At 45.0% G+C, this 57,671-nt stretch carries 50 protein-coding genes and 9 tRNA genes (1 of these 59 running past the window's edge); 12 read left to right on the top strand and 47 right to left on the bottom strand.

Features of this window, described 5'->3' with window-relative positions:
* On the top strand, positions 1-3 hold the 3' end of the coding sequence (locus M2444_RS30575; protein ID WP_094873691.1) for a sialidase family protein. 1,215 nt of this gene lie to the left of the window's left edge; the window shows 3 of its 1,218 coding nt (coding positions 1,216-1,218); its start codon lies off the left edge, out of view; its stop codon occupies positions 1-3.
* A 67-nt stretch (positions 4-70) separates the two neighbouring features.
* Here M2444_RS30575 and cymR read toward each other — a convergent pair whose 3' ends face one another.
* The gene (gene cymR, locus M2444_RS30570; RefSeq protein ID WP_042191066.1) at positions 71-490 is read right to left on the bottom strand and encodes a cysteine metabolism transcriptional regulator CymR; all 420 of its coding nucleotides are present in this window, start codon (positions 488-490) and stop codon (positions 71-73) included.
* 292 nt (positions 491-782) lie between these two features.
* On the opposite strand from cymR, the gene mnmA reads away from it, so the two are divergent.
* On the top strand, positions 783-1,904 hold the full coding sequence (mnmA, locus tag M2444_RS30565; protein WP_280788904.1) for a tRNA 2-thiouridine(34) synthase MnmA: 1,122 nt from the start codon (positions 783-785) through the stop codon (positions 1,902-1,904).
* Positions 1,905-2,312: 408 nt separating this feature from the next.
* On the opposite strand, the gene M2444_RS30560 is transcribed toward mnmA, so the two are convergent.
* The 16 genes from M2444_RS30560 to M2444_RS30485 form a co-directional block, all read right to left on the bottom strand.
* Complete coding sequence (locus tag M2444_RS30560) at positions 2,313-4,160, bottom strand: oligopeptide ABC transporter substrate-binding protein (RefSeq protein ID WP_280788895.1); 1,848 nt, start codon at positions 4,158-4,160, stop codon at positions 2,313-2,315.
* Between the two features lie 19 nt (positions 4,161-4,179).
* Positions 4,180-5,085, bottom strand: coding sequence for an ABC transporter permease (locus tag M2444_RS30555; RefSeq protein WP_280788894.1), 906 nt, complete (start codon positions 5,083-5,085; stop codon positions 4,180-4,182).
* Between the two features lie 27 nt (positions 5,086-5,112).
* Positions 5,113-6,075: an oligopeptide ABC transporter permease gene (gene opp4B / locus M2444_RS30550; protein ID WP_076284831.1), complete on the bottom strand. Its 963-nt coding sequence runs from the start codon at positions 6,073-6,075 to the stop codon at positions 5,113-5,115.
* A 4-nt stretch (positions 6,076-6,079) separates the two neighbouring features.
* On the bottom strand, positions 6,080-7,015 hold the full coding sequence (locus M2444_RS30545; RefSeq protein WP_094873687.1) for an ABC transporter ATP-binding protein: 936 nt from the start codon (positions 7,013-7,015) through the stop codon (positions 6,080-6,082).
* Complete coding sequence (locus M2444_RS30540) at positions 7,002-8,018, bottom strand: ABC transporter ATP-binding protein (protein WP_094873685.1); 1,017 nt, start codon at positions 8,016-8,018, stop codon at positions 7,002-7,004. The genes M2444_RS30545 and M2444_RS30540 overlap by 14 nt, the downstream gene beginning before the upstream one ends.
* A 377-nt stretch (positions 8,019-8,395) precedes the next feature.
* Positions 8,396-9,700 carry a replication-associated recombination protein A gene (locus M2444_RS30535; RefSeq protein WP_094873683.1) on the bottom strand — a complete coding sequence of 435 codons (1,305 nt, stop codon included), beginning with the start codon at positions 9,698-9,700 and terminating at the stop codon, positions 8,396-8,398.
* A 241-nt stretch (positions 9,701-9,941) separates the two neighbouring features.
* Complete coding sequence (locus M2444_RS30530; RefSeq protein ID WP_042191081.1) at positions 9,942-10,223, bottom strand: CD3324 family protein; 282 nt, start codon at positions 10,221-10,223, stop codon at positions 9,942-9,944.
* A gap of 391 nt (positions 10,224-10,614) precedes the next feature.
* Positions 10,615-12,804 carry a HelD family protein gene (locus tag M2444_RS30525; RefSeq protein WP_094877948.1) on the bottom strand — a complete coding sequence of 730 codons (2,190 nt, stop codon included), beginning with the start codon at positions 12,802-12,804 and terminating at the stop codon, positions 10,615-10,617.
* A gap of 130 nt (positions 12,805-12,934) precedes the next feature.
* The gene (locus M2444_RS30520; protein ID WP_042191085.1) at positions 12,935-14,233 is read right to left on the bottom strand and encodes an NCS2 family permease; all 1,299 of its coding nucleotides are present in this window, start codon (positions 14,231-14,233) and stop codon (positions 12,935-12,937) included.
* A gap of 237 nt (positions 14,234-14,470) precedes the next feature.
* Positions 14,471-15,226 carry a tRNA threonylcarbamoyladenosine dehydratase gene (locus tag M2444_RS30515; protein ID WP_094873679.1) on the bottom strand — a complete coding sequence of 252 codons (756 nt, stop codon included), beginning with the start codon at positions 15,224-15,226 and terminating at the stop codon, positions 14,471-14,473.
* 66 nt (positions 15,227-15,292) lie between these two features.
* Positions 15,293-17,071, bottom strand: coding sequence for an aspartate--tRNA ligase (gene aspS / locus M2444_RS30510; protein WP_094873677.1), 1,779 nt, complete (start codon positions 17,069-17,071; stop codon positions 15,293-15,295).
* An 81-nt stretch (positions 17,072-17,152) separates the two neighbouring features.
* Entirely contained in the window at positions 17,153-18,406 is a 1,254-nt protein-coding gene (hisS, locus tag M2444_RS30505) for a histidine--tRNA ligase (RefSeq protein WP_094877949.1), read from the bottom strand.
* A gap of 197 nt (positions 18,407-18,603) precedes the next feature.
* Complete coding sequence (locus M2444_RS30500; RefSeq protein WP_256990000.1) at positions 18,604-18,729, bottom strand: hypothetical protein; 126 nt, start codon at positions 18,727-18,729, stop codon at positions 18,604-18,606.
* 366 nt (positions 18,730-19,095) lie between these two features.
* Positions 19,096-19,545 (bottom strand): hypothetical protein, encoded by a 450-nt coding sequence (locus M2444_RS30495; protein ID WP_094873673.1) that lies wholly within the window; start codon positions 19,543-19,545, stop codon positions 19,096-19,098.
* Positions 19,546-19,588: 43 nt separating this feature from the next.
* Positions 19,589-20,098: a type 1 glutamine amidotransferase domain-containing protein gene (locus M2444_RS30490; RefSeq protein WP_094873671.1), complete on the bottom strand. Its 510-nt coding sequence runs from the start codon at positions 20,096-20,098 to the stop codon at positions 19,589-19,591.
* Between the two features lie 148 nt (positions 20,099-20,246).
* The gene (locus M2444_RS30485) at positions 20,247-20,402 is read right to left on the bottom strand and encodes a hypothetical protein (protein WP_280788893.1); all 156 of its coding nucleotides are present in this window, start codon (positions 20,400-20,402) and stop codon (positions 20,247-20,249) included.
* Positions 20,403-20,678: 276 nt separating this feature from the next.
* Between M2444_RS30485 and M2444_RS30480 the strand changes: the two genes are divergently transcribed.
* The 3 genes from M2444_RS30480 (at position 20,679) to M2444_RS30470 (ending at position 24,088) form a co-directional block, all read left to right on the top strand.
* The gene (locus tag M2444_RS30480) at positions 20,679-21,371 is read left to right on the top strand and encodes a response regulator transcription factor (protein ID WP_094873669.1); all 693 of its coding nucleotides are present in this window, start codon (positions 20,679-20,681) and stop codon (positions 21,369-21,371) included.
* Positions 21,372-21,373: 2 nt separating this feature from the next.
* Positions 21,374-22,837: a sensor histidine kinase gene (locus M2444_RS30475; protein WP_280788892.1), complete on the top strand. Its 1,464-nt coding sequence runs from the start codon at positions 21,374-21,376 to the stop codon at positions 22,835-22,837.
* Positions 22,838-22,966: 129 nt separating this feature from the next.
* Positions 22,967-24,088, top strand: coding sequence for a hypothetical protein (locus M2444_RS30470; RefSeq protein ID WP_280788891.1), 1,122 nt, complete (start codon positions 22,967-22,969; stop codon positions 24,086-24,088).
* A 204-nt stretch (positions 24,089-24,292) separates the two neighbouring features.
* Here M2444_RS30470 and dtd read toward each other — a convergent pair whose 3' ends face one another.
* Both dtd and M2444_RS30460 read right to left on the bottom strand, forming a co-directional pair.
* Positions 24,293-24,736 (bottom strand): D-aminoacyl-tRNA deacylase, encoded by a 444-nt coding sequence (gene dtd, locus M2444_RS30465; RefSeq protein WP_280788890.1) that lies wholly within the window; start codon positions 24,734-24,736, stop codon positions 24,293-24,295.
* Between the two features lie 20 nt (positions 24,737-24,756).
* Positions 24,757-26,937: a RelA/SpoT family protein gene (locus M2444_RS30460; protein WP_042132407.1), complete on the bottom strand. Its 2,181-nt coding sequence runs from the start codon at positions 26,935-26,937 to the stop codon at positions 24,757-24,759.
* 306 nt (positions 26,938-27,243) lie between these two features.
* Between M2444_RS30460 and uraA the strand changes: the two genes are divergently transcribed.
* Entirely contained in the window at positions 27,244-28,557 is a 1,314-nt protein-coding gene (uraA, locus tag M2444_RS30455; RefSeq protein WP_094873661.1) for a uracil permease, read from the top strand.
* A gap of 208 nt (positions 28,558-28,765) precedes the next feature.
* Here uraA and M2444_RS30450 read toward each other — a convergent pair whose 3' ends face one another.
* From M2444_RS30450 to M2444_RS30425, 6 genes are all read right to left on the bottom strand, one after another.
* A complete protein-coding gene (locus M2444_RS30450; protein ID WP_094873659.1) occupies positions 28,766-29,284 on the bottom strand; it encodes an adenine phosphoribosyltransferase in 519 nt (172 codons plus the stop codon).
* A gap of 135 nt (positions 29,285-29,419) precedes the next feature.
* Positions 29,420-31,822: a single-stranded-DNA-specific exonuclease RecJ gene (recJ, locus tag M2444_RS30445; RefSeq protein ID WP_280788889.1), complete on the bottom strand. Its 2,403-nt coding sequence runs from the start codon at positions 31,820-31,822 to the stop codon at positions 29,420-29,422.
* 29 nt (positions 31,823-31,851) lie between these two features.
* A complete protein-coding gene (locus M2444_RS30440; RefSeq protein ID WP_094874237.1) occupies positions 31,852-32,802 on the bottom strand; it encodes a cation diffusion facilitator family transporter in 951 nt (316 codons plus the stop codon).
* A gap of 165 nt (positions 32,803-32,967) precedes the next feature.
* Positions 32,968-33,867 carry a protein translocase subunit SecF gene (gene secF / locus M2444_RS30435; RefSeq protein WP_280788888.1) on the bottom strand — a complete coding sequence of 300 codons (900 nt, stop codon included), beginning with the start codon at positions 33,865-33,867 and terminating at the stop codon, positions 32,968-32,970.
* A complete protein-coding gene (secD, locus tag M2444_RS30430) occupies positions 33,857-35,107 on the bottom strand; it encodes a protein translocase subunit SecD (RefSeq protein ID WP_280788887.1) in 1,251 nt (416 codons plus the stop codon). Before secD ends, secF begins: the two co-directional genes overlap by 11 nt.
* Before the next feature lie 227 nt (positions 35,108-35,334).
* Positions 35,335-35,586 carry a post-transcriptional regulator gene (locus M2444_RS30425; RefSeq protein ID WP_042191115.1) on the bottom strand — a complete coding sequence of 84 codons (252 nt, stop codon included), beginning with the start codon at positions 35,584-35,586 and terminating at the stop codon, positions 35,335-35,337.
* 196 nt (positions 35,587-35,782) lie between these two features.
* On the opposite strand from M2444_RS30425, the gene spoVB reads away from it, so the two are divergent.
* Positions 35,783-37,378: a stage V sporulation protein B gene (gene spoVB / locus M2444_RS30420; protein ID WP_280788886.1), complete on the top strand. Its 1,596-nt coding sequence runs from the start codon at positions 35,783-35,785 to the stop codon at positions 37,376-37,378.
* A gap of 5 nt (positions 37,379-37,383) precedes the next feature.
* Here spoVB and M2444_RS30415 read toward each other — a convergent pair whose 3' ends face one another.
* Positions 37,384-38,148, bottom strand: coding sequence for a YetF domain-containing protein (locus M2444_RS30415; RefSeq protein ID WP_094878529.1), 765 nt, complete (start codon positions 38,146-38,148; stop codon positions 37,384-37,386).
* Between the two features lie 224 nt (positions 38,149-38,372).
* On the opposite strand from M2444_RS30415, the gene M2444_RS30410 reads away from it, so the two are divergent.
* On the top strand, positions 38,373-38,765 hold the full coding sequence (locus tag M2444_RS30410) for a TIGR04086 family membrane protein (RefSeq protein WP_042191121.1): 393 nt from the start codon (positions 38,373-38,375) through the stop codon (positions 38,763-38,765).
* Positions 38,766-38,860: 95 nt separating this feature from the next.
* On the top strand, positions 38,861-39,700 hold the full coding sequence (locus M2444_RS30405) for a phosphatase PAP2 family protein (RefSeq protein ID WP_280788885.1): 840 nt from the start codon (positions 38,861-38,863) through the stop codon (positions 39,698-39,700).
* Between the two features lie 94 nt (positions 39,701-39,794).
* On the opposite strand, the gene yajC is transcribed toward M2444_RS30405, so the two are convergent.
* The 11 genes from yajC to M2444_RS30350 form a co-directional block, all read right to left on the bottom strand.
* Entirely contained in the window at positions 39,795-40,103 is a 309-nt protein-coding gene (gene yajC / locus M2444_RS30400) for a preprotein translocase subunit YajC (protein ID WP_042191123.1), read from the bottom strand.
* A 49-nt stretch (positions 40,104-40,152) separates the two neighbouring features.
* Positions 40,153-41,289 carry a tRNA guanosine(34) transglycosylase Tgt gene (gene tgt / locus M2444_RS30395; protein ID WP_042130504.1) on the bottom strand — a complete coding sequence of 379 codons (1,137 nt, stop codon included), beginning with the start codon at positions 41,287-41,289 and terminating at the stop codon, positions 40,153-40,155.
* Positions 41,290-41,310: 21 nt separating this feature from the next.
* Positions 41,311-42,339 (bottom strand): tRNA preQ1(34) S-adenosylmethionine ribosyltransferase-isomerase QueA, encoded by a 1,029-nt coding sequence (gene queA / locus M2444_RS30390; RefSeq protein ID WP_042191125.1) that lies wholly within the window; start codon positions 42,337-42,339, stop codon positions 41,311-41,313.
* 9 nt (positions 42,340-42,348) lie between these two features.
* Positions 42,349-44,451, bottom strand: a complete 2,103-nt coding sequence (locus M2444_RS30385; protein WP_280788884.1) for a SpoIID/LytB domain-containing protein — start codon at positions 44,449-44,451, stop codon at positions 42,349-42,351.
* Between the two features lie 32 nt (positions 44,452-44,483).
* Complete coding sequence (gene ruvB, locus M2444_RS30380) at positions 44,484-45,491, bottom strand: Holliday junction branch migration DNA helicase RuvB (RefSeq protein WP_042191128.1); 1,008 nt, start codon at positions 45,489-45,491, stop codon at positions 44,484-44,486.
* Positions 45,492-45,526: 35 nt separating this feature from the next.
* Complete coding sequence (gene ruvA, locus M2444_RS30375) at positions 45,527-46,144, bottom strand: Holliday junction branch migration protein RuvA (protein WP_094874232.1); 618 nt, start codon at positions 46,142-46,144, stop codon at positions 45,527-45,529.
* Positions 46,141-46,644, bottom strand: a complete 504-nt coding sequence (gene ruvC, locus M2444_RS30370; RefSeq protein WP_036677679.1) for a crossover junction endodeoxyribonuclease RuvC — start codon at positions 46,642-46,644, stop codon at positions 46,141-46,143. The genes ruvA and ruvC overlap by 4 nt, the downstream gene beginning before the upstream one ends.
* A gap of 255 nt (positions 46,645-46,899) precedes the next feature.
* Positions 46,900-47,619: a BofC C-terminal domain-containing protein gene (locus M2444_RS30365; RefSeq protein WP_179281752.1), complete on the bottom strand. Its 720-nt coding sequence runs from the start codon at positions 47,617-47,619 to the stop codon at positions 46,900-46,902.
* 111 nt (positions 47,620-47,730) lie between these two features.
* Positions 47,731-49,857: a CocE/NonD family hydrolase gene (locus M2444_RS30360; protein WP_280788883.1), complete on the bottom strand. Its 2,127-nt coding sequence runs from the start codon at positions 49,855-49,857 to the stop codon at positions 47,731-47,733.
* An 11-nt stretch (positions 49,858-49,868) separates the two neighbouring features.
* A complete protein-coding gene (locus M2444_RS30355) occupies positions 49,869-51,029 on the bottom strand; it encodes a dipeptidase (protein ID WP_280788882.1) in 1,161 nt (386 codons plus the stop codon).
* A gap of 14 nt (positions 51,030-51,043) precedes the next feature.
* Complete coding sequence (locus M2444_RS30350; RefSeq protein WP_280788881.1) at positions 51,044-52,018, bottom strand: ornithine cyclodeaminase family protein; 975 nt, start codon at positions 52,016-52,018, stop codon at positions 51,044-51,046.
* Positions 52,019-52,207: 189 nt separating this feature from the next.
* Between M2444_RS30350 and M2444_RS30345 the strand changes: the two genes are divergently transcribed.
* From M2444_RS30345 to M2444_RS30335, 3 genes are all read left to right on the top strand, one after another.
* Positions 52,208-53,143 carry an aldo/keto reductase gene (locus M2444_RS30345; protein WP_280788880.1) on the top strand — a complete coding sequence of 312 codons (936 nt, stop codon included), beginning with the start codon at positions 52,208-52,210 and terminating at the stop codon, positions 53,141-53,143.
* A gap of 270 nt (positions 53,144-53,413) precedes the next feature.
* The gene (fabV, locus tag M2444_RS30340) at positions 53,414-54,604 is read left to right on the top strand and encodes an enoyl-ACP reductase FabV (protein ID WP_280788879.1); all 1,191 of its coding nucleotides are present in this window, start codon (positions 53,414-53,416) and stop codon (positions 54,602-54,604) included.
* A 219-nt stretch (positions 54,605-54,823) separates the two neighbouring features.
* Positions 54,824-55,744 carry an aldo/keto reductase gene (locus M2444_RS30335; RefSeq protein ID WP_280788878.1) on the top strand — a complete coding sequence of 307 codons (921 nt, stop codon included), beginning with the start codon at positions 54,824-54,826 and terminating at the stop codon, positions 55,742-55,744.
* A gap of 119 nt (positions 55,745-55,863) precedes the next feature.
* Here the strand turns inward: M2444_RS30335 and M2444_RS30330 are convergent.
* The 10 genes from M2444_RS30330 to M2444_RS30285 form a co-directional block, all read right to left on the bottom strand.
* Positions 55,864-55,936: transfer RNA gene (locus M2444_RS30330), tRNA-Lys, on the bottom strand.
* 80 nt (positions 55,937-56,016) lie between these two features.
* Positions 56,017-56,095, bottom strand: a tRNA-Leu gene (locus M2444_RS30325).
* Positions 56,096-56,114: 19 nt separating this feature from the next.
* Positions 56,115-56,191 (bottom strand) — tRNA-Arg (locus M2444_RS30320).
* A gap of 10 nt (positions 56,192-56,201) precedes the next feature.
* Positions 56,202-56,276: transfer RNA gene (locus M2444_RS30315), tRNA-Gly, on the bottom strand.
* Positions 56,277-56,312: 36 nt separating this feature from the next.
* Positions 56,313-56,385, bottom strand: a tRNA-Lys gene (locus M2444_RS30310).
* A gap of 15 nt (positions 56,386-56,400) precedes the next feature.
* Positions 56,401-56,478: transfer RNA gene (locus M2444_RS30305), tRNA-Asp, on the bottom strand.
* A gap of 26 nt (positions 56,479-56,504) precedes the next feature.
* Positions 56,505-56,581, bottom strand: a tRNA-Met gene (locus M2444_RS30300).
* Between the two features lie 44 nt (positions 56,582-56,625).
* Positions 56,626-56,701: transfer RNA gene (locus tag M2444_RS30295), tRNA-Val, on the bottom strand.
* Positions 56,702-56,789: 88 nt separating this feature from the next.
* A tRNA-Glu gene (locus M2444_RS30290) sits at positions 56,790-56,864 on the bottom strand.
* Between the two features lie 93 nt (positions 56,865-56,957).
* On the bottom strand, positions 56,958-57,485 hold the full coding sequence (locus tag M2444_RS30285; RefSeq protein WP_094874832.1) for an AAA family ATPase: 528 nt from the start codon (positions 57,483-57,485) through the stop codon (positions 56,958-56,960).
* Positions 57,486-57,671: the final 186 nt, after the last annotated feature.

Genomic DNA, 57,671 nt, shown 5'->3' with positions numbered 1-57,671 from the left:
TAAGCTCTAATAAACTTAAAAAAGCCCCCAAAAGGGGGCTTTTTTAAGTTTATTATTCCATGTGAAATACCTAGATGTAGAACATATAGTTGTCCGCCAAGCTCTCTTCTTTATAATTAATCAAGTCATGAAGAGTCGTGGAATCTAGTACATCAGCGATGCTATCGCGAATACGCAACCATAAATCGCGTTTTGCTGCATCATCTTCTTCAGTAAAATCTACTGGAGAAATTGGGCCCTCTAGCACACGAATGATGTCCCCCGCTGTGATAGCACTAGCCTCACGAGATAAAATGTATCCACCGTACGCACCACGAATACTTTTTACAAGTCCTGCGTTACGAAGAGGAGCAATTAGCTGCTCCAGATAGTGTTCAGAAAGTCCATTTTTCTCAGCAATACTCTTAAGTGAGGTCGGTCCTTCACCAAATTTCAGTGCAAGCTCCATCATAATTGTTAGTCCGTAACGTCCTTTGGTTGATATTTTCAAAGGGGCACCTCTTTCGGTTTAGTTTCTAGTTATTGTATACTATTGATTCGGTAAGTCATGCGTTTGTCATATCAAGGTATTCCGATGATTACTCTTAGTTTATGTTATCATATTCGAAGTCACAAATGAAATGGAAAACGAAACAATTTGCGAGAATGTTCACCCCTGGTGGACATTTTTCTATTCCCAGCCTCTTAATTTAGGGTTTACTGTAGACAGGTATGTTATAATACTTTTTGAGCCGGGTGTTCCATGAATGACCGGTATTTTGGGTACAGAAATGGTGATTACGATGACAAAAGCAAAACAAGACACCCGTGTCGTCGTCGGCATGTCTGGAGGGGTCGATTCCTCCGTCACGGCGCTTCTGCTCAAGCAGCAGGGCTATGACGTCATCGGCATCTTCATGAAGAACTGGGACGATACCGACGAATTCGGAGTATGTACAGCCGAAAGCGATGCGGAGGATGTTCGCCGCGTTTGCGAGCAGATTGATATTCCTTACTATACCGTTAATTTCGAGAAGGAATACTTCGATAAAGTATTTTCTTATTTCCTCGATGAATATAAGGCTGGTCGGACGCCGAATCCTGACGTCATGTGCAACAGAGAGATTAAGTTCGGAGAGTTCCTGAACAAAGCCCTTCAGCTTGGCGCCGATTATGTAGCGACTGGGCATTATGCACGTGTTGTAGAAGAAGATGGAGTGTACAAGCTACTTCGCGGTGTAGACAACAATAAAGATCAGACCTATTTTTTGAATGCGCTGGGACAGTATCAACTCTCTAAAGCAATGTTCCCGATTGGTCATCTTCCGAAACCGGAAGTTCGGAGAATTGCCGAAGAAGCCGGACTTTATACTGCCAAGAAAAAAGACAGCACAGGCGTTTGCTTCATCGGTGAGCGTAACTTCCGCGAATTCCTCAGCCAGTATCTTCCAGCACAATCGGGTGATATGATAGATATAACCACTGGAGAAATCAAAGGCCGCCACGAAGGACTGATGTACTATACATTAGGTCAACGCCAAGGCCTTGGCATTGGTGGCTCCGGTAATGGCGAACCTTGGTTTGTAGCCGAAAAAGACCTTAGCCGCAACATTCTTTATGTAGTTCAAGGAGACAAGCACCACAGCCTGTACTCCACTAGTCTGATTGCCTCCGGTGTAAACTGGATTAACGGACAAGAGCTAGGTCTTGAGCCGCTAAAATGCACCGCCAAATTCCGCTATCGCCAGCCTGATCAAGGCGTGACCCTTACAGCACGGGAAGACGGAACGATAAACGTAGACTTTGATGTTCCACAAAAAGCGATAACGCCTGGCCAAGCCGTTGTCTTCTACCTCGGGGAGCAATGTCTCGGTGGCGGTACGATCGAATATGCTGAAAAGGTTGTTCCTTCAGCGCAAGCTTAAATTGTATTCTATACAACTGCATCAACTCTAACATACGTAGACCTGAGAAATAGCTGTATTTGATACAGCTATTTCTTTGTTTTGAGAATCCCTTTACGATTTAGTTGTAGTATGTACAGTTAAAATCATCCGATATCCCTTATTTATCTTCACATCCGGAAAATAGATGTATGAAGTACAGTTATATTACCTTTGCAGTTCTAGAGTGAGGTTTTAGTTGTACAAAGTACAATTAGCCAGCTTCAGAGCGGAGAAATAGCTAAGAGACATTTAAAAAGAAAGATAAAAGATAAAAGATAAAAGATAAAAGATGAAAGATGAAACAAGAAACGAAACACCAAACAGAATACATAAAAAACAGCAGTTCAGGAAGCTCTCCCTGAACTGCTGTTTTGTGTTATTTCTTTATTACTGAGCTACTATAGCTTTGTCTGCAGAAACTGCGATGTCATTATAATAAAGTCCAGTTCCATCACCAATCGCAAAGTTAAGAACACGGTTATTTACCGGAGCTAATACTGCACGATAAAGCGTAGGGAAAACTGGGATCTCATTCACCATAAGCTGTTGCCATTCTTTATAGATCTCTTTACGTTTGTCTACATCAAATGCAGCTTCGGAAACCCCTTCGGCGAGCAAACGATCATTCTCTGCACTTGCATAACGAGGGAAGTTATAGATCGCATCTTTACCGTATAGACCTGATGGGTCGACGTCAATCCCTACACCCCAAGCGCCTTGGTACACATCAACTGTAGGATCATCCTCACCATTTTGACCAATGCGATCATAGAAGGTATTAAACTCTACCATTTCCAAAGTTACATTCAGACCAATCGCTTTCCAGGATTGTACATAATATTGAGCCAGCGGTTCAGCAATATCTCCACCAGTCATTGAAATGAAATTAATCTTCAGCTCACTGCCATCTGGATTCGTTCTAAATTCACCGTTAAGTTTGTAACCAGCGTCATCGAGGATCTTCTTAGCTGCTTCTGGATCATACGCTACACCTGGATTGGAAGCATCATGGAATTCAGGATGGGACGGCGGGATCAGCGTAGTCGCATTCCAGCGCAGACCGTTATAGAATTTTTTACCGACTGTATCATTATCTACAGCAGCCCACATGGCTTTACGCAGGTTCACATCAGCCATTTTAGCTTTAGGATCGGTAGCAACAACTTTTTTCTCTGCATCCCATTTCCCCAGTTTAAATCCAATATACGTATAAGCACGGTCAATCGCACCTAGGAATTCAACGTTTGACATTTTTGCATTATCCGGGAATTGATCAACAGGGAACGCATCCACCAAGTCAACGCCGCCAGATTTCAATTCTTGCACAATCGTTGTAGGGTTGATTACCTTTAGAATTACCTTATCCAGTTTAGGAGCTCCACGCCAGTAATCATCATTCTTAACGAATACTACAGATTCACCAGGAACAATGCTTTCCACTTTGAAAGCTCCAAAGCCAATCGGCTTTTGACGTAATTCAGGAGAAGAGGAAATTTTAGCAACATCCATACCACCAAAGATATGTTTGGCTAACGGATAAATCCATACCCCGCCTGTTAACAGAGAAGGTGTAGATTTCAGGTAAGTAATTTGCAGTTTCTTATCACCCAGTACTTTAATACCAGAAATGGTCTTGGCCTTACCAGAGTGGTACTCATCCATACCTTCAATATTGGTAAAGTCAGAACCGTAACGTGGACCATCATATTTCGGGTTACCAATAACTTCATGCGCGAACAACCAATCTTCTGCTGTTACTGGCTTGCCGTCCTGCCAGTTCACATTGTCGCGAATTGTAAAGGTAAAGGTACGTCCATCCTCCGAGACTTCATACGTTGCTGCACCATCATTTGTATATACATAGTCTTTATCCCATGTTAACAAGCCTTCATCAAACCAATTCAACACTTGAGCATCTGGATCTCCGGAATAGAAGTTCCAGTTCAAAGTACCTTCAAAAGGACTATCGGAAACGAGTCCAAAAGTAATCGAGCCTCCATCAATAGCTTCGCCTTGATTTGTCTTAACATTACTGAAATCTTTAATGTTATAAAGTCCGTCTTCTGCTTCTGGTGCTGTAGTAGCCTCTGCGGTTTCCGCAGGTGCACTGGCACTAGGGGCTGCTGTTGACTCAGCCGCTCCGTTGTTATTCTTGGAGCCACAGGCTGCAAGGACAAACAACATTACAAACATTAATGAAACTAGTAGTGCCTTAGAACGGATGGGTTTTCTCATTTAATCATTTCCTCCCTTATTATCCTTTTCTTTGTCTTGCGTCGGTCGCACGTTTAAGCGCTTGACCCACATTATTTATACTCAACATCAATACCAGGATCAGCAGTGATGCGGGTAACCAGATCCACCATCTGAACTCAAGCGTTTGCGGATTTCTCGCATAGCTTACTAGAGTACCCAGACTGGGTGTACTTTCTGGAAAACCAAAACCTAGAAAGGATAGGCCGGATTCCAATCCAATATTAGCTGCCAAATTCAAGGTCATCGTTACGATAATGATTGAGCTTAGGTTCGGCAGCACTTGTGAGAACATAATTTTAAGATTGGAAGAACCTAAGGTCTTCGATGCCTGAACGTAATCCAGTTCCTTCTCTTGTAGCGTTTTAGAACGAATTAACCTGGCAATCCCCATCCATAGAAAGGCAGTCATAATAAAGGAGAAGGTTAACGTATTGTATTTAGGAACTGCACTTACGAAAGCTATAACAATCATTAGAAAGGGTAGAATCATGAAAAAATCTACAACACGCATCGAAATATTATCTATCGTTCCCCCAAAATATCCAGAGAACAAACCTACTAGAATACCGATGATTCCCGTAAAAAAAGTAACCATAAAAGCAATCGACATGGAATTTCGTGTGCCTATAATTAATTGACCGAATACATCCCGCCCTCCATAATCGGTCCCCAGCCAGTGTACAGCCGAAGGCTTCTCATACAGTGCGAACAAGTCAACCGTAACAATCTCTTTTTGATCTAAAAATAAGGAAATCCCATAAACGGCGGCAATAATCGTAAATAGGAAAATCAGTGAGACCAAAGCCAGCTTATCCCGCACGATCTCACGCCAAACAATCCTGAAGCCTGATGGACTTTTATCTGTTTCCTGCAGCATAGCTAACTCTGCGCTTGTCTTTGCCATTTTATTCACCTCAAAGTGTTCATCTTCTTATTTAATCCGGATACGCGGATCTACGATACTTAAGATAATATCTGATAACAACGCACCGACGATGGCAGCAACCCCATATAGAAGAACGAGAGCCGTTACTACGCTGAAATCCCGAATTGTTATCGAACTGAGGAACAACATACCCATACCCGGATAACTAAAGATACTTTCAACGAACACCGTTCCGCCGATCAGTCCAGTAATCTCATATCCGAAAAATGCAGCAATTGGCAGTAAGGAATTTCTCAATATATGTCGATTGTAGACGCGCGACTCCGAAGCACCTTTTGCTCTTGCGGTGAGGATAAAATCTTTTTGTTTCGTATCAATGATCTCATTCCGCAAATATTGTACCGTTCCTACCGTTGCAATTAGAGCCATTGATAAAGCAGGGAGTAGCAAATGGTATAACTTACTCCAGAAGTGGCTTAGCGTGCCCGGAACTTCTCCAGGACTAACACTGCCGCTAGTAGGAAACCAATGAAGATGAAAGCCGAAGAGCCATACCATTAATAGAGCGAAAATAAACAATGGTGCGGCAAAGCCAATATAGGTGTATCCAGTAATGAGCCGGTCCAGCCATGAATCGTTATAACGACCGCTAGTAATACCAAGTGGAATAGCAATGAGGTATGTAAGAATCAGTGTGACAATCGCCAGCCAAAGTGTATTCATGAGGCGTTGACCGATAAGCTCTGATACAGGCATTTTGAAACGGAAGGATTGACCAAAATCCCCTTGTATCGCTTTAGTAATCCAATCCCAGTACTGGATGTACCATGGATCATTTAAGCCTAGCTTTTCTCTCATCGCATCGATAGCCGCAGGATCAATATTTGGATCAAGCATCCCTGATAACGCATCTCCCGGCATCGCCTTCGCCATTAGAAAAACAAGAATACTTAATAGAAATATTTGAGGGATCATAATAAGAATTCTACGAACAATAATCTTCCACATATTCTCAACCTTTCTCAGGCAAGGCTACCAGATGAGTCTCGGAAATAGATTTCAATGGATAAGGCATGCCTTGTTCATCAAAATAATTCCGGTGCGCTTGTTCATATTCCTGACTTACTGATTTTCTAAACTCCGTCTGCTTCTCTCTTTGCTTAGGATCAATATCAGGAATCGCAGCAATTAGACGTTTGGTATAAATATGGCGAGGATTGTCAAAAATATCTTTAGCAGTCCCTTGCTCTACATGTCGTCCTTTATACATAATTCCGATGTGATCGCACATATGTCTGATGATTCCGAGATCATGACTGATAAATAGGAAGGTAAGATTCAGCTCTTTTTGTATATCCTGCATAAAATTGAGCACCTGTGCCTGTACAGAGACATCCAGCGCAGAGACAGGTTCATCCGCAATAATCAACTTCGGTTTGAGCGCAATAGCTCTTGCGATACCGATCCGCTGCCGCTGACCACCTGAGAATTCATGCGGATATTTCAGAATATTCTCAGGGCTTAATCCAACCTGCAACAGCAACTCCTGCACACGTCTTTTTTCTTCCCCCGGAGACATCTTTTCGAAATTACGTAAGGGTTCGGCAATAATATCCAGCACTCGTTTCTTAGGATTCAGGGAAGAGTACGGATCCTGAAAGATCATCTGAATGTCCTTGCGGATATTTTTTTGCTTACGTACACCCTTTGAAGCCAAATCCTGTCCTTCAAAAACCACACTGCCGCTAGTAATAGAATTGAGGCCGATAATTGCACGGCCTGTGGTTGTCTTCCCTGATCCGGATTCACCAACCAAGCCGTAGGTTTTTCCTGCTTCAATAGTAAAACTAACATTATCAACTGCCTTGACTACGCCAATTTCCCTTCGAAAAACCCCGCCGTGGATTGGAAAATGAACTGCTAAATTTTTAACCTCAAGAAGTCCCATTGTAGATTGCCTCCTCGTTAGTATCAGGGAAATGAAAGTTATTATGGCAGGTGCAGCGAACAAAATGCCCAGGGCCTACTTCATGCAGCTGCGGATTTTCCTCATGCTCCCATTCCGGAATCCAAGGTGTTCGGGCCGCGAAACGGCATCCTTTACGCGGAAGATTCTGTAATGGTGGAACAATCCCCTGAATCACGTGAAGTCTGGATTTCTCTTCTTTAACGGTTGGTATGGAGTTCAACAATGATCTTGTATATGGATGCTTCGGATTAGACGTTAACGTATAAATATCTGCGATTTCTACGATTTGCCCCGCGTACATTACCGCAACCCGGTCAGCCATTTCACTCACAACCCCTAGATCATGGGTAATTAAGATAATGCCTGCTTGCATATCGTTTTTTAATTTTTTTATAAGTTCAAGAATTTGCAATTGGATGGTTACATCTAGTGCCGTAGTCGGCTCATCGGCGATCAAAAGCTTGGGGCCATTGGCAATCGCTATAGCAATCACAACCCTCTGCCTCATGCCACCAGATAATTCGTGGGGGTACTGCTGATATGTATGTTCGGGACGGGAGATTCCAACCTTGGTCAAAAGATCAATGACCTTCTCTTTTCTTTGCTTCTTCGAAAGCTTGGAATCATGTAGGATGAGTACTTCTTCAATCTGTGAACCGATAATCATGAGCGGATTTAATGCGGATAAAGGATCTTGAAAAATCATAGACATTTCTTGACCGCGCAGCTTGTTGAGCGCAGCAGGAGACATAGTAACGATATCCTGACCTTTGTATTTGATTTGCCCGTCTATTTTAGCCCTTGTGTGCAATCCCATAATTGAAAAGGCCAGCGCACTTTTTCCAGAACCGGACTCTCCAACAATAGCAAGTATCTCATTTTTACGAACAGACAGGGTAACATCATCTACTGCAGCATAATAGTCATCTTCGATCCTGAACGATGTCGACAAATTTTTGATTTCTAGTAATTCTTCGCTCAAATTAATCCCCCTATCGGCAAGAATTCCAAAATTTACACAATGAAATATTATGTAAATTTTGATATAAACAGCATTCTTTTCATGAAACATATCAAAACATTGACTGTTATGATTATTAACACCATTAAGAATAGTACAAGTACTTCCATCGGAATTAAAACTTGTTTCTCCGTAACTTTGTAGTTCATTTTAATTAACTTATGGTAAATTATCAATCATTTCCTAAAAAAAATTTCAATGCATGTGATTAAAAGTAACGTAGACAACAAAAAAACGGCTCTAGGCCGCCTTTTTTTTAGGAAAAAATATTTTGTATGTCACCTTAAATTTATTTGCTTTTTAGCATTAAAATGGAAAATATCTTAGTTGCTGGTGGACTATTGTTCTCGTCGGAGTCTTTGATTGTGACGGATCTTAATTTCATTTCCTTGCTCGGTCGCTTGATAAAAAATACGCTGAGAAATCTCCTTAGGCAGATACTCCTGTTTCACATAATGCCCCGGAAAATTGTGCGGATATTGATATCCTTCATGCCCTAGTGCAGCAGCACCTTTATAGTGTGTATCACGTAAATGTAGCGGTACCTCGGCAGATTTAATCTCATCCATACTTGCCATTGCATTTGAAATAGCCGTATAGACGGCATTAGACTTTGGACTCTCTACTGCGAAAAGAATGGCTTGCGCAATGTTTAGCTTCGCTTCTGGCCAACCGTTATTTCTATAAGCTTCAAGCGCACTTACCGCTTGGACCATAGCCTGGGGATTAGCTAAGCCAATATCTTCACTGCTCGCTGCTATCAGGCGACGAATAAAAGTCATCGGGTCCATCCCCAATTTCTCTACCGCATATAGAAACCAGAACAAGGCGGCATCACTAGAACCTCGAATGCTTTTGTGAAAAGCAGACAGAACATCATACTGCGTCGATTCATCTGCCTTCACAATGGGGCGCCGAATCGACTCTTCCGCCACCTCCAGCGTGATATGCACACTCCCGTCTACCTCCGGAGCAGTAGTTAACGCTGCTAGTTCCAGAGCATTTAAAGCCCGCCGGATATCTCCATTAGCCATGGTAGCAATATGCAGCAATGCTTCTTCATCGACCTGAAGCTCCATGAATCCAAGCCCTCTATCCTTGTCTGCTAAAGCTCTGCGCATCGCGACCAGACTGTGTTCACTCGTTAGCGCCTCTAGCTGAAACAGGGTAGAACGGCTCATAAGCGCTCCGTTTACGTAATGGAACGGGTTCTCCGTAGTTGCGCCAATAAATGTAATGGTACCTTTTTCTACTGCTGGCAATAGCGCGTCCTGACGTGAACTGTTAAACCGATGTACCTCGTCCAGAAAAAGAATCGTCTTAGAACCGTAAAGTGTTTTATTATTTTGAGCTCGTTCAATGACCTCCCGCACATCCTTTACAGAAGCCTCCACCGCATTCAGGCGTACGAATTCACCTTGTGTGTGATGAGAAATGATATGAGCTAATGTTGTTTTGCCACATCCAGGAGGTCCATAGAGTAAAATCGAAGAGACCTGGTCTGCCTCGATCGCTCTTCGCAACAGCTTCCCCCGGCCTATGATATGTTCTTGACCAATATATTCATCCAGATTCTCCGGTCTCATCCGGTCCGCAAGTAACCGTCCGCCCCCGTTGTCCTCTCCCATAGAAAATAAATCCATAACTCCACTTCCTTGCTATATTCTTATAAAAGACAATGTCATCTCCCATTATCATACCATAGACTTATTTTTCACCAAAAATAAAAAGAGCATGATCTCGTCTTAGAAAGGCGGGAGCCATGCTCTTTTTTCAAAATATAAGAAAGTATAGGTTTCACGCTATACTTTATCCTTATTATTTCTCGCATAACGCTTACCGTCCTTATAGGGACGCCAAAGGCGTTTATGCTTGAATGCTACGCTAGCAATTTATTGCCAGCCTCATTTTTGATATGATTTTTCGAATACTCTCTTCCGACAGATGATACTTCTTCTGAAGCTCTGCTACGGAATCGCCTTTTCGATGACAACTGAAAATTTCCTCATTGCGGTTTGCTATCTCTTTCCTCGAACCGCTGTTCTCGCCCCATCTAACCCGCTCTTCCGTTTTCTTCGGGATGTAGAGCAGTTCACCTTGGATGTATCCCTGAAGCTCTTTGAGCAAGCCAGGGGGGAGCACATCCTTCCCATTTACATAACTCAACTTGCATTTCCTCCTTCAACAGGTGTGTTCCTATGCGTCCGTCAACTACTGATAAAGTAATTTCCACGTCACCTGCCTCCTTTCTTCTCCTCATATTTGGAAAAATCCGTAATTTCATTATATAAAAACCTTTTGGTAGCGTCTACATTCGAATTAATTTTTCATTGTTCTTATGGATTTGTGTGGTACTGTCTATGTTAGTAATAAGGAGGCCTGACGGCCTCCTCGCTTTAAGCAGATTTCCGTCTTAGACGGAAACCACCTCGTATACTGAAATCATTTCAATCAGCCTCCTTCCAGAGTGTTCTTGCCCGGCCGGACACTTATTATTAAGCCATACCTATAGGTTAGTTACAAGACCAAGAACAGTTATAACCATTCTCCACCAGTCTTAATTGCCCTCAGAATCGCTTCCAGCCGCCGTTTGCACATAGGAAGGAACTTCCCCATTATGGAGCAGCCACAGCTCGTGAAGAGCACGTGTACAGCCCACATACATCAACTTTGCGTCCCATGCCGTTGCCCCGTAATGGTCTTGATCGGCATCTGCTAAAATGACCGCATCAAATTCCAAACCTTTAGATAAATACACAGGCAGTACCGATAATCCACCCTGATATTGCGTCATGCTACCGTCGATCAGATGAATATCTTCAAAATGCTGCTCCAGTTCAGCGTACAGCTCTGTAGCTTCACGCAGACTACGTGTTAGCACAGCCACCGTACGATATTCCCTTCCAGACAGGGACTTCAGTGCCGATTGTATAGTGTTCAAACGAGCATTTCGTTCAGCTACCCGTTCTCCGACTATTTCTCCGTCTCCGTAGGTGATCATCCGAACGGGGTCCCCGCTACGAAAGACAGGAACAGCCAACAACGAACTTTCTACTCCCGAGGATAGAATTCCATTTGCGAAGTCTATAATTTCCATGGTTGAACGATAGCTGCGTGTCAGCGCATGATAAGCCGTGTTCTCAGGGGCAAATAAGGCCTGCATCTCTTCCCATGCGTGTACGCCTTTATAGGCATGTATACCCTGCGACAGATCGCCTAGAATGGTAAAGGAATGTCCACGCACGTATAAATCCAGCACTGCAATTTGGAAGGGGGAGAAATCCTGGGCTTCATCGATCACCACATGATCAAAGCGAGTGCCGCCTTCGTTCCCATTCAAAAGATAATAAATATACAACAGAGGCGGTAAATCCTCTTCACGTATGATCCCTTTTTTCAGCCCTTTTGCCGTCTCCTTCAGCACAGCTGCTGGAATATTCTCAGGTGGATCCACCGGCCAATCTTCCGGGACTTTAGCCGCACGAAAGATTTGCTTGTAGATCGTCAGCGGATCATACTTAGGCCATTTTGCACTGTATGATTTTTCTCGCGCAGCACCTTTTTTCTTGCGATCCTTCATAGCTGCAGCTGACGGACTCTTCTTCAGCTCCATCTCAATCCAGCGATGTATCCGTGCCATTACACGTTCCTTACGCTTTGCTGGCGGATAAGGAGCGTACTCCTCATTATGCCAGCGCAAGATCATGGAGCGGCGCAGTACAGCGCCTTCCCATGGGATAAAATCACCCTCAGGTACCGAGCTGCTTTCCAATAGCTTGATACTGGACTCTATTATTCCCATTAACACCGTTGATCCCTTGAAGCGCCCAGGCGTCTCTTCTGTAATCACAGGCATGCCGCCCGGAGTTTCGAACCAACGGTTCATCGTCTCCGTAGCATCTTGCTCTGGAAGCTCCAGACCTAGTACATTTGCAGCCCAATCCGGGAAGGTGCTCTGGGCAATATTTCCTACACCGAGTTCAGGCAGTACATCCGAAATATAATCCAGAAACATTCGGTTCGGTGCAAAAATAATCATTTTTTCTGCAGAGACCTGATCTTTGTATTGATACAGCAGAAAGGCTAACCGGTGTAGTGCAACTGTAGTTTTACCACTTCCCGCTACACCCTGAATGATCAATGCTGTATTTTTGGCGGCACGGATAATCTTGTCCTGTTCTTCCTGAATGGTCGATACGATATCACGGAGACGATTATCTTTGTTCTCACCCAGGCGATAGACAAGAAACTCATCTGACACCACAGGTGCGTCACTCTCCCGGTTGTACGTATCTGCGACCCGCTCCAGAATCTGCTTCCGGATCACCACGTTGCGCTTGAGGTATACCAGTCCTTCTATCAGTCCCTCAGGAGCTTCATAGGAGGCAGGCTCCGTACCACCGGTAAACGAATAGAACAGGCTTGCTACCGGTGCGCGCCAGTCTATGACTAGCGGACGGTCGCTTACCTGCTCGCGGTCTACGCCGATTTTGCCTATATAGAGTGCCTTCCGCTGCTTCTCATCATTGCCCTGAAAATCAAGCCGTCCGAAATAAGGCTCCTGCCGAAGCTTGGCAAGATCTTTGCGCTTCTGATCACGGTTCGCTTCTAACACCTGTTCCGTATAATCGTGTCCCGTGTACACTGGAGTCTGGTTAAGTTTCTCCAGTAAGGTGTCAATCTCAGTAAGCGCTTGATTCAGCCTGTCTTCTTCCTCTTGATAGGCACTTTGAAAGTTGTCTTCCAATTTCAGTTACCTCCTAAAAGTTTATCGAGCTTAAATTTTCATTCTCCTCATTCCCTCTTCTCACGCAAAAAGGATACCCATTGTAGCATAATCAGCACTAAAATACCAAATCTTTCAAGCGAACATACGACTACAGCACAGCTTGCAAAATAAAGTTAGCTACAAATAAACCCGCAATCCCATACAGCGCAGGAGGTACTTCCTTGCCCTTACCCACCGCAAGCTTCACGATCGGATACGTAATAAATCCAAAAGCCATACCATCTACGATGCTATAAGTGAATGGAATCATAACCATGATCAGGAAAGAAGGAAAGAGCTCTGTTAAATCTCCCAAATCCATTTCACGCACATTCTGTACCATAAGCCCACCAATTACAATCAAGATCGGAGCGATAGCACTGTCTGGAATGTAGGAGAGCAGAGGGAGGAACAGGAATGTCGCCCCGAACAGCAGCCCTGCCACGAGTGAGGTCAGCCCCGAACGTCCGCCTGCAGCAATACCTGCATTAGATTCCGCAGCAGCTACTACAGGACTGCTTCCGAAGAGACCTGCAGCGATATTGGCAATAGAGAGTGCTCGTAAGCTACTCTTGAAGCGCTCAGGACGCCCTGCCATCATAGTCTGTGAGGCGACAAGCCCAATATTTTCAAATACAACAATTAAGAGCAGTAAGAAAACAGCAATCCAGAACACAAGGCTCACAATGCCGCTCCAGTCCATTCCCAGAAATAAGCTTTCATAACCCGTAAATACATGCCCTGATGCCTGCTTCTCAGGCGCGTGTGCCGCTCCCAGCAAGTAGGCTAGACCTGTACCAACCAGCATACTGATTAGTAAACCACCATTGGTCCCGCGGATAAACAGTACTAAAGCGAGTAATAAAGTTACACAAGAAGTGATAACTGCTGGATCACTAAAATGTCCTATAGCAACAAATGTGGTCTGATGCGCAATCACAATCCCGCTTTTTTGCAGTCCTATAAAGGTCAGAAAAAGCCCTATCCCGACTGTAATGGCATGCTGTAGGTTTTGAGGAATCGCCTCACTCAGAATACGATAGAGCGATGTGAAGGCCACGATAGCGAATAACACACCGGTTATTACGACTACAGTAAGCGCCTCTCTCCAACCTAAATTCATAGAATGTACAAGTGTGTATGTGAAAAATGCGTTTATCCCCATCCCTGGTACCACGATGATCGGTGTCTTCCCACCGAAAGCCATCAGTAGACAGCCTGTAATGGCAGTCAATAGTGTAGCCACCATTGCTGGTCTAAGCGGCATACCCGCGTCATGAAGAATGGTCGCATTCACCATCACAATGTATACTGAAGCAAAATACGAGAGGATCCCTGCAGCCCACTCCCGTTTCCAGTCATTCTCAGGTGCAAGCCCTACACTATTTCGCCAAAAATTTGATTTCATGTACTAAAACCTCCACTGATATTAAGTTCCGCAGGCGGATATTACCGGATAATAAGGCTTATAATCAACGGTTCATCCCGGTTTAACTATTATGCCTATTTGTGGTCTGCATCTTGCAGACCCGCCTGTTAACCACAACAAAAGGGCGTACGCAACTGGATTTCAGCTGGTCGCCCTTTTGGTCCATTTTACTACTACTATCGTTATAATTGAAACAGCTTCAGCTCAGCGATTCACTTACACGCTGACGCCTCCAGCCTCAAGCAAATCACGCACGGCAACACTGACCATGATCAGGCCTGCTACCGGCGGAACGAAGGCATTACTAGCTGGTGGTTGTTTCGCTTTACGTCGATCCGGCGCATTCTCCGGAACGATCTTGTCCGTAACATCCTGACGTGGCTTCATTGGCGGCTCCGTTGAGAAAACCACCTTCACGCCTTTCTTAATCCCTTCCTTACGCAGCTTCTGACGAATGACACGCGCAATAGGATCATAAGTTGTCTTGGAAATGTCGGCTACCTGGAATCTTGTAGGATCCATTTTGTTGGCAGCGCCCATGCTTGAGATCATTGGAATTCCACGGGACAGACATTCTTTGATCAAATGAACCTTATAAATAATCGTATCCGAAGCATCGAGTACATAGTCAGGTTTTAATTTGAACAATTCCTCATAGGTTTCTTCCGTATAGAACATGTTGAGCGCAATCGCTTCACAATCGGGGTTGATCAGCTTCACACGTTCTACCATCAGTTCAGCCTTTTTCTGCCCAACCGTGGTGGTGAGAGCATGAATCTGCCGATTCACATTAGTAATGTCTACCGAATCCTTATCAATCAGAATTAGTCTGCCGATGCCGGTACGAGCCAAAGCCTCAACAGCCATACCGCCAACACCGCCGATGCCTAGCACCGCTACCGTGCTGTTCTTCATTATTTCCAGACCTTCCGGCCCGATCGCCAGTTCCGTGCGTGAGAACTGATGTAGCATGAGGTACAGCCTCCTTCAAAAGCTTTGGCGAAGCAGAAATCTGCCTCGCCCGCTTCGATTAGTTAATTATTCTTTTTCTTTCTTCGGTTTAAGCGCCAGCTTAATGTGCAGCTGCTCCAATTGTGAACCATCTACTGGCGAAGGTGCATCCATAAGCAGGTCTGTTGCACTTGCCGTTTTCGGGAATGCGATGGTTTCACGCAGATTTGTACGACCGGTCAGTAGCATAACCAGACGATCTAAACCGAAAGCGATACCGCCGTGTGGAGGTGTACCATATTCGAACGCATCCATCAGGTAGCCGAACTTCTCATAAGCAACCTCTTTCGTAAATCCAAGGGCTTCGAACATTTTCTCCTGCACTTCGCGTTTGTAAATCCGCATGGAGCCTCCGCCTACTTCATAACCGTTCAGAACGATGTCATAAGCTTGTGCACGGATCGCACCTGGATCTGTGTCAAATAGATGCAGATCCTCTTCACGCGGACGAGTGAACGGATGGTGTTCTGCTACATAACGTTTCTGATCTTCGTCATATCCAAGGAGCGGGAAGTCTGTAACCCAAGCGAACTTGAACACATTATCGTCAATCAGACCGAGCTGACGTCCAATTTTAACACGAAGGGCGCCTAGAACGTCTGCTACAACCTTTTTATTATCAGCGGAGAAGAGGAGAAGGTCGCCTTCTTCAGCGCCTGTACGCTCCTTCACAGCCGCAATTTCTTCTTCGGAGAAGAATTTCACAATCGGCCCTTTGAATTCGCCGTCTTTCACTTGAATCCATGCCAAACCTTTCGCGCCATAGCGAGCAGCATAAGGTCCGAGTTCATCGATTTCTTTACGAGTCCAAGTGCCACAGCCTTTAGCGTTTAGACATTTCACTTCGCCGCCTTTTTCGATTACAGAAGCGAATACCTTAACACCGCTAGTAGCAACAATATCGTTCATTTCTACAAGCTCTAATCCAAAACGCAGATCAGGTTTGTCAGAACCGTATTTGCCCATAGCCTCAGCATAAGTCAAACGTTGGAACGGAAGCTCGATATCTGCGCCTACAGTTTCCTTGAACAGACGCTGCATCAGCTTCTCCATCATACCAAGCAGTTCATCTTGTGACAGGAATGAAGTCTCAATGTCGACTTGAGTGAATTCAGGCTGACGGTCAGCACGCAAATCTTCATCACGGAAACAACGAGCAATTTGGTAATAGCGCTCAACGCCGCCCACCATCAATAATTGCTTGTAGATCTGTGGAGATTGCGGCAAAGCGAAGAATTCGCCTTCATGCACACGGCTTGGTACCAGATAATCACGCGCGCCTTCCGGTGAGCTTTTAGTTAGGATCGGTGTTTCAACGTCGATGAATCCTTCACTGTCAAGGAAATCCCGGAAAATCTTAGAAGCTTTCGAGCGAAGCAGCAAGGTTCTTTGCATCTCTGGACGACGAAGGTCCAAATAACGATATTTGAGACGCAGAGACTCGTCTACTTCCACACCATCTTCGATGAAGAACGGAGGTGTCTTAGCTGCGTTCAGCACTTCGATATCCGTAATTTGCACTTCAATTTCACCTGTTGGCAGGTTGCGGTTAACGGTTTCCTCATCACGTTTAACAACTTTACCTTTAACAGCCAGAACGTATTCACTACGAACCTTATCAGCAATTTGTAAGGCTTCGCCAGAGTAGTCTGGGTTAAATACAACTTGCACAATACCGCTTCTGTCACGCAGATCAATAAATAGTACGCCCCCGAGGTCGCGGCGGGTCTGCACCCATCCGTTCAAGGTTACCGTCTGTCCAATATGTTCTGGTGTTAACTGTCCACACTGATGACTTCTTTGCATAATTTATCATTCCCCTTCATGGTTAAAAATACATTTTTAATCTTTCTCTATACAGTCACCCTAAGACGTTAGTCAGATGGTCTAAACTAGTGCCTGACCCAGCTCTTCCAGCTTCACGGTGCGCTGCTCCCCTGTGTTCATCGACTTCACGGTAATCACACCATTCTTCAGCTCATCTTCGCCAAGAATCGCAGTATAACGTGCCGACATACGGTCTGCCGATTTCATCTGTGCCTTCATTTTCCGGCCTAGGTAGTCACGTTCTGCTGAGTACCCTTGGCTACGCAGAATATATAGCTGCTTAGAGATTTCGATATCAGCTTCTTCACCGAGAGCTACAAAGTACACATCCAGTGGCTTCGCCGTCTCCAGCTCTACCTTCTGATCCTCCAAAATGAGGAGAATTCGTTCAAGTCCAATCCCAAAACCAATACCCGGTTGATCCGGTCCACCAATTTCTTCAACCAAACCGTTGTACCGGCCTCCGCCGCCCACGGTATCAATCGAACCAATACCTGCTGCTTTATATTCAAACGCTGTATGCGTGTAATAATCCAGTCCTCTTACAAGGCGAGGGTTAATGGTGAATTCCACACCCATGATATCAAGGTGCATCTTCACCTTCTCAAAATGAGCGGTGCACTCTTCGTCCAGACTATCCAAAATGGAAGGCGCATCTGTAAATTTATCTTGATCGACCTTACAATCCAGCACGCGAAGCGGATTACGCTCCATACGACGCTGACAGTCACTGCAAAGGGTATCCTTCATAGGTCTTAAGAAACCCAATAGTTTCTCCCGATAAGCTGCACGGCTAGGTGCGTTACCGACAGAATTGATTTCCACTCTTACATCCTTAAGGCCAAGATCCTTATAGAATTGATAGCCTAAGGATACTACTTCCGCATCAATAGCCGGATCCACAGCTCCAAAAGCCTCAATACCAAACTGATGGAATTGACGATATCTGCCTGCCTGTGGACGCTCATAACGGAACATAGGCCCGATATAATACAGCTTACTTACATCAGGTTCACCGTAAAGCTTGTTCTGAACATAAGCTCTAACGACACCCGCCGTTCCTTCTGGACGAAGCGCCAGATCACGATCGCCTTTATCCTTGAAAGTGTACATCTCGCCTTCTACAATATCCGTTGTTTCGCCTACTCCACGCTCGAATAACCCCGTGTGCTCGAACATCGGTGTACGGATTTCACGGTAATTGAAACGACGGCATAAATCTCTAGCCTTCCCCTCAATATACTGCCATTTCTCCACAGCTCCCGGAAGCACATCCTGCGTTCCTGTAGGTTTCTCGAATCTTTCTTTAGCCACAGTCTATCCCTCCTAAAAAATACCCCTCTAAATCTGCTCTCTTCATCACTTCATCAGGCTAAACAAAACAAAAAATCCCCCGCCCTGTTTATAAAAAACAGGGACGAGGGATTATCATAACCAATAATACACCCGTGGTACCACCCACATTCCGGACCAGAACCATTCTGAATCCGCTCAAAGCGGTTAACGCCCGCCTACGCATAACGGCTACTGATCGCGGCAATATGCATTGCCCACTTTCGCCGTACGTTCTCGGGGAGGTCATTCATTCGCTCATCAACAGAATCCTTGCAGCCAAGCAGAAACGATAGATCATCCATTGTACTGGATATCATCTGAATCTACAGGGGATTCCTCTCTGGCGTTGTGGGTCCTCGAATTACTTGTTCCCGTCATCAAAACCATATGATAAAATCGTATATTTTTAAATTCTACTGAACTACTGTGCTAAAGTCAAGGCAGGAAATGCGAAGCTGAATAAAAAATTCGACAACTTTCAACTTTTGACCTTTAACTTCAACTGTTACAAAAAAAATGACCTGCAGCCGAATGCTGCAGGTCCATCATCATATATTATTAAAAAGGGGGTCATGCCTTTATTATAAACACGCTATATTAAGGAAACATGTATGTAATATTACGATTATATTACATTCATGAAAGCGGTTTATTTTAATAGATTGCTGTTAATCAAATTGCTCCACAAATGCCCCTTTGCCCCGAAGGGTTTCCACAACCTCATTATAATTCTCTTCTGCGACACTTAGGTCCATCACATAACGAAGTTCACTTAAATCCCCATCTTCGAGCTCACCATCTGCTACATCCGCACTAAGCTGGTCTTCATCCACGCTATAATGGGTCTCAGGTTCATCACGCGTTTCGGAGGCGGCAACACCAGGGGCCAGCATAGCTCCAGCTGCCGGAGTGCTGCCCGTTCCAAGCGTCCCTACTGTACCAGCGGCTAACGTCGTATTACTAAACGGGGCTATCGGAAACAGAATTCTACGATCTTCCCCAATAGGATCCGTGAGCGGCCATACCTCCAAGCCATCTACCTTATAACTAATCAATGCTATTTTAGCACCTTCTGCTTCATTTTCCGTTCTAAAATATGCTTGGATTTTTCTGGTCATTACCATTACCTCCTTAGATTATAAGACTCAGTGTTATAAATTGCTATTTCAGGACCTTCAAAATTTCACGAACGAAGGCAGGCTCATCTTTCGGGGTACGTGAAGTAATGTAATTACGATCAACTACCACCTCTTCATCTTTAAACTCCGCACCGGCGTTCACAACATCATCTTTCAACGGAGGATAACAGGTGATGGTACGTCCTTTGAGCAAGTCTGCACTGATCAGAATTTGGGGTCCGTGGCAAATAGAAGCGATAGGCTTACCAGCTTCGTTTGCTTCTTTCACAAACTTCAAAATATCTGCATTTTGCCGTAAATTTTCTGGGGAAGAGCCTCCAGGAATTACTATCGCGTCATAATTACCTGCTTCAACGTCAGCTATAGCTTTATCGGCTGCGTAGGAGACCTCCTTCTTTTTGCCCAGTAAGGTCTCACCTTTCTTTAAACCAATAATGTCAGCTTGATGTCCTGCCTTTATAACTTCATCGTAAGGGACCTTCATCTCAGAATCTTCAAAATCATTAGCTAGTAAAAATGCAACATTACTCATGTGATAAGTTCTCCTCTCTGCTTGTGCAAATGAATAGGTACTTATTGATCTTTCTTGTCGTCTATTACCCTTATCACAATGATTTCTAACCTCTAATCAGAAAATATCCCCGGCTAACCGCATCAAAAAGCCGCCTCCACCACCCATTTCAGGTACGCGGTAAGCGATTACGGCTTCTTCCTTTAATCACCTGAGATTCAATTTCATCTTCCGGCTTTTTGGCTAATGCATAGGCTTCTATGGGACTCCCTGTCGCTAGTACCGGGATACTTCTCCATACCCATGCCTTCTGTGAATGTCTCATTGCTAAGCTCCTTGCATCGTGCGGGATAACTGTCTACCTTTAGTTTATCCAGCTCCAAGAGGGTCTATCCGCGCAAGTATCTACTTACAACAACAGAAACAAGCAGACTTTTAGGCGCAGGACACTTGTAGCCATCAGAAAAAGGAGGCTTACTGGAATTTAGGCTATACTGTTTGATCCGGGTTTGTGCTCCCCCAATGGGTTCGCTTTTGCTGAGCGCAATATGTAGAATAGGCGTATCAAGACAACTGTAGCGAGGTGGAAATAATTAACAGCATGGATAAAAGAGTGCTGGTCGTAGACGATGAATACTCTATCGTGACAGCAATCGCCTATGCATTGCGGCGGGAAGGCTTTCAGGTCGAAACGGCCGCTGACGGCGAAGCCGCGCTTAGGCTTGCCGAATCGTTCCAGCCGCAAGTGTTCGTACTGGACGTCATGATGCCAGGGCTGTCTGGTTATGATGTGTGCCGTCGGCTGGAGAACCGGAGAGGGATTGGCATCCTGCTGCTCACGGTCAAGAACGACATTGTAGACAAAGTACTTGGTCTGGAGCTGGGGGCTGATGATTATATGACCAAGCCGTTCGATATTCGGGAGCTCGTCGCCCGAGTTAGAGCGCTGCACCGTCGTGTCGAGAAAAGCGTGGAACATGCTCCCTCCGACAGTCCCATCATGATTGGTGCGGTGACAGTGAATCCGTCACATCGAGACGTACAGGTGGCGGGTGAGAAGGTGGGGCTGACGCCCAAAGAATTCGAGCTGCTACACCTGCTCGTCCTCCATTCGGAACGGGTATACACGCGCGAGGAACTGCTGGATCTTGTCTGGGGGCTCGACTATGACGGGGGCACACGCACGGTCGACATTCATATACAGCGCATCCGTAGTAAGCTTGGCGACAAAGGTCAACATCTGCTCCAGACCGTATACGGAGTAGGTTACAAGGCCACCCGGGAGTCCGTATGAAGGTGAGCTTACGATGGAAGTTCTCCCTGCTGCTCGCTGGCCTCCTGTTGTTCACGGTGAGCGTACTTAGTGTACTAGTACTACGCAGTATCCGTCACAACCAACGCATTGGACTAGAGCGTGAAATGGCGGAGATGACGAACCGCGCCGAATTGACGGTGAAGATGAGCTACTTGTCCGGGGAACAGGTTAGCTTGAAGGCATTCATGAAATATCGTGGCATGGATCTTTCCAATCGATTAGGGCAATCCAACGGACTGCACGTCCGCCTGTACGATGAGACCGGTGTCGAGATCGGGAATTCACTGCCTCTCGTTCCTTCCCCTGCTCTGCCGGATGCGCTGCAGTATGCACTCCAGGGCAAGATCGCTTATTCGGACGTTCAGGACGTGCTATATTATTTCACACCCCTCATGTTCGAGGAACAAATGATCGCTGTAGCCGAATTCCAGAAACCCGTGGGCGAGCTGCACGCCTTTTACCGGCAGACAAAAACAATGTTCCTCCTATCCGGCTCCATCGTTCTGTTAACCAGCTTCCTGCTTGGCTTCCTCTATGTCTACCGACAATCTAAAGCTATAACTCGGCTCAAGCAGACGGCGAACAACATTGGAGCAGGAGCATATATTGATCATGCACCGCTAGTCCGTAAGGATGAACTTGGCGACTTAAGCGATGGCATTTATAGGATGAGCCGTGAGATTGAATCGAGCATGAAGAAGTTAGAAACGGAGAAAGCGAAGCTATCGCTTGTCGTAGACAAGCTGCAAGTGTTGGAGCAGCAACAGAAGCAATTCATTAATAATATTAGTCATGAACTTAAGACACCTCTCACTTCTATTACTGCATATGCCGATCTACTGGAGCTGTACCCAGATGATCCTTTACTGCTTCAGCAAGCGATTGAAAGCATTCGCAAGGAATCGTCTAGACTACACAAGCTAGTGGAAAACGCGCTGCGCCTTGCCTCACTCGAGAAGTACGAATTCGAATACCAGGCTGAAGCCGTGTCACTTGATATCGTGCTGGACGAGCTGGTCTCTCTGATGAAAGGCAAGGCCGACAAATTCGGACTAACCTTTCAGCTTCACACAGTACCAGCCACCATATGGGCGGAACGCGAGAGTTTAATACACATCTTCGTTAATTTGCTAGACAACGCGATCAAATACAACGTCCCCGGTGGAAGCGTCAATATTCGATTGTATACCGAACAGAATCAGGCAAAGGTAGAAATTGTTGATACGGGAATTGGCATTCCTTCTGAATCCCAGGAACGTATTTTTGAACCCTTCTACACCGCGAACAAGGCGCGTTCAAAAGAAACGAGAGGAAGTGGCTTGGGACTTGCTCTCGTTCAGCAATGGGTGGAGAAGCAAAAAGGAATCATACAATTGAAACGGTCAGACACCACTGGAAGCATGTTTGAAGTACAGTTTCCTCTCTATCATCATGATTCTGTATAAGTCCAACTTCTCCCTCCGCCAAGTCTCGGTACGTTTACAACTTGGAAACAATTCGAAATATTGTGGAGACATCCTGTTGGTACACTCTTATCAGATTTATAACACAACTTAGAAGGAGATACATCAATCATGAAGATGAAACAAATTGGGATCGTAATACTAGCGGTTGGGATCGCAGGCTGCAGCAGCACAACACAGAATAACGGCGGGGGAGCAACTAATGAACCGCCAGTTACCGTCATCGACAAGAACAAGCCAGAGAAGTCTGATTCGCAAACCGATAAATCAATCACCATGGATCAACTCGAGCGACTTGACGGCCTGTATGCGCAAGATTGGCTGAACGAGAACGAATTGTTAATTGCCCAGACGAATCCGGACGCAAAGAAGATTGATTCTGACTCCGGTCCGATGAAGCCTGCCCAGCTGTACATTTACAATTTGAAAACGAAACAGGTCAAGGCGCTGAAACCAAGCGAAGACCGCGTGCATGAGAGTCCAATAGTCTCGCCGGACGGCCAATATGTCTTTTTCCATGAAAATACCTCGTTCATGATGGACGGTGGCCGCGGTGTCCTTGTACATGTGCCAACCGGAACTAGCCGACTAGTCACGGATCAGGATAAGGGCGGACAGGAATGGGGCCAGTGGACAGACTCCAGTCATCTGATCGTCGGCAACGGTAAGGGTGCTATTCTACAGGTTGGGACAGACAGTAAAGACGAGGTATTGCTTAGCAAAGATAAAAATATCATATTCGATTATGCAGCAAAGACCGGAAATACGCTCTTCTACGTCAACCCTAGTCTTGATAACACATTGTCGGCCTACAATCTGGAGACGAAGAAAGAGACGATCGTGGACAAATCCGTCTGGAGAATGTCGCTGTCACCTGACGGCAATCAGTTGGCCATGCTGAAGAGTACGGGGGATACGGAACGCACGCTGTTCCTCATGAACTCGAACGACACCTCGCAGCAGACTAAGCTCACCGTGACGACTCAGATGTACGCCTTCGATTGGTCCCCGGATAGCTCGTACTTGGCGTTCGCCGTGTATAACAAGGACAAGGACGGCATGAACGGTGTCTACGTTGCGAATGCAAAGACCGGCAAGATCGAGCAACTCGGAGATTTCCAGGATGTCGCAACCGTCGCCTGGAGCCCTTCTGGCAAGCAAATAATGGTCTCGACGAGCACATTTGTGGATAACAAGCCCAAGCTGACGACTTATCGGCTTATGTTGAAGTAAGTAGGTCAAATTTCAAAAAAATGATAGCGAAATGCCAAATTAAAATCACTATGTTGATTACACCAACGGAGAACGAATATTACAATAACAAAAAAAGCGTCCAACATATTAGTCATGACTAATTATGTTGGACGCTTTTAAAATTTGATTTTTTTTGATGTTAAGGTCCTAATAAATACAGAAGCAATTTTCGACAATTTCTTATTAACTGCGACTATCTAGAATAATAGTAACCGGGCCCCAATTGGTCAGCGATACATCCATCATCGCTCCAAATACGCCCGTCTCTACCTGAAGTCCTCCAGTTCTAAGCTCTTGGTTAAAATAAACATAAAGTCGCTCGGCCTCCGCAGGTGCTGCTGCTCCCATGAAATTCGGCCGTCTCCCCTTACGGCAATCCCCGTAAAGAGTAAATTGGGACACTGAAAGAATAGCTCCCTCAGTCTCTGTAACACTGTAGTTCATTTTACCAGCATCATCTTCAAAAATACGTAGTCCTGCTATTTTATCCGCCAAATATTTGGCATCCTTTTCTGTATCTTCATGCGTAACGCCAACAAGCAGCATCAAACCTTTGCCAATCTCTCCGGTCACTGCCCTATCCACGGTTACTTTGGCGTCCTTACAACGCTGTACTACAACTCTCATCGTACTACTCGCTCCTTGCCCTATTGCATGATCCGATTCACTGTATATACATCCTTGACTCGTTTCACTTTATCTACAACGGATTGCAGATGCTCCGTGTTACGAATGAGAATGGTCATATGAATCATTGCCATTTTATTCTTGTCAGAGCGCCCAGTGACTGCAGAAATGTTCGTTTTACTCTCGGAAACTGCCTGCAGCACTTCATTGAGTAGTCCATTACGATCATGGCCTGTAATCTCAATATCCACACTGTAGTTCGCTTCCATCGTACCTTCCCATTCTACTTCAATCACTCTTGCCGCTTCTTCTCCATCACCTTCACCCGGAATGTTAGGACAATCCTGGCGATGTACAGATACACCCCGGCCCCGTGTAACATACCCTACAATATCGTCACCCGGCACCGGATTACAACATCGTGCAAAACGAACGAGCAAATTCTCAATTCCTTTAACACTTACGCCATTGGTGGGTTGATTACGTTTTTCGCCGGAAGACTTAATCTCTTTCATCTCTGAGGTAAGCTCTAAGTGATTAGCGGCTTCTTCCTGCTCTCTGCGCAGCTTCTCTGTCAAACGGGAAGCAATCTGCGATGCGGTAATTCCACCAAAGCCAACTGCAGATAACATATCCTCAACATCATTAAAAGCGAATTTCTTCGCAGCTTCTAATAGTTTCTCATCGGAAATCCACTCAGAAACCTCGACATTCAGACGCTTCAGCTCACGTTCAATCGCTTCGCGACCTTTTTCGACATTTTCCTCACGTTTTTCTTTTTTGAACCATTGCTTAATTTTGCTCCGTGCATGTGAGGATTGGGCAATCTTGAGCCAGTCGCGGCTTGGTCCGTAAGAATGCTTAGACGTCAGTATCTCAACGATATCGCCTGTCTTCAGCTTGTGATCCAGCGGCACGATTCGCCCGTTCACCTTAGAACCGATTGTACGATTCCCCACTTCCGTATGAATACGGAAAGCGAAATCAAGCGGTACAGAGCCCGCAGGAAGCTCAATAACCTCGCCTTTAGGCGTAAATACGAACACGAGATCCGAGAAAAAATCCATTTTGAGTGATTTTACGAACTCTTCGGCATCCTTAGCCTCATGCTGCAGCTCCAATATTTCCCGAAAAAAAGGCATCCGATTCTCTGGATTCACATTATTGCTGGTTCCTTCTTTGTATGCCCAGTGCGCTGCGATCCCGTATTCAGCCGTACGATGCATTTCCCAAGTGCGAATTTGCACTTCGGTCGGCTCTCCGCCAGGACCTACGACTGTAGTATGCAAAGATTGATACATATTGGCTTTGGGCATAGCTATATAATCTTTGAATCGACCTGGCATTGGCTTCCAAAGGGTATGAATAATTCCGAGGGTTGCATAACAATCCTTGATATTATCCACAATGATACGGATGGCCAATAGGTCATAGATCTCATTAAACTGTTTGTTCTTCGTACTCATTTTGTTATAGACGCTGTAGATATGCTTCGGACGACCTGAAAGATCACCTTCAATGCCCATTTCATCCAGCTTGGCACGAATACGGCCAATTACACTGTCGATAAATTGCTCACGTTCTGCCCGCTTCTTATGCACCAGATTAGCAATGCGATAATACTGCTGCGGATTCAAGTAACGAAGCGCAATATCCTCCATCTCCCACTTAATCGCGGAAATCCCCAGTCGATCAGCCACAGGACAGAAAATCTCCAACGTTTCGTAAGAAATACGACGCTGGCTCTCTTCAGATTGATACTTTAACGTACGCATATTATGCAGTCGGTCCGCTAGTTTGATAACGATGACCCGGATATCCTGAGCCATTGCAATAAACATCTTACGGTAATTCTCGTTCTGCTGCTCTTCCTTTGAGCGAAAACGGATGCGTTCCAGCTTAGTTAAGCCATCCACAAGCATCGCGCAGGTATCGCCAAATTTCGCGCGGATTTGTTCCAATGAGACCGTCGTATCTTCCACAACATCATGCAAAAGCGCCGCAACAATAGATATAACATCCATTTGCATATTGACGACAATATCTGCCACCGCCAGCGGATGCAGAATGTATGGCTCCCCCGACTTGCGGATCTGCCCGTGATGAGCCTGATCGGCAAATTCATAAGCTTCCCGGATGCGGAGAAGATCTTTATCTTTTATATAGGCGCCAGCCTTATCAATTAATCGCTCTATGCCCATTCTCGTCGTATCCGTTTCCTTTCTATAATAAAATGAACCCGCAATCATTCTGAAATCTGCAGGTTCCAATCATTTCGCAAGCAACTTACGCTCTTGTTCAAAGTTGTCTATAATTATGACGCTTACGAAGGATTACGTCAACACTTGCCATCTCATGGTATTCAAGAAGTAAAAGATATGAAAATCGGACAAATTAATAACACTTGTGAAAATGTTGTTGTAAAAATGTCCCGTTCTATTTAATCTAGTAAAGGCGGATTTTCGCTGGACAACATCATATCCATTAAGAAAGAGGAGTGAACTCCATTGCAACGCGAAATTCAAGTTAATGAAAAACTTCCATGGGGCCCCGGTTTTCTATTAAGCCTACAGCATTTGTTCGCCATGTTTGGCAGTACAGTGCTAGTGCCTAACTTGTTCGGGGTTGACCCTGGCATGATTTTACTGATGAACGGTATCGGCACACTGCTATACATTTGGATTTGCCGTGGTAAAATACCTGCCTACCTTGGCTCCAGCTTTGCATTTATCGCCCCCGTATTATCAGTACTTGCCGATCATAAAGATGATCATATGAAAGGCTATTCTCTTGCTTTGGGCGCTTTCATCATCACTGGTGTTATCTTTGTGCTCGTTGCTTTAATCATCCGTTATGCTGGAACAAAATGGATCGATGTTGTCTTTCCTCCAGCAGTAATGGGAGCTATCGTAGCAACGATCGGACTTGAACTTGTGCCTGTTGCCGCGCGAATGGCAGGACTTATTGCCCCTGAAGGTGTTGCAGTTGCAGACTGGACTCCAGATGGCAAAGCAATCACGCTTTCTATGGTGACACTGGGCGTAACCGTAATTGGAGCTGTACTCTTCCGCGGTTTCCCAAAGATCATTCACATCCTCATCGGTATCGTAACTGGTTATGGTTTAGCTTATATTATGAAAATGGTGGATACGGCTGCAATATCTAATGCGAATTTTTTAGCGCACCCTACCCTTGTTACTCCATCCTTCGATTGGAATGTTATCCTGACTATCATCCCAGTATCGCTAGTAGTAATCGTTGAACATATTGGACACTTACTTGTAACCAGCAATATTGTTGGCAGAGATCTGGCTAAAGACCCTGGACTTGATCGATCTCTGATGGGTAACGGGATATCTACAATTATCTCCGGTTTTATCGGTTCTACTCCAAATACAACCTACGGTGAGAACATCGGTGTTATGGCATTAACTAAAGTTTATTCTGTATATGTGATCGGTGGCGCAGCAGTGATTGCAATTCTGCTATCGTTCTCTGGTACTTTCTCCTCCGTTATCGCTAACATACCGACACCTGTAATGGGCGGCGTATCACTACTGTTGTTTGGTGTAATTGCCGCATCCGGTCTGCGAATCTTCGTAGAGCAAAAAGTTGATTTTTCCAAAGCTACTAACATGATTATGGCTACGCTGGTGCTTGTTGTCGGAATTAGTGGTACAACCCTTACTATGGGTAGCGTAAAACTCAGTGGTATGGCTCTAGCTACAATTGTTGGTATCGTTCTAGCCTTATTCTTCAAACTCATTGAAGTTCTTGGACTGTCAAATGAAGGTGGAGAAAGCGATAAAGCAGCTCACTAATTTATTTATGAATTAATCATTCAAAAAGACTGCTTCAGATCCATTTTATGGATTGAGCAGTCTTTTTTTTGTGTCTCTTTTGATCAAAAAATTGAAAAACAGCAACCCTCCGCAAGTAGTGACAGAGAATTGCTGTTGTTTGCACTTTTCCACATGATTCGATACATAAATCCCGATTTATTTCCCGGGAAAAGACAATTATATCGTATTAATCTTCGTAATCAACTAATGTCATAACTTCAATTCCGGAAAGCTTATTACGTCCAGCAAGCTCAACCAATTCAATCAAAAACGCTGCGCCTACCACTTTACCGCCAAGCTGCTCCACAAGGCTAACCGAAGTAGCTATAGTACCTCCTGTTGCTAACAAGTCATCAGCAATCAGTACATTTTGTCCAGGCTTAATGGCATCCGTGTGAACAGCAAGTGTATCTTTACCATATTCAAGATCATATCCAACCTCGATCGTCTCATACGGCAGTTTACCACTCTTACGAATTGGCACAAAACCTACACCCAATGCATATGCGAGAGGTGCGCCAACTACAAAACCACGTGCTTCCGGTCCAGCGATCACATCGATTTCTAAGTGGGATACAAGTGCTTTCAGGGCATCAATCGCCTGGCGATATGCATCACCGTCTTTTAGCAAAGTGGTGATGTCTTTAAAGCTAATACCTTCTTTTGGGAAATCAGGAATCACGCGAATACTATCTTTAAAATCCAAATTTTTCATCTCCTAAAAGTTTTGTTAGCATAGGCTACTTTGAGTTCGGTTCGACAAAACTTACTTCGTAAGCATCTGCTTTGTTTTGTTAGCATAGGCTACTTTGAGTTCGGTTCGACAAAACTTACTTCGTAATTATGATACGCCTAAACGGCGTGATAACATCCAATCCTGCAGTTCAGACAAGCTACCTTCCATGAAATACTGCTCCATTTCCGCAATCTGCCCCAGTCTGACAAAATGTCTTGATGCTGTAAGGCTTTTAGCTGCAGGCTGCATAATAAAGGTCACACTTCCTTGACTTCTTTCGATAAAATCAAGCTCCTCAAACACATCTAGCATATTACTAAGCATTCGAATACTTAATGAGGATTGTCGACTTAGCCGCAGCAGCACTTCATGTTCTGGCGTCGCAACAGCAGTGATCGAAGCCAACAATTTATAGAGTATTTTAAAATGATCCCGTGTCGGAATGATAAGTCGTTCTCGGCCATCCTTTATAGAATGCAAAAGCGCAATATTATCAGCATTAGGAAAAGCCTTTAGTAATGCGTCAAGTTGTTCAGGTGTCTCCGGCATATCCAGTAGGCATAACAGTGAGACATGCCCTGATTCCTGAATCGAATCATCCTTAATAGCGGCGCTAATGCCAGCTTCTTTATCATATACCCAGAAGGACATTCCTATCAATTCAGTCTGGGGAGACGTACGTCCACTCTGACACACTGCTGCGGCACGATATGGGCCAGCACCACTATAGGGAAGCAGCAGCTCTCTAATATGCGCAGCCTGCCGTACAGCGTCAGCAGCACCACGAAGATCAAACAATTGAGCATCCTGGACTGATAAATCCTGTAGCAGAAGCTGTGGTTTCCTCGAGCCATTCCATTCGTTGATCGACAGTTCAGCCAGCACATTGATCGGGGTGCCCACAGGGAGCAGCTTAGCCAAATCCCCTTTACCAAAAGCTAAGGCTTCGATCGTGCTCTTTCCCTGTTGCAAGACGATTTTCAAGTGTTTTCCGTCTTGCCCCATGGTGCGTGTCTCTTTCACTGTAGCCCCGCGAATGATGAACTTTGGCAATGGATTCGACATCCCGAAAGGTGCAAGCCTTTCCAATTCAAGTGCAGTCTGTAGGGACAAATCGGAAATCGACACTTCTGCATCAGCAGAAGTAACAGGCACGAAATGCTCCGGCGTTAACACAGTAGCAGCGTATTCATTTAATGCCGCAGCGAAGGCTTCTAAGCCGTCCCGATGCAGGCTCATTCCCGCGGCTGCTGGATGACCACCGAAATGATCCATTAAGTCAGAACAAGAGGATAACGCCGCATATATATCAAGTCCAGGAATAGAGCGGGCAGAACCTTTGCACATGCCGGTCTCCGGATGAATATCCAGAATAATCACAGGCCGATAGTAACGCTCCAGTAGTTTGGAAGCCACTATACCTACCACACCCACATTCCAGCCTTGTTCAGCAAGAACTATGATGTCTGGTATTTCTCCACCCTGAGTCATCTGCTCCAGTTTTGCAGTGGCCTCCACTACAATTCTTTCTACGACCAATTGGCGTTCTTTATTAAGCAGATCAAGCTCCCCAGACAGTTGCTCAGCCTCATCAGCATGCTCAGTTGTAAGCAGTGCCACTGCCCGTCCAGCATGATCCAGACGGCCACTCGCATTGATACGAGGCGCCATTCCAAAAGCGATATTAACCGCACTCACAGTACTCATGGTCACGCCGCTAACACCGAGTAAAGCACGGATACCTGGGAATCGAGAATTTCGCATACTGACCAAACCGTTTCGAACAATCTCACGATTCTCACCCAGCAGCGGCATTAAATCCGCTACAGTACCTATAGCAGCTATCTCTGCCCACTCATCTGGAGTTTCCTCCCCTAACATAGCCTGGGCGAGCTTATAAGCTACCCCTACACCCGCTAATCCCTTGAACGGGTAGGGGCAGTCGGGCAGCTTCGGATTGATTAACGTATAAGCCTCTGGGAGAAGCTCTGGAGGCTCATGGTGATCCGTAACAATCACATCAATCCCGAGTTCATTAGCGTAAGCAATCTGATGATAGGCGCTAATGCCAGTATCTACAGTAATGATCAAGGATACCCCCTGCTGTAAAGCCCAATCCAATGCATGATTATGCAGCCCGTAGCCCTCATTAGAACGGTGCGGGATATAAATATCAAAGGAAGCGCCCAAGTAACGCAGCAAATGAATCATTAATGCTGTACTGGACACACCGTCAGCGTCATAATCACCGTAAATCAGAATATGTTCTTCTTCTTTTAAAGCCTTTCTAATTCTGGGAACCGCTTCGGCCATCCCTTTTAGAAGGAACGGATCATGTGGAGCTTCCACACCGCCATCCATGAACGATAGAGCCTCATGTGGCGTATCAATTCCTCTAGTCACTAATAGTGAGGATAAGAGCGGAGAAATAGAAAGGCTCCGGGCCATATCCCTTACGACGTCGGGATCGGCTGCCGGAGATTGCCATCTTGTTTTTGAATAAAGCAATAGCGCTCACCTTTCTTTCACCTTGCGGACTACTGAAGCAGCGTCGGAATATCATTATCCGCCAATTCATAATTACTTTTGTATGGATAACCGGGATCATAAGGAACTACGTCCATATGTACCTCACCAACATGAACAAACCTGTGCTGCAGCAACTTTCTTGCACATTCTGAAATATCCTGTGCTTCCATCACCGTAATACGCGGATTTACACTGATCTTCACTTGCAGATTCACATAATTCCCTTGCTCAAGTGCCTTCAAATGTTCTACACGAATAACACCATGAACACGTTGTACGGTTTCAATAAAATTAGCTGCTTCCTCAGAAGGTAGCTCCTGCGCATTCTTAACACTAACAGTATTAACAATGAGCAGATAACCTTTACGTAGAATTAAGCATCCTGTTAAAAGTGCAGCAATAGGGTCCATGTAGAGTAGAGGATGCCAATAGGTCCCCCCCATTGATAACGATATCCCTACTAATACTGTGATAGAAGTATACAAACTGAAACGATGACTATTGGCATAAGCAGCGTGACTGCCATCCCCTATTTTTTTAAAGTACCGATATTGATATTGAAATACAGCTTCTTTAAGTACAATAGATAGCAAGACAGTTACAAGTGCAAGTTCTCCGCGAGTGGATGACTGTCCCTCGGTTAAGTCACGGATTGCAGAGAAGGCGATCTGCAGCCCCCCCATAAGAATTAATACCGAAAAAAGTATAGCTAAAAGCGGCTCCTTATTCCCTCGTCGCTCTTCTATCCGCTGCTTGCTCTTTCTGCTTTGTTCAGAACGCCACGGGAGAATATCCGCCAATTTAGCTGCAGCATCTGCTCCAGAATATAATGCATCGCCCATTAATGCCTTGCTACCTGAAATATAGCCAAAACTCCCCTTAGCTACTGCCAAAGTAACATCGCTGATGATCCCTGTCCAAGCAACCGTCTTGCTTTGCGGTGATCGTTCTTTATTCATACGAGGCCCCCCTTACCACTAGCAAGTAATCTCATGATGATACAATACACATGACATACTACCCCAAAGATTTCGAAAGCCGCGTCGCATTTGACGCGGCTTTCTTAAATTATAAAGTTGATGTTTTTTTCATTCAAGTGTAGCCATGTTATTTTTCTTGAGACATTACCCTTTAGCCGGGCTTTTTACCTTTATCTTCTCACGCTTCTTAAGCAGTAACCAGAGCGGACTTGCAATAAAGATTGAGGAATACGCTCCGAAGAGCAATCCGATTACCATCGCAAGCGAGAACATCTTGATGGACTCTCCTCCAAGAATTAACAGGAAGAACGCCGCGATAAATACGGTAAATGCTGTGTAGAGAGAGCGCATAAGGGTCTGAGCCACACTCTTGTTCACAAGCTCTTTCAAATCTTCGTAAGTTTTCTGTTTACCAAAACGTAAATTCTCGCGGATACGGTCAAAGATAACGATCGTATCATTGATGGAATAACCGATAATCGTAAGCACCGCGACGATGAACGTCAAATCCACTTCCAAGCGGAAAATGGAGAAGATAGCAACGACCATAAAAGCATCATGAAGCAATGCAACAATAGCTGCCAATGCAAACCGCCATTCAAAACGAATACTTACATAAATGATAATCCCTAGACAAGAAATGAGAACCGCATAGATCGCATTGCGTGCAAGTTCTTTAGACATTTCTGTATCCACAGTGTTAATCTCAAACGATGCTTTATCGTCAAGCTTCAAGATCTCTGTTTTAAGAGCTTCATCTTGTTGCTCATCGAGCACTTGATCATAACGAACGTTGACCCGTTCACTCCCTAACGTAATGCTTGGCTCACTTGAAATCCCAGATTTTTCAACTGCTGAATTAACCTCTTCCAATGTCAAATTCTTAGACAAAGAAATATCAACATTTGATCCCGCTTTGAAATCAACGCTGTAATTCAATCCAAATGACGCTAGGAAAATTAAACCTGCAACTGTCAGTGCGATAGAAAAAATATAGAAAAACTTACTCAAATGTACGAAATCAAGCTCTTTCTTAAAGCGCACGGATATCACTCTCCTTCACACCGAAGCTCTTCGGTTTGTTCAGCTTACCGGCTTTAACAAGCTGGCTAAGCAACCAGTGGGAGAAATAAAGATTCGTGGCAATACTCAGTACGATTTCTACGATCAGCACTAATGCGAAACCTTTGACTGCACCTGTACCGAAGGCGAACATGACACCTGCCACAATAACAGTTGTGACGTTGGAGTCCATTACTGTCCGGAAAGAGGATTTATTACCTGCTTTAACAGAGGAAAGCACACTTTTACCACTGCGCATTTCTTCCCTTATCCGTTCATTTGTAATGATATTGGCATCGACAGCCATCCCTATACCCAGAATAAATGCGGCTATACCAGGCAACGTCAATGTGAAGTCTGCAAAGACAAAGACTACAATTAGCAGCCATGTATGCAAGATCAGTGCAAAACTAGCCAAAAGACCTGGCAGACGATACATACCGATCATGAAAATAAGAATAATTAAAGAACCCAGTAGACCTGCTTTGATCGTTTGATCAAGCGATTGTTTACCAAGCGTTGCACCCACACTTTGGGAGTATTTCTCAGTAAGTTTCAGTGGCAACGCACCAAGATTAATGGTGTCAGCCAGCTCACGTGCTTCCGTAACTGTATACTGACCGGAAATAGACGCACTACCGTCGGTAAGTACTGCTTGTACCGTAGGGTCAGACAGTTTGTTCTCATCTAAATAAATTGCGAGATTCTTCCCTAATAGGCGCTTAGTGATCTCCGCAAATTTATCCTTGTCCTTGATTTTAATACTGATGATTGGCTGATTCAGGTTATCCCGTCCAACCTCTGCAGCACCTTCAACAAAATCACTACCTACCAGTTCGATCTTGCTGTAAGTACCTTCAGCGTCACCTTCAGCAGCACTACGGAAAGTCAGAACTGCTGGCTCCTTCATCTTCTTGCGAACTTCGGCCTCATCAGTAACGCCTGCAATTTTCAGACGAATACGGTCAGTACCTTCAGTTGTAACCTCTGGTTCACTGGTTCCGAGCGCATTGGCCCGTTTCTCCAAACTTTCTGCTGTTTTCAACAGTGAAGCTCGGGACAACGCTGCTCCCGCTTCCATAGGCTCAGCATGGTACAAAATCTCAAATCCGCCTTTTAGGTCAAGACCAAGCCTAACCTTGTCCAGCAGTCCAGGAGTAGTAAATGCCATGACGCCTGTCAAAACGAGCACGGTAATAATAAAGCCCATTAGTCTCTTCATGCTCTAGCTAGTTCCCCTTTCATTCACTCAATATTCCTATTATAGCTACACGTGAAATGACCGTCAATTCACAGCATAGTCATAGCCATACTCACACAAAGAAACGGCCGCCCCTGCACATATCAGCAAGACATCCGTTTATATAGGAGATGTGAAGTTATTATTATCCTATTACTTTACTGCTTTATAAGGCTTTTCGCAAAGAAAAGAAGCGAGTTGTTTATTGTTCAGTTCAACCCCCGATAAGCTGCAAGAGTCAAATAAGTCATGTAACTATTGGCTTTTAAGGAATAAATATCATTTACCAGCTTATGCAAGGGGGGCATTCCGTCCTTATCATAATTACGACTGATACAATCCCAAATATCCTTGCTGGTTACATACTCATAGCCGAGGAGCCGGAATTCTTCAGCTTTGCTGCGGCACATGGCTTCGATTTCTTCGCTATGTTGATCATGATTCCACTGTTCCGATTCCACGTGATGACACCTCCAAAGAACGCTCGTGTTCGTATGCTTACCATAGGTATTCGACCCAAGTTCTCTGCTTTCCTCCTTCCGTCACAAAAAGTTACAACTACTAAAACAAGGCATGCCGGGACAGGGGTATAGCATATCCATAAGAATAGACAAGTTGGCCAGCGTTTCATTTCATTTGGGGAAGAAGGCGTGACCTTTGAGGAAACAGAGCTTTATACAAGGAACTTTAATCTTGCTTGCCGCCGGCATCATTAATCGAATGCTTGGATTTATACCCCGAATTGCTTTGCCACGCATCATTGGAGCAGAAGGTGTGGGTCTATATCAGCTCGCGTACCCATTCTTTATCGTGTTGGTTACGGTTATTACAGGCGGACTTCCCCTAGCAATTGCAAAGATGGTAGCCGAAGCAGAGGGAGAGAACCGCCCTGAGAAATCGCGGCAAATTTTACGGACTGGCCTTACTCTTAGTGTCGGACTAGGAATCTTCTTTACCATTGTTGCGCTGGTCAGTGCTTCATGGGTCTCCAATGTGATCTTAACAGACCACAGAGTTTATTATACTTTCATTGCCATGATCCCAATGATTGGAATTGTTGCTGTATCTGCAATATACCGCGGTTATTTTCAAGGTAGGCAGAACATGATTCCTTCTGCACTTTCTTCCGTTTTTGAGTCTATCGTGCGAATATTTTTTATGCTGTGGTTCTCTTGGCTGCTGTTACCCAAAGGAATCGCTTTTGCAGCTGCAGGGGCGATGCTAGGCGTAACGGTGGGAGAGATTGGCGGAATGTTAGCCATTCTGTGGCAATATTATGTCATCACGAAAAGGGATAAAAAAACAACCCCCATCCTAGAACAGCAAATGATTGAGAAGGAAGTTATACCTGCTGATCCAGATACCGTAAAATCAACTTCTCCCATACTAAGGCGTTTACTAGGTGTATCAATTCCTGTTACGGCAAGCCGGCTTGTCGGTTCTTTTTCCTATCTACTGGAATCTATAATTACCGTACGTAGTCTTGCATTAGCCGGAATCGCAACAGCCGCCGCGACTGCTCAATATGGGTCTTTACAGGGAATGGTTATTCCCTTACTATTGCTTCCCGGAGCGTTAACTTCCTCGCTCGCGGTTTCTTTGGTTCCATCCTTGTCCGAGGCTGCCGCGAGAAAGGACCTGCCTACCATTCACAAACGAATGCATCAAGCTCTTCGACTAGCTCTTGTTACAGGGGCTCCCTTTGCTGTTCTTATGTATGTACTAGCAGTCCCACTATGCAACTTGTTATACGGAAATCCGGATACTGCTCCTATGCTAAAACTAATGGCCCCTTTCGCTTTGTTCATCTATGTTCAAGCCCCCTTACAAGCTGCACTTCAAGCTATGGACAGACCTGGAAGGGCACTCATCAATACTCTTATTGGGGCAGTAGTCAAAATCATTCTGATTGTTATATTGGCTTCACAGCCAGAATACGGAATCTACGGCGCAATCATCGCCATTATTGTGAACAGCGTTCTTGTTACTCTTCTGCACGGGTACAGTGTAGTCAGTCTAATTTCATTATCCTTACGAATAACCGATACCATTAAAACCTTGTGTGCAATGATCATTATGGGAGCAGGCGTGCGTTATGTATACATCTCCATTCCCATTGCAGAAGCACAATGGATTCAATTTTTATTTGCCTCTGCGGTAGGAATGGCCCTGTATTTCGGTCTCAGTCTATTAGCTGGCCTTATTTCCCTTCGTGATTTGGATCGACTGCCTTTCATTAAGCGTTGGCTTTAGAATGGTTATCGATTATCCAAACGGTCAACATAAACTCGGCCTTTATGGTCTATGGAGCAAAGAAAAACATCCCGAAAATCGGATACTCCCTTTTGGCGGATCTGAGTTCTTAGCCAGAACCTTGTTTTCCCTATCATCTCTAAATTTTGATCCTGGACCTTACCATCCATTATCAGTGGAATAGGAAGTCCTTCATATCTGATTTTGTTCTTAGGCAGTTTAATCGTCTGGCTACTTTCATCTGCATTCTCGCCATTCTTATCGTTCTCATCACCAGAACTACTATTGCCTGAATCATTTGAAGCTGAGTTTCCTTTCTCTTTTTCGAACACAGTAAGCTGTCCACTTGGCTCTAGAATGGCAAATTCAACGTCGGCAGGACTAGCAATATTCTGTCCACGAAGTTGCATAAGCAAATCATCAATATTGTATCTCTGCTTTCGCATCTCACCCCGGTGCAGCTTACCGCCAGAAATAAGTATGCTCGGTTTACCATCCATCATAAGCCTTACTGTCCTACTCTTGAGACTGAGCATTGCAACCAGCACTTGAATGATAACCAATGTTGCCATCGGAATTAACCCTTCATAGATCGGCCGATGAATATCCTCAATCACAAAAACACCAATCTCAGCAATCATTATTGAGATCGTTAGATCAAATACAGACAGCTTTCCAATCTCCCTCTTTCCCATAATTCGCATGCACAGGAATATGAAGAAATACATCAGCACGGTCAGGAGAATATAGGCAGTGATATGCTGGAACATATAGCTTCGCTCCCCTCCACTCTCACCCGCAGAGTTGGTTTCTCGGGCGGATTAATGTAACCCTATTCTGACCGCTCAGCACAGGGAACATTCGGAAGCTCACCTATTAATTAATGGTAAAAAGGCTGCAATGCCCATTCTTGTACTATTGGGGCAAGCCTCCCCATACAATGAATAATAACTTATGTAGATTATTTTTCTAAAAAACTTTAGGAGGTTGTACCATGTATTTAATCCGGCGCCTGTTCTCATGGAGAATAGCCAATCCTGTATTGTCTGGCCTGTGTCGATCATTCCTTTGGATGTTGCTTGGCGCGTTTGTCCTCTCTCTTTTATTATGGGGCAGCGGTCTGAAGGAGCAGGATCTCTCAATGTACACTTATATAGTACACGGCATAGCCGCAGCATTCGGAGGACTAACCGCCGGTCGCAGAGCCACGAACAAAGGCTGGTATCAAGGAAGCCTTACAGGAATCTTTTACGGGATTATCGTTCTGTTAATTGGATTTCTTGCACTGGATAGCTCACCCTCTGGTGTTGACCTTCTTTGGGTTCTAGCTGCAGCAGCAATTGGTGCACTTGGTGGAATGTTTGGGGTTAATTTACAGAAAAGCTAAAATTATTATTCCATTAAATTCGAAACATTCCTTGGAAATATGTTAAACTGTGATCATCTGACTTCATAAAGAGAATCAAGGAGGCTTCGAATGCTTTGTTTTACCAATCAATGAATCATATTGTTTTGTACACAGTTGCATTAGTAGTGATATTAGTATGGATTGGCGCTCGTCGAAATCCAATCATGGCATTAGTTGAAATTGGGAAAGAGATGCTGCGATCCTATAAGTTTCTGCTACTGATGGTAGGCATGTTTGGTGTACTGGTCTTGAATAAATATGAACTACAAATTGAAGAAAAAATGCATCTTACCTCAGACTATACATCATTTGTATTTGGACTAGAGGGACATTTTGTCCAAGCTGTTCAGGATATATTCTATAGTCCATGGCTAACGCCTATCATAGTTTTCTTCTACATTTTCATGCTTCAATCTGTACTGGCAGCTTCTCTAGGTGTCTATCTGTTAGATAAGAACCGTGTGATGCTGTACGCCACCTGCTATGCTATTATCATTAACTATGCTGTAGCTATTCCATTCTACCTATACTTCCCTGTAAATGAGGTATGGTCCTATGTACCAGCAGGCGTTAGATTTACTATGCTGGATGTATTTCCTAAGTTCGAGCAAGAGTACCGCCCTCTATCCGGTCTCAACAACTGCTTCCCGAGTCTACATACGTCCATTTCCGTTACGATGGCTTTACTGGCATACCGTTCTGGAAACCGCCGGTGGATGGTCATTACGAGTATTTCCGCAGTCGTAATCGTCTTTGGTATATTCTATCTGGGCATTCATTGGCTTACAGATATGATAGGCGGCACTCTGCTAGCAGTTCTAGCTTCAGCAGTTGGTGTACAGCTTGCCAAATTAACCTTACGGGGACGTGAAGAATCGCTCACAGTTCGCAGCCGAATAACGGATATGCGTTAAACCCTTAGATCACGATGAAAGATGAACGTCAAAAAAGCGGTGTCGCTCTCTTAACGAGAAGACACCGCTTTTTATGTACTTATTAATAACGAAACTATACTTTCTCCTCCACGTCCGTGGCAACGGAGTGACTAATGGAACCGCGATCAAAGGTCAGTTTAGTTACATCATTGACCCGTAGAACCACGATATCATCGGAAATCTCCATGATCGTACCGTGAAGACCACCAATAGTAACGATTTTATCGCCCTTTTTCAGAGACTTCAACATTGCATTACGTGTTTTGGTCTTCTTCTGTTGCGGACGAATCAGCAAGAAGTAGAATACTACAAACATAAGTACGAATGGACCTACGAGACCCAGTATACTACCTCCGCCTGTTGCTGCTGCATATTGAAACATATTTCTCCCCCCTTTCAAAGCACATTAAAACATGGACCTCAACGAAGCTTTAGAAGCCTTTAAGATTATCATATAATCCGTATTTAGCAAAAAACTCATCGCGAAAATCAAGCAGCCGATCTTCCTTGATGGCTTCGCGCACTTTACGCATCAAATCCAACAGGAAGTGCAAGTTATGGTATGTCGTCAATCTAAGTCCGAAGGTTTCATCGGCTTTGATTAGATGGCGCAAATAAGCGCGGGAATAATTCCGGCATGTATAGCAGTTGCACTCCGGATCAAGCGGCCCAAAATCGCGGGCATACTTTGCGTTGCGTACAACGAGTCTTCCCTGACTGGTCATCGTTGTTCCATTACGAGCAATACGGGTAGGCAGAACGCAGTCGAACATGTCCACTCCCCGGATTGATCCTTCCAACAGCGCATCCGGTGAACCAACGCCCATCAAATAGCGAGGTTTGCCTTGTGGCAGCAGGGGAACTGTATAATCCAGCACTTCATACATTAGCTGCTTGGACTCTCCGACGCTGAGCCCCCCAATAGCATACCCCGGGAAATCCATGGAAGTCAAATCTGCTGCGCTCTGACGGCGAAGATCCTCATACATACCACCTTGCACGATAGCAAATAGACCTTGATCATTTGGACGGGCGTGACTTTTCAGGCATCTTTCCGCCCAGCGAGTGGTACGCTCCAGTGATTTTTTCACGTAGTCATATTCCGCTGGGAATGGAGGACATTCATCGAATGCCATCATGATATCAGAACCAAGTGCGTTCTGAACTTCCATAGCTACTTCAGGAGACAAGAACTTCTTATCCCCATTTAGATGGGAACGGAAATGAACGCCTTCTTCGGTAATCTTGCGCATGTCACTAAGCGAGAATACTTGAAACCCGCCGCTATCCGTTAGAATGGGGCGGTCCCAGTTCATGAACTTATGCAGTCCGCCTGCTTCACGAACAATATCATGGCCCGGTCTCAGGAACAAATGGTACGTATTGCTCAAAATAATATGAGCATCCATCTCCTTCAGTTCTTCAGGACTCATTGTCTTGACTGTAGCTTGTGTGCCGACTGGCATAAATGCTGGTGTCTCAATCACACCATGTGGAGTATGGACTCTTCCAAGTCTTGCTCCGGATTGTTTGCACGTTTTGATGTGCTCATAAGTAATTGCTGCCATAAGTTAACCCATCCTCTTACCTTAGTAAATAAACATTGCATCTCCAAAGCTAAAAAACCGGTACTTCTGCTCTATCGCTTCTTCATAAGCAGCTAGAATATGTTCCCGACCTGCCAAAGCACTAACCAACATCACCAAAGTAGACTTCGGCAAATGAAAATTAGTAATTAACGCATTAACTACACTAAACTTATAGCCCGGATAGATGAAAATATCCGTCCAGCCACTACATTCCACTAATGGACCGCCTTCACATTGTCTTCCGACTGTTTCAAGTGTCCGACAAGAAGTCGTCCCTACCGCTATAATGCGACCACCTTGTTCCTTGGTAGCATTTATAGTATCTGCTGTTTCTTGAGACATTACAAAATACTCTGAATGCATAACATGCTCTTCAACCTTCTCAACAGACATCGGACGGAACGTTCCGAGACCTACATGAAGTGTAATATAAGCAATATTTACACCCTTGGCTTCAATCTGATCCAACAGTTCTTTGGTAAAATGAAGCCCTGCTGTAGGAGCAGCAGCTGATCCCTCATGCTTAGCATAAACGGTCTGATATCGTTCCCGATCATCGAGTGTTTCCTTAATATAAGGAGGCAGTGGCATTGTTCCCAGCCTGTCCAGAATCTCCTGGAAAATACCCTGATAAATGAACCGAAGCGTTCGTCCACCCATATCAGCCTCATCCTCAATAACCGCACGAAGCTCATCACTAAAGATGATAACCGCTCCTGTCTTGAGCTTTTTACCTGGCTTTACAAGAGCTTCCCATCGATCGTCTCCCAGATTCTTAAGGAGAAGCACTTCAGCTTTAGCCCCCGTATCTTCTTTAGCCCCAAACAATCTGGCAGGAATAACTCTCGTATCATTCAGAACAAGCGTATCTCCCGGTTGAAAATAATTAATAATATCGGTAAAATGCCGGTGAGCCAGCTCCCCATCCTCCTTATTTACTAAGAGCAGTCTAGAAGAGCTACGGTCAGAGAGTGGTGTCTGGGCAATTAATTCTTCCGGTAAATGAAAATCATATGCGTCTACATTCATGGTCTGTCTTCATTCCTTAACTATAGTAACGTTCTGATAATAGTGTTGCAATATCTGCTTGTAATCATACCCGCTGTCAGCCATGCCTTTCACGCCCCATTGCGACATGCCTAGACCATGACCATATCCTTGGCCAATGAACAGAAAGCCCGAACTGTTTGTAATCGCTCTGGCTGAGGAATCCCCACCCATCACTACAGTTCCACTACCGTTCACATTAACCTTACCTGATGCAGAGAGTACACCTGCGCTCTGTGAACTTCCAATCGTGCTGGTAGCACCATCAGCGCCTAATACAGTATAACTTCCGGCTGGTACAATATCAAACAATGTACTTGGCAATCCATTGAACGCAGAACGGAACATATCAGGATATTTCACATCCAGTGCCTGACCATTTGCTTTCACCTGAATCGCTCTTCCAGAAGGGCCGCGCTGAGTGACCTGCAAATTAAGGATGCTAGAAGGGAGCGTGCTAGTTGTTTTACCCTGCAAGCTTTTTAGAAGGTCGGCAGAGGTATATGGCCCTTTGATCCAGCTATAACTACCGGACTCATAGACTTTGTCTAGAACAACAGCATTCTCGCCCGGATTCAACTTGCCTACCGCACTTACACTACTTTCAACAGCAGGAAGGGGGCGCACATTGACATCTTTAGTGGTAGCTGTCGCTATATCCAGTCCCGCTGCTGTTTTATTTCCTGTCAATTTAATGTTATCCTCACGTGCATATCCAGAGGTTCCATTAGCGAGCAGTAAATAATACCACTTCTTAGCGGCCGCGGTAGCTGCGACATCCTCTTTGCTGGGAACGCTGGCAAACGCATCTCCACCATTGCCCCATACCTCCGATGGATCAGAGGTTACTCCGCCACTGTTCGAGGAGAATACAGCCTCTATAACTTTACCACCACTCATCAATACTTCACCGGCAGTAGCATCCACTGCCTTAATAATAACTGGAGCCTCTGATCCGATTCCGTTATATACCTGACTCAATGTAGAATCTACTACATTCGCTACTTCGAAACGGTTGCCTTGCGCCATTGCATAGCTCCGGGCGGCGACAGCCTGAGCCTTTAGAGCTTCATCCGGCCAGCTGGAGGAAACCTCTCCTCCAACCACTGCATACAAATATTGTTCCAGTGGCACTTCATTGATAACCGCAAGGGAACCTCTCAAATTACTTAGCTCCATATTTCCACGGTAGGTACGCTTGGATCTTTCTTCGAGCTGAATTCCAGCCTCACTGCCAACGGCCAAAAATTTAGCATCATTTCCGGAAACCATATAATGATTAGCCTGTGTCTCGCTGCTAAGGTCCAGCCCAGCATCCAGACGCATGATTAACCCAGGTGAAGTTGCAGCGGACATAGCAAGCTGTGGCAATGCTGCAGACACTGTGGTCTGAACAGCAGCCAAATCTTTGTCGTTTGCAGCTTCGCCTACCCATACCTCAAACTGGGCACTGCCATCACTTCCTGAAAGAAACACCTTCCAGGCATCAAAACCAGCAGCTGTAATACTACTCAGAGCAGTATCAGCTTCTTGTTCCGAAGAATAGCGACCCGCCGATAAATGCTTATCCCCTTTCACCGCAGGGGTTTGATCAGCAGGAATGCCAAGTCCTGCCTTTACTACACGGGCAAGCCCATCCTTGGCAGCAGCTTCACTGACATAGACACCAGTATACAACTGATACACATTGGTTCCATTTCTAGAAATCATATAAATTTGAGGCTTATCAGAGGTAGACTGAAGCTTTTTAGCCGCATCAGCAGCTGTTTTCCAGCTTGAAGTCTCCATAACCTTTACTCTATAACCATCCACACTAACACGTATTCTGCTCTGGGCAGGCACCGATAACAAAGGAGTGCTCCCTGGTTGGTTTGACATCAAAGTGAAGCTTTGTGTCGATTGCATAGTTACTACTGGCACGGTAGATTTATATTTACTACCAATATCGGCATAAAGGGCAACTCGAATCGTACTATTAGAATCGGCATGACTGGCGCCCGCAGGGATCAAGAGACTTCCCACAGCAATCGCAGCTGCCAGCAATCCTTTGCTTAGTGGAGCTATTCCTCCCCATTTCATCTTCGTATGCTTCATCCAGCATCCTCCTTTTAAATGTAGTTACTGACTCAGTGCTGCTCCGGAGGGAGCGGAAGGCCTAAGTGATGATAAGCGGCCGGGGTTACAATTCTTCCACGAGGGCTCCGCTGCAAGAACCCTATCTGCAGCAGGTAAGGCTCATAAACATCCTCAATCGTCTGACTTTCCTCACCAATTGTAGCAGCAATCGTATCCAGACCTACAGGACCGCCACGAAAGCTTGAAATCATTGCTCTTAACATCTTATGATCGATGCTATCCAACCCACGTGGGTCTACTTGCAGCATCTTCAGGGCTTCCCCGGAAATCTCCGGGGTTATAATCCCATCGCCGCGCACTTGAGCAAAATCACGAACTCGCTTCAGGAGCCGGTTCGCAATCCGCGGCGTTCCACGGGAACGAAGCGCTATCTCTTCCGCCGCATCTCCGACAATCTCAATCCCTAAAAGATCTGCATTTCGGGCAACAATGAAGCTTAGCTCATCTATGGTATAGAACTCCAAGCGGCTGACCACTCCGAAACGATCTCGTAGTGGCGCTGACAGCAGGCCAGCACGGGTGGTAGCACCTATAAGTGTAAAAGGCGGCAAATCCAATCGTACCGAACGGGCACTTGGCCCTTTGCCGATCATGATATCCAGCGCGAAGTCCTCCATCGCCGGATACATTACCTCCTCCACCGTCCGGTGTAAGCGGTGAATTTCATCAATGAACAGCACGTCGCCTTCCTGCAGGTTCGTCAGCAGGGCGGCTAAATCTCCCGGCCGCTCTATAGCAGGACCGGATGTTGTTCGTAAATTCACACCCAGCTCATTGGCGATAATGTTCGCAAGTGTTGTTTTACCGAGACCTGGAGGCCCGTAGAGCAGCACATGATCCAGCGCTTCACTTCTCATTTTGGCTGCTTCGATATATATTTTCAGGTTTTCTTTCACCTGATTCTGTCCGATATATTCTCCCAGATAACGAGGGCGTAAGCTTAATTCTACGGCTTGCTCGTCCATCATTAAATTAGCGGATATAATCCGGTCATCCATTCCTATCGCTCCCTTTCTTCAGGATGTGTTCGGTTTTACTTAGCAATATATAATAGCCCAAGTGCTTTCTTCATCAACACATCTACAGTCCCTGTCTCTGCGCCCTCTTTCTTCATAGCGAGCCATACACGGTCCAATTCACTTTCGGTATAGCCCAATCCCTTAAGGGCATCTCTAGCTTCTTGCCAAGCTAATCCATCCGCTCTTTCTTCCATTGGAACTGCAAATAATCCCGTTTGCATCGAAGCCATACTGAGTCCGTCCAGCTTGTCCTTCAAATCTAAGATCATCCGCTGCGCCGTCTTCTTGCCAATGCCCGGCAGTTTCGTTAAGAAGGTTATATTCTCTTGGTAAATTGCCGAGATCAACTGATCTGGAGTCCCACCTGTCAGTATTCCGAGCGCAACCTTCGGACCGATCCCGGATACCTCAATCAACTTGCGGAACAATTTTTGCTCCTCCCGAGTCGGGAACCCGAACAGAAGCGTCGCATCCTCACGTGTTTGATAATGAATATAGATCGTTACAGGTCCTTCTACTTTAGCAAAAGCATAAGGGTTCGGGCAGAATACCCGGTATCCTACGCCCTGCACATCCAGCACCACATATTCCGACTCTAAATGAACGACGGGTCCTCTTAAGAAATCTATCATTTTCGCAATACCTCATTTAATTTAGAATTAAGACTGCTCGAATGGGCATGACATACCGCTACCGCTAGTGCATCGGCCACATCATCCGGTTTAGGGATCGCCGATAATTTCAGCAACAGCTTCACCATTTCCTGTACCTGCCGCTTCTCAGCCTTACCATAACCAACTACTGCCTGCTTCACCATCATAGGTGTATATTCCGACACGGGTAAGCCACGCTGTACAGCAGCTAATATCGTCACTCCGCGGGCCTGAGCTACTGGCAATGCTGTTGTAACATTACGTGCGAAGAACAACTTCTCTATCGCTACAGCATCAGGTTTATATTTATCAATAAGCTGACCCATGCCTTCATAGACATGCAGCAGACGTTCTTCCTCAGGCGTATGAGCCTCGGTTTGGATACAACCATATTGGACTGGGGTCAATTTATGACCTTCCTTATCCACAAAGCCAAAACCGACAATCGCCAGCCCCGGATCAATTCCCAAAATGCGCAAACACGATCTCTCCTCTATAACAGGCAGTTTATTCCACCGTTTTCATCCATTACTCCGCTACGAAGCGAACATATGTATTCCTTCAAACCATTATAGCAAAAATACCTCTTCCGGGAGAAAAAAAGTTTACCCTCTGATGCGAAATGACAACTTTAGGCCTATAATGAGAACCTCAAAACTTCTTATATTTGCAAAGAAAAAGCTGCCCTATAGCCATTAATAATGACTTTAGGACAGCTGATATGCTTAAGGATGCTATTGCTTATTCTGCATGACATGTTCTGCAGCCTCACGCGCGTAGTCACTGAAGGTGGACAATACGCTATTGTACTCTTCAATATCTTGTACACGAATGCCCTCATGAAGCTCTTTCCAAATACTTTCCGGCAGAGAGGATTTCAAGGAACCCATATCCATTTGAAAAAAAGTCTTCAGCACCTTTTCCTGTACCGGAGGCCCTTTAAATAATTTCAAGTTCCCAAATGCATCGACTCCGATATAGGCTTCTTTTTTCGTCAGGGTCGATAGATCATTCACTTTTTGTTCCAGCCACAAATCTCCATCGCTGCTAATCCAACCGCTCCATGCAGAGTGTTCGTGAATTATCTTTTTAAGCTGAAGCGGGTTCTTTACACCTGGCAATGTCTGAACTTCTTCTCCAGATACATACGATATTTTTAAATGAACGGTTCTGCTGAGTCCGCTTTGAGCGATCGTCTGCAACAGTTGTTCGTTTTTTATGGTGCCCTTCTCTTTCTCCTCACCGCTGTCCACACCTACTTTAAATACAGCTGCGGCCAACTCACTTTCGGCACTATCCGTCCAACTAGAATCCGTCAGCAGGCCACTAATTTCCTCAGGTACCTGCATGCTGCGCCAGGCCAGTACAGTAAGAGCTAAACAAGCTGCCCCTACCCAAAGCGCCTTTTTCCAACGTCTCCATCGCTGCCAAAGTTGTTTTTTTATGCGCGACACGTTAATCCCTTCATTCTGGTTTTTCCCTATTGTGACCTGAGAAGGGATCATTTATGCGCTTTTCTGTGAATAATCGATATTTTATTACAATTATAAGGTTGACCTTGCAGTTTAAGCGTTTGGAATAACCGGCAGCTTCACATGGCTTGGATATTTACTATTATGGTAAACGGTCTGCAGAACAGTAATTGCTTCTGTATCTTCATATGGATTATTACCTGTGTTCGTATTAGGGAAAGCAACGAATTTACTGGACGAGGTGATCGAGAACCGAACCCGGTGCCCCACTGCAAATCTATGGGCAATATTGGGCATGAAAATATCATATTCCTCTACTTGGCCAAGCGTGAGCAGTTCAGGTGCATCAAATCCATGACGATATTTAGCTCTAACAATATAGTTAGATAACCGGATAGAGTCGCCTTGTTCATTCACATCGCTAAGCGTAACTACCCAATCTGTATCCTTACCTGTACTAGCAGCGTAGATCACAGCTGACAATTCCCCAGCGATAGTCAATTCTTCCTTCAACACCTCACTGGTGTACACAAGGATATCATTCCGCAGCTCGTATTTCCGTAAATTTTCAGGCTCTCGCTCACCGCTATCATTCATCGGATCATTTGGGTTATAGACGTAAGTATCTTCGGGAGAGTGTTCCTCTGGTGCTGTGAGCAGCTTCCCATCACCTTGTCCTGAATTAGCCCGGCCCCCACTGGAAAGATAGAAAGGAGAAGTCACTGCTTCAGCAGGTGTCCAATCCTCCGATGTTCTCCACTGATTCTCGCCAACGACATAATAAGAGGCTCTAGGCTCCTGATCTATTCCATTCGGAATACCTTTCAAGAAACGGTCAAACCAGCGCAGGACAGAAACATCGTAATCATAAACCACTGCATCATTGCCAAAGCTTAACCCCTCATAGTCTCTGGCTCTGTTGGGTCCATGCTCCCATGCCCCCAGACGGATTTTACGATTTGGCACATCATATTCAGTCAGCATTCTCCAAGTCTCCGATACGCCAGGGCTGTCGCCATCGTACCAGCCTGAGATTACATACATAGGGACCTGCACCTGATCCCCGCGTTCCGTAAAGGTACAGTTTCTCCAGAAATCATCATACTCCGGATGCTGGCTCCATAAATCCCACGGTTCGGATGCTTTGCCGATCATTTGCTGTGGAATCTCCTTAATCGGTCTCGCATCGACGGCCGCTTCTGCGTTCACCGTTATGCCCCCAAAAATATCAAAATCCGTCCGGGTACCCACAGATTGTGCAAGCGTCCAAGACAAGAGCGGCCAAGAGCAAAGCGTTCCACCCTTACGCGCTGTATCTACAAACGGTGAGCCAACATTCACTTCATCCACAACAGCCTTCAAATTAGGGTGTCCACTGGTCGCCGCCGAGACAACCACAAAGCCGAGATAGGACGCGCCCCACATTCCAACATTGCCATCTGACCAATCCTGCGCGATAATCCAATCGATCGTATCGTAGCCATCATCCCGTTCATTATAAAAAGGAATCAATTCCCCTTCCGAATCCGCCCGACCTCTAACGTCCTGTGACACCACTGCATAACCTTTGTTAGCCCATCTCATAAAAATCTCTTTTTTTCCGTTACGGTCATAGCAGGTTCTCACAAGAATCGTCGGCAGCTTGGCTCCCGGCTGAATGCCCTCAGGAAGAAACACATCCGTAGCCAGTCTCACGCCATCACGCATCGGAATCAGATCCGTACCCAAATCATTCACACCATACTCTGGCTTCGACAAAAAGGGATCATCATAAACAACCAGAGGCGTCAGCTTCTCATATCCTGCTTTAACAATCAGCTCGATGCCATACCGATTCGGCGTAAGAAAAGCAATAATCTCACCATCCAAGGTCACAATATCCAGAGCCGTCTCTTTTCGTAGCGCCCATACTTGAGAAGTAAGCTCACGTCCATCCAATACAGCCTGATACTGAATATGCTTTTGATAAAGATCACCATTACTTAGGACTACCTCATCATTGACCCATTCTGCTTTAGCGTAAGCGTCCATGTATTCGTGGATTTTTTGAAATGGAAGGACGGTCTTGAACTGGCTATCCAGCACATTGTATTGCATTTGTGTTCGTCTGCGTAGATCAACCTTAGCGAGCATAATTTGTTGTTCCGTGAAATGTATTTTCCCTGAATAAATGCCAGAACAGTAGAAGTTAAATGCAGTAGTGTTCAAGTATGTTGTCATCTATTTATCCCCTATCCCCAAATTTCTTCAAATACACGCAGCCAGTTACCACCCATAATCTTTGCAATATCCTCATCCTTATAACCGCGTGCCACTAGTCCTCTAGTAAAGTTGATAAAATAGCTATATTTTTCAAGCCCAGCAACGGTTTCAGTAGAAGGTCCGTCTCCTTTGGCAAATCCTAGCTTAGGTGCAATATGTTCTTTAAAATAAATCAATGACCAGAGCACATCGCTCATCGGCCAATCCGTTCCAATCCCGACATGATCCACGCCTACAAGCCGAATCACATATTCGATATGATCCAGCACATGATCAATGGTCGTATGGTTAGGATCTTCATGAACAAACCACGGCATAGCAAAAATACCGATGACTCCACCCGTCGTAGCGATCGCGATGATTTCCTCATCACTTTTGCAGCGCATATGCGGATAGATGGCCTCAACACCCGTGTGTGAAGCAATGACCGGAGTCTTAGAGTACTGGCAGGCATCGAGTGTTGTTTGTTTTCCGCAATGTCCCGTATCTACAATGATCCCGAGCTTGTTGAGGCGCTCAATGAATCTTTTTCCATAATTCGTAATTCCAGCGTTCGACTGTTCTGCACAGCCTGCACCGACCTGATTCTGATTGTTATAGGTTAATTGTAAAATTCTTAAGCCAAAATTATGTAACACATCTAATAGGTCCAGATTGGTACCTAGGCCATCCGTTTCTTGCGCTGTGATAATACCCGCCTTAAGGCCATTACGCTTGGCTGCACGTATGTCCTCTGCGGTTAAAGCTTTCACTAACCAATCTGCGGAGTCGAACTGAAGCTGAACTTCAGCCATACTATTGATCATGCTTTCTAAGGACTCTAAATGAAGCTCCCGGTTACCCGCGGTAATTCCCGATTTATACCATTCACTTTTATACTCGGGGATCTCACCGCTGGCCGACAGCTTTATGATCATTTTTGCTGGCATGCTGCTGTATATCATCGGCTCATCTTTATAGGGCTCACACAGCTCTTTTATTTTTTCGGACACAGACTCTGGAATTGCGTTTGGAGATAAGGGACCTTGAAATAGCAAATCAATATTAATGTTCTGCTCATGCAAACGTACGGCCCGTTCTTCGTCCTGTTCCGTCAACTTGAAATCATACAAACCTTCATATGTGCTCATCGTGTGGTCGCTCCTTAGAATGCAATTTCAATGCCTTTTTGTAATTTAACAGCTTCATTATAAATGAAGTTAGCCGCTGCTAAATCTTCTATCGCAAGTCCTAGTCCTTTAAAAAGAGTGATCTCATCAGCTTTAGCTCTGCCCTCAATACTCCCGCTGATCAGTTCACCGATTTCTCCGATGATATGACCTGAATTAATCATGCCTTCCTTCAGCGGAATTAAATAATCCCCAGATTCATGATGTGCGGATTCCAATCGGTCAACATATAACTTAGCTAACCGAACGGTCTCCGAATCCAGCTCGCGATCCGCAGATCTGCACGCTCCAATAGCGTTGATATGTACTCCAGGCTTCAGCCATTCTCCTTTGAGCACAGGCTCTGTGGATGCCGTTACGGTACAAATGATATCTGCAGGGCTGACTGCCTCTTGAGCAGACTCCGCCACTATTATATCCACACCATATTTAGGGCTCATTTCTGCTTGAAAATCTCTTGCCTTTGCAGGTGTTCTATTCCAAACTCTGACCTCACGAATCGATCGAACCAGTAGCATCGCTTCCAGATGGCTTTTGGCTTGTTCACCCGTGCCCAGAATGGCAAGCACCTCTGCATCTTCTCTGGCCAGATAACGAGTGGCTACTGCGCTGACAGCCGCTGTGCGAATTGCAGTAATCTTCTGTCCATCTACTACAGCTTTCAGAACACCGGTAGAAGAATCGAATAACGTAACAAGCCCTTGATGGGAAGGTAAACCTGAGCCATGATTACTTGGAAACACACTGATGATCTTGGCGCCTGCTACTTCTTCGCTCTGCAAAAAGCCCGGCATTAAGCCAATCAGATTGCCTTGATGCAGCGGGAGTACTTGTCTTAAGCTTTGTATGGCTTGTCCTGCGGACAAATCCTTCAAAACGGATTCCATCACAGTGATGCAAGACTCCATTGCTAATAACTCAGCCACTTCATTTTGATTAATAACTAGCATAAGACAAACCTCCATTACTTCATTGTGGCAAGAAAACAAATATGGGAACACAAAATTATTCTTTATATCATAACTTATACGCTTTAAATATTCATGTATAAAGCTGGAATTCAGGAATTTGTTTAACCACTAGCTATTCGCTATACTTAATATAGTTCATATTCTATTTTAAGGAGCTGACGATTGATTATGTCTAGTAAAATAACTTTAGGTAGAACAAATTTGCAGGTACTCCCTCTTGGGCTGGGTGCCAATGCTGTTGGCGGGCATAATTTATTTCCCGGCTTAAATGATGAGACTGGTAAAGACATTGTTCGCAATGCTCTTGACCATGGGATCAATTTCATTGATACCGCCTTTATCTATGGTCCAGGTAGATCCGAGGAACTGATTGGAGAAGTGCTGAGAGAAAGAGGCGGTCGTGACAATGTGGTCATTGCTACTAAGGGCGCTCATAAGATTACTGGCGATAAGGTTACGATCGACAACTCTCCAGCTTTTCTAAGACAGTCTGTGGAAGACAGCTTGAAACGCCTCCAGACCGATTATATCGATCTTTACTATATTCATTTCCCTGATGAAAGCACTCCTAAGGATGATGCTGTCGGCGAGCTTAAGAAACTGAAGGATGAAGGGAAAATCAGAGCGATTGGTGTCTCCAACTTCTCCATTGAACAGCTGAGAGAAGCCAACAAGGACGGCCATGTAGATGTACTCCAATCCCATTACAACCTGCTGCACCGTGAAGCGGAAAAAGACCTGCTCCCTTACACGCAGGAGCATGGCATTTCTTTCGTTCCTTACTTCCCACTGGCGTCAGGACTTCTTGGCGGCAAGTATAAGCAAGGCGATACGTTCAGCGACAATAGAAAGAACAATCCAATGTTTCAAGGAACGACCTTTGCCAAAAACCTGGAGAAAGTAGACAAGGTTCGCCAAATTGCCGATGCCAAAGGTGTTGAAGTCGCACATGTAGTGCTAGCCTGGTATTTAACTGTACCTTCCATCGACGCACTTATTCCCGGAGCTAAACGTCCGGAACAGATCGTATCGAATCTCCAGACTCTGAAAGTTCAGCTGACACCAGAAGAGATCAAAGCGATTGATTCAATCTTTAAGGCGTAATAGCCTTTTATGTAAGTAAAATAAAGGGGGTTGTCCTAGAAGTCATGAAATGGCTACTGGGGCAGCCCCTTTTCTAAGGATTAGCGCTACTGGAGTCCGAAAGCCTTAATAAATGATCAAGACTCGATAGCGCAGCTAGCCAACAAACAAAAATACAGGGCAGCGTATTCTTACCGAATATCCTAAATTCTTTGTATTAGTAAATATTGTTTGCTATACTTTCTCTGTGTATCAGTAGACTTTAATTTTTATACAAAGGGGAATTCCTTGATGATTATTCAACCTAAAACACGCGGATTTATATGCACAACAGCCCATCCAGAGGGATGCGCCAAACAAATAGAACAACAAATTGAATATGTAAAAGCACAAAAGAAAATTGAGGGACCTGCGAATGTACTCGTCATCGGTGCCTCTACCGGATACGGACTAGCTTCCAGAATTTCAGCTGCATTTGGTGCTGGCGCCAATACCATTGGTGTGTTCTTCGATAAAGCAGCGGAAGGTCAGCGCACCGCTTCTGCAGGCTGGTACAACTCCGCTGCCTTTGAACAACAAGCAGCAAAGCTTGGACTTAAATCACACAGCATAGTTGGCGATGCTTTCTCTGATGCTATTAAAGAGAAGACCATTGCATTGATTAAAGCTGAATATGGCACCATCGATTTAGTTATTTATAGTGTCGCTTCACCTCGTCGTACCCACCCGGTAACAGGGGAAACCTTCTCCTCCGTTATTAAACCAGTGGGAACAGCTTATTCGAATAAAACCTTAAACTTCCATACAGGCGAAGTATCCATGACCACCATTGAGCCTGCTAATGAAGAAGAAGTACGTCAGACAATCGCTGTAATGGGCGGCGAAGACTGGAGAATGTGGATCGATCAGCTTCAAGCAGCTGATGTCCTTGCAGATGGTGCTACTACCGTTGCTTACTCCTACATCGGGCCTGAAATCACTCATCCTATCTATCGGGACGGAACAATCGGCCAAGCCAAGCACGATCTGGAACAAACTGCGATTCAAATGAATGACCTTCTTTCATCAAAAGGCGGACGTGCCTTTGTGTCCGTTAATAAGGCGCTCGTAACTCAGTCCAGCTCAGCGATTCCTGTAGTGCCCCTTTATATCTCAGCCCTTTACGAAGTGATGAAGGAAAAAGGCCTGCACGAGAACTGTATTGAACAAATGTATCGCTTGTTCTCTGAGCACCTATACGGCGAAGGCAAGGCTACTGCTGACGGAAGCTGCTTGATCCGCATTGACGACTGGGAAATGCGTGAGGACGTTCAGACAGAGGTTATGAAACGTTGGGACGAGCTGACAACTGATAATGCAGGTGAGCTAGCAGATCTTGAAGGCTACCGCCAAGATTTCTTCAATCTGTTTGGCTTTAGAACAGATGGCGTAGACTACGAAGCAGATATTGATCCTAATGTCGACATTCCGAATATGTACTAGAATGATTCTGAGCACATCCATATAATAATTATGGATGTATAAAAAAAGAGGTTGTCTGCAAAAGTAGTGAATTCTACTGAGTTGGCAGCCTCTTTTTTTTGCACTTTGCTTGCAGCCTACCTATACGTCGTAGGGCATATTGGCTTAGCCTCCCACTTTGTGATATGGTTTGATAGAATACTGCAAGTTCTAACTTACATTCTAAGGAGTGAATCCCTCATGGTTAAAAAAATTAGTGTAGCGAATGGTGCACTTGACGTGCCCCAAATTTCGCTTGGCTGTATGCGGATTGCGGACTTGTCTGCAAAAGAGGCTGATACACATGTACATAGTGCGTTGGAGCTCGGAATAGACTTCTTTGATCATGCCGACATCTACGCAGGTGGTAAGGCCGAAGAAGTATTCGCAGGTGTACTAGAGAACAATCCTGGTATGCGTGATAAAATGATGATCCAAACCAAATGTGGAATCCGCGACGGTTTTTTTGATTTCTCCAAAGAGCATATCCTACAATCCGTTGAAGGCAGTCTTAAGCGCTTAAAGACCGATTATATCGATGTGCTTCTGCTTCACCGTCCTGACACGCTGTTCGAGCCGGAAGAAGTGGCTGAGGCTTTTGACATTCTGGAGAGCAAGGGTTTGGTCAAGCATTTTGGTGTCAGCAACCAAAACCCACTGCAAATCGAACTGCTCAAGAAAAATGTAAAGCAACCGTTGCTATTCAACCAGCTCCAATTAAGCATTATGTTCACGGGTATGATTGATACCGGTTTTAATGTGAATATGACCAACTCCGGTTCGGTTGTCCATGATGGCGGGATCTTGGAGTACAGCCGTCTACACGACATGACCATTCAGCCATGGTCGCCTTTCCAATATGGCTTTTTTGAAGGTGTATTCCTGGACAACGACAAGTTCCCTGAATTGAACGAGGTCATTAACCGTTTGGCAGCTGAAAAAGAGGTTACCAATACTGCTATTGCCATTGCCTGGATTCTCAGACATCCGGCAAATATGCAGCCTGTTGTAGGTACAACCAATACGCAGCGATTGCGGGATATTGCCAAAGCATCCGATATTACACTCACCAGACCCGAATGGTATGAAATTTACCGCGCTGCGGGTAATATCCTTCCATAAATATTAAAAGCCACGAAGTACGCTAATATCGCACTTCGTGGCTTTTTTTGTGACTATGATTGAAACCGTATAACTATTATAAAAAAAAGAAACGGCATCTCTGCCGTTTCTTTAAAGGATGGACTCTCAGGGGCTCGAACCCTGGACAAATAGATTAAGAGTCTACTGCTCTACCAACTGAGCTAAGAGTCCACAATATAATGATTTACCTTACTAAACTTGAAAAGCAAAAGCTCTTAGCTTAACGCATAAGAGCTTCGCTTGCTAATTGATACCGGCGAGAGGACTCGAACCTCCACGGTTTCCCTCTCGATTTTGAGTCGAGCGCGTCTGCCATTCCGCCACGCCGGCAAAGTATGAAGTTAAAATATGGCGCGCCCTGAGAGATTCGAACTCCCGGCCTTTTGATTCGTAGTCAAACGCTCTATCCAGCTGAGCTAAGGGCGCAAAATTTATATGGAGCGGACGACGGGAATCGAACCCGCGACCCTCGCCTTGGCAAGGCGATGCTCTACCGCTGAGCCACGTCCGCACACAGTATGTATTAGTGTCCGACTCACTTAAGAAGTGAGCCATGAAGGACTCGAACCTTCGACACCCTGATTAAAAGTCAGGTGCTCTACCAACTGAGCTAATGGCTCATGAAGCAAGAAAAATGGCGGAACCGACGAGATTCGAACTCGCGATCTCCTGCGTGACAGGCAGGCATGTTAGGCCAACTACACCACGGTTCCAAAAGATATAATTGCTTGATGAAAATTGGTTGCGGGGGCAGGATTTGAACCTGCGGCCTTCGGGTTATGAGCCCGACGAGCTACCGGGCTGCTCCACCCCGCGTCATTAAAAAATATTTAGCTATCCATTACAATAAGAAAGCTTCATGGTGGAGGCTGAGGGGATCGAACCCCCGACCCTCTGCTTGTAAGGCAGATGCTCTCCCAGCTGAGCTAAGCCTCCATGTAAAGAAGCAACTCAATTATCATAACACAATCTAAACTGTAATGCAACCTTTTATTTCAGAAGAAAAATTAGGTTTTAAAGGAATTGGTGACCCGTATGGGATTCGAACCCATGTTACCTCCGTGAAAGGGAGGTGTCTTAACCCCTTGACCAACGGGCCTTATTGAAAACAAAATGTTTTGACAACAAAAAAGATTATATCATGTATTTCGAAGTATAGCAATACCTAAATTAATATATTTTCACTTTTCTCCTATAATAGCGTTAAAGTGATATCAAGCTTACTGGCTATCAACTCAACGACTTCTAAAGTAGTCAGGTTATTTGTGTCTAATTGATCTTTGAATACATCCTTATTAAGCCCTGTGAGGCATCTGTCGATCTGTTGAACGGCCCATGAGTCATTTCCTTCACCTCTACCACCCAATCTCTTGAGCAGCGTCTCTCGTGAGGCACACAAAGTAAAATGGTGAACCTCTAATCCCTCATTTATTAGATTACCAGCAATGTCCATCCAATATTCTGGGTTGACTATGGTCATAGGTACGATAACCGTTCCCCTATATTCGCTAGCTATGTATTTTAACATGGAATGGTTAATTTCACGCCAAAGATAATAGTCTTGAAAGTCACTTTTTGTCATCACATCAGGAATGTTTTCCCTTATGTAATACCCTACATTCTCTGGATCGTATACAAAAGAATTAGGAATTCTGCGATGTAATTCATATGCAGTTTCTGTCTTTCCCGCACCAAAAGCTCCATTGATCCATATTATCATGATCTTTATCCCCCATGAATAATCTATTAGTGACTCTATTAAAGCACATTATCATAAAAACCCTTACAAGCAAATACTCTGTACAAGGCATAACAAAAAGACCACTGTCGATGACTCAACAGTGGTCTTGCGTGCTTGGCAACGTCCTACTCTCCCAGGACCCTTCGGTCCAAGTACCATCGGCGC

Origin of the sequence: Paenibacillus sp. PastF-3 (assembly GCF_029893135.1) — a bacterium.
Classification (GTDB): domain Bacteria; phylum Bacillota; class Bacilli; order Paenibacillales; family Paenibacillaceae; genus Paenibacillus_AQ; species Paenibacillus_AQ nitricinens.
Note: the sequence above shows the minus strand (reverse complement) of the source record. Positions and strands in the feature narration are given on the sequence as shown.

Coding starts and splice junctions, on each gene's coding strand:
- M2444_RS30520 (WP_042191085.1), bottom strand. CDS start 14,233: ATGAAATCAAATTTTTGGCGAAATAGTGTAGGGCTTGCACCTGAGAAT.
- M2444_RS30535 (WP_094873683.1), bottom strand. CDS start 9,700: ATGGATTTATTTTCTATGGGAGAGGACAACGGGGGCGGACGGTTACTT.
- ruvB (WP_042191128.1), bottom strand. CDS start 45,491: ATGGATGACCGGATTATATCCGCTAATTTAATGATGGACGAGCAAGCC.
- M2444_RS30485 (WP_280788893.1), bottom strand. CDS start 20,402: ATGAGACATTCACAGAAGGCATGGGTATGGAGAAGTATCCCGGTACTA.
- M2444_RS30460 (WP_042132407.1), bottom strand. CDS start 26,937: ATGGGCATAGAGCGATTAATTGATAAGGCTGGCGCCTATATAAAAGAT.
- M2444_RS30285 (WP_094874832.1), bottom strand. CDS start 57,485: ATGATAATATGGATCAATGGAGCTTTTGGTGCGGGAAAGACAGAAACT.
- M2444_RS30515 (WP_094873679.1), bottom strand. CDS start 15,226: ATGCTACATCAGTTCTCACGCACGGAACTGGCGATCGGGCCGGAAGGT.
- M2444_RS30440 (WP_094874237.1), bottom strand. CDS start 32,802: ATGAATAAAGAACGATCACCGCAAAGCAAGACGGTTGCTTGGACAGGG.
- M2444_RS30360 (WP_280788883.1), bottom strand. CDS start 49,857: ATGACAACATACTTGAACACTACTGCATTTAACTTCTACTGTTCTGGC.
- M2444_RS30480 (WP_094873669.1), top strand. CDS start 20,679: ATGGATAAAAGAGTGCTGGTCGTAGACGATGAATACTCTATCGTGACA.
- fabV (WP_280788879.1), top strand. CDS start 53,414: ATGATTATTCAACCTAAAACACGCGGATTTATATGCACAACAGCCCAT.
- M2444_RS30415 (WP_094878529.1), bottom strand. CDS start 38,148: ATGTTCCAGCATATCACTGCCTATATTCTCCTGACCGTGCTGATGTAT.
- secD (WP_280788887.1), bottom strand. CDS start 35,107: ATGAAGAGACTAATGGGCTTTATTATTACCGTGCTCGTTTTGACAGGC.
- mnmA (WP_280788904.1), top strand. CDS start 783: ATGACAAAAGCAAAACAAGACACCCGTGTCGTCGTCGGCATGTCTGGA.
- opp4B (WP_076284831.1), bottom strand. CDS start 6,075: ATGTGGAAGATTATTGTTCGTAGAATTCTTATTATGATCCCTCAAATA.
- M2444_RS30345 (WP_280788880.1), top strand. CDS start 52,208: ATGTCTAGTAAAATAACTTTAGGTAGAACAAATTTGCAGGTACTCCCT.
- M2444_RS30545 (WP_094873687.1), bottom strand. CDS start 7,015: ATGGGACTTCTTGAGGTTAAAAATTTAGCAGTTCATTTTCCAATCCAC.
- M2444_RS30350 (WP_280788881.1), bottom strand. CDS start 52,018: ATGCTAGTTATTAATCAAAATGAAGTGGCTGAGTTATTAGCAATGGAG.
- M2444_RS30385 (WP_280788884.1), bottom strand. CDS start 44,451: ATGAAGCATACGAAGATGAAATGGGGAGGAATAGCTCCACTAAGCAAA.
- ruvA (WP_094874232.1), bottom strand. CDS start 46,144: ATGATAGATTTCTTAAGAGGACCCGTCGTTCATTTAGAGTCGGAATAT.
- M2444_RS30555 (WP_280788894.1), bottom strand. CDS start 5,085: ATGGCAAAGACAAGCGCAGAGTTAGCTATGCTGCAGGAAACAGATAAA.
- M2444_RS30500 (WP_256990000.1), bottom strand. CDS start 18,729: ATGGATGATCTATCGTTTCTGCTTGGCTGCAAGGATTCTGTTGATGAG.
- aspS (WP_094873677.1), bottom strand. CDS start 17,071: ATGCAAAGAAGTCATCAGTGTGGACAGTTAACACCAGAACATATTGGA.
- M2444_RS30490 (WP_094873671.1), bottom strand. CDS start 20,098: ATGAGTAATGTTGCATTTTTACTAGCTAATGATTTTGAAGATTCTGAG.
- yajC (WP_042191123.1), bottom strand. CDS start 40,103: ATGTTTCAATATGCAGCAGCAACAGGCGGAGGTAGTATACTGGGTCTC.
- tgt (WP_042130504.1), bottom strand. CDS start 41,289: ATGGCAGCAATTACTTATGAGCACATCAAAACGTGCAAACAATCCGGA.
- M2444_RS30335 (WP_280788878.1), top strand. CDS start 54,824: ATGGTTAAAAAAATTAGTGTAGCGAATGGTGCACTTGACGTGCCCCAA.
- M2444_RS30410 (WP_042191121.1), top strand. CDS start 38,373: ATGTATTTAATCCGGCGCCTGTTCTCATGGAGAATAGCCAATCCTGTA.
- queA (WP_042191125.1), bottom strand. CDS start 42,339: ATGAATGTAGACGCATATGATTTTCATTTACCGGAAGAATTAATTGCC.
- M2444_RS30470 (WP_280788891.1), top strand. CDS start 22,967: ATGAAGATGAAACAAATTGGGATCGTAATACTAGCGGTTGGGATCGCA.
- dtd (WP_280788890.1), bottom strand. CDS start 24,736: ATGAGAGTTGTAGTACAGCGTTGTAAGGACGCCAAAGTAACCGTGGAT.
- M2444_RS30495 (WP_094873673.1), bottom strand. CDS start 19,545: ATGACCAGAAAAATCCAAGCATATTTTAGAACGGAAAATGAAGCAGAA.
- M2444_RS30560 (WP_280788895.1), bottom strand. CDS start 4,160: ATGAGAAAACCCATCCGTTCTAAGGCACTACTAGTTTCATTAATGTTT.
- M2444_RS30355 (WP_280788882.1), bottom strand. CDS start 51,029: ATGAGCACATATGAAGGTTTGTATGATTTCAAGTTGACGGAACAGGAC.